Here is a 55,543-nt window from a genome sequence, read left to right as displayed (position 1 = left end):
GCTGGACCAACTGGCCGGCATCGTCCGGCGCTGGGCGGAGAATCGGGCATGACCGCGATCCTGGCCGTGGCCGCCGTGCTGCTGGACAGTCTGCTGGGCGAACCCCGCCGTTTTCACCCCCTGGTGGGCTTCGGACAGTTGGCGGAAGCGCTGGAAGCCCGGTGGAATTCCTCGCTGGGACGGCAGGGAATCCGTGCACGATTTTTGGGCGTCATCGCGGTTTTGCTGCTGATGGCTCCGCCTACGGTGCTCGCGGTCTGGCTGGCTTCTATTCCGATGTTTGGCGCGGTGTTCGGCGTTTTGGCGCTGTACGCGGCATTGGGCCTCAGGAGTCTCGGCGAACACGCGGGGGCTGTGCAGGATGCGCTCGCGGCCGGCGATTTGGCCGAGGCGCGGCGTAGGGTAGGGTATATGGTGAGCCGCGACACCGGCGACATGAAATCCGGCGATGTCGCGCGGGCCGCCGTCGAATCTGTGCTGGAGAACGGCAACGACGCGGTGTTCGGCGCGCTGTTCTGGTTCGCTCTGGCCGGCGCGCCCGGCGCGGTGCTGTACCGGCTGGCGAATACCCTGGATGCCATGTGGGGCTACAAGAGCGAACGCTTTTTTTACTTCGGCTGGGCGGCGGCGCGGCTGGACGATGCGCTGAATTATGTTCCGGCGAGGCTGGCGGCGCTGACCTATGCACTCTTGGGCGATGCTCGGCAGGCTTTGTATTGCTGGCGCACGCAGGCCGGTGGATGGGACAGCCCCAACGCCGGGCCGGTGATGGCGTCGGGCGCGGGGGCTTTGCGGCTCGCGCTCGGCGGGCCTGCCCGTTATCGTGGCGAGTGGCATGCACGGCCAGCCTTGGGATACGGATATCCGCCCGGCGCGGCGGACATTCCCCATGCCGTGGCCCTGGTCCGGCGCGGAGCACGGCTGTGGCTGGCCTTGTTTTTTACGGGAGGATTGTTCGGTGCTTGAACACGGCGGTCGTTTGCGTGCGGCGGCTACGCGTTATGGTATTCCCCTGTCCGACTGGCTGGACCTATCCACCGGCGTCAATCCCGCCGGGTGGCCCGTGCCCACGGTTCCGGCCGAGGTTTGGGTGCGCCTTCCGGAAGACGATGACGGACTGGAGAGAGCCGCTTCGGCCTATTATGGCTGCGACAGTATTTTTCCCGTGGCGGGCTCCCAAGCGGCGATTCAGGCGCTGCCGGCGCTGCTCCATGCTCAGCGGGTGGGCGTCATCCACCCCGGTTATGCCGAACACGCCCATGCCTGGCGCCGCGCCGGCCACAAGGTGGTCGGGGTTGCGCCGGAAACCATCGCCCGCGGTCCCGGTTCCACGCCCTGGGACGTGCTGGTGGCGATCAATCCCAATAATCCGACCGGCCATCGTTTCGCGCCGGAAATACTTCTGGCTTGGCAGGAGAGGCTCGCCGCGCGCGGCGGCTGGCTGGTGGTTGACGAAGCCTATATGGACCCTACGCCCGAATTCGGTCTCGCTGCCTACTGTCCGCGCCCGGGGCTCATCGTGCTGCGTTCCCTGGGCAAATTCTTCGGGCTGGCCGGCATCCGGGTGGGCTTCGTGCTGGCGGAACCGGAGCTGCTCGAACGCTTGGCGGCCCTGCTCGGTCCGTGGACGGTGGCCGGCCCCTCGCGCTGGGTGGCTCGGGAGGCGTTGGCGGATAGCCGCTGGCAGGAAGCCGCCCGGCAACGGTTGCCCGAAAACGCCCGCCAGCTGGCGGATCTATTGGCCGCCGGCGGCCTCAAGTCCGCCGGCGGCTGCGCCTTGTTTCAATGGTGTCCCGGTGTCAAAGCGGCTCGACGTCAGGAGGCGTTGGCCCGGCAAGGCATTCTGACCCGGCGGTTCGCCAATCCTCCGGGCTTGCGTTTGGGGCTGCCGGGGAGCGCCTCGGCCTCGGAGCGCCTGGCGATGGCCTTGCTCGCGAGATGAATCGAATGAGCGAGGAAACACGCCGCCAGGCGTGTCCTGCTTGCCTGGCCGTGCACCCGACGCTGGGGCAACACCGTTACGGCGGCCGACCGCTGCCCTGCCTGATTTGGCGCTTCGGCTCGCACCGACAGGCGATTTCCTCGGCGGTGTCCGGCGGCGGCTTATCGGTTGTGGGGTGGATACTGAACGCGCAAGTGCCATCCGATTACCGCCGGACCGATCCCGCCGCCCACGTGGCCGAGATCGCCGCCGCCTGCGGCCTTGCCGGCTCCGGTGCCGGATTGCTCACCGCCTGCGATGTGCGCGGCTATCGGCGAGCGAGCGATGGCGAGGTCGCCGCCGACGCCACCGTGGGCATCGCTCAGCCGATATGGGCGGCGGCCGATACGCCGTCGGGCGATTACCGGCCGGGTACCATCAACCTGGTTGTGCAATTGCCGGTTCGCTTGAGCGAGGCCGCCCTGGTCAATGCCGTCGCCACGGCGGCCGAAGCCAAGGCGCAGGCGCTGTGGCAGGCGCGCGTGCCGGGGACCGGCACGGCCACCGACGCGGTGTGCGTGCTCTGTCGGTCGGACGGCCCGGCGGAATCCTTCGCCGGACCGCGTTCGGTGTGGGGCGGCAGGCTGGCGCGGGCAGTGTACGCGGCGGTGCTGGCCGGCCTGGAGGTGGATCTATGACGGCCCGAACGCTGATGGTTCAGGGCACCACGTCCGACGCCGGCAAGAGCACGCTGGTCGCCGCCCTGTGCCGCTTGTTGGCCAGGCGCGGCGTGAGAGTCGCGCCGTTCAAGCCGCAGAATATGGCGCTGAACAGCGCCGTCACCGAGGACGGAGGCGAGATAGGCCGCGCCCAGGCGGTACAGGCTCGGGCGGCGGGACTGAAACCTCACACCGATATGAATCCGGTGCTCCTGAAACCCAACACCGATACGGGCGCCCAGGTCGTCGTGCAGGGCAGGGCGATCGGCAATCTGGACGCTCAGGACTACCATGCCTATAAGCGCATCGCCCGCCGCGCGGTGCTGGAGTCCCACGGAAGGCTCGCGGCCCGGTTCGATGCCATCGTCGCGGAAGGCGCGGGCTCGCCGGCAGAAATCAATCTGCGGGAAGGCGACATCGCGAACATGGGTTTCGCGGAAGCCGTGGACTGCCCGGTGATTCTGATCGCCGACATCGACCGGGGTGGCGTGTTCGCCCATCTGGTCGGCACTCTTGCGCTCTTGTCGGAAAGCGAACGGGCACGGGTGGCCGGCTTCGTCATCAACCGCTTCCGCGGCGACATCGCTCTGCTGCAACCGGGGCTGGACTGGCTGGAGCGGGAGACCGGCAAGCCGGTTTTGGGCGTACTGCCTTATCTCCACGGTCTGCATCTGGAGGCGGAAGATGCGATCGAATCCGGACAGAGAGGCGCGAGCACCGGAGCTCTGCGGGTGGTCGTTCCGGTCACGCCGCGGATCAGCAACCACACCGATTTCGATCCGCTGCGCCTGCATATGCAGGTCGACCTTCGCTTCGTATATCCGAGCGAGGCGCCACCTCCCGCGGACCTCGTGATCCTGCCCGGCTCCAAGAGCGTGCGCGCCGACCTATCGTTCCTGCGTACAACCGGCTGGGAGGCTTATCTTCGGCGCCATCTGCGCTATGGCGGTAAACTGCTCGGCATTTGCGGCGGTTTTCAAATGCTCGGACAAGAGATTCACGATCCTTTGGGCCTGGAAGGCGAGACAGGTTCCTGTGCCGGTTTCGGCTGGCTGGACCTGTGCACGGTGCTGGAGCCGGAAAAGCAGCTCCGCAACGTACGAGGCGAATTGACGCTGGAGAACGCGCCGGTGACGGGTTACGAAATTCATGCCGGCGTGACGAAAGGACCGGTGCTGGAACGCCCTTTCGCCCGGCTGACGGACAGAAACGACGGCGCGTGCTCGGCGGATGGGCAGATCATGGGGACCTATCTGCACGGATTGTTCGAGTCGAACGCCGCGACCGATGCCATTCTCCGCTGGGCCGGGCTGGCCGAGCCGGAAACCCCGGATTACGCCGCTATTCGGGAAGCGGAAATCGACCGTCTGGCGGATGCCGTAGGCGCCCACCTGGACATGAATGCGATCGATCGGATGTTGGACCTGAACCGGCAGGGAGTATACGCGTGAAGGAATTGATTCTGGGCGGGGTTCGCTCCGGGAAAAGCCGATTGGCGGAAAAGCGGGCGGTGGACAGCGGCCTGGCCGTGACCTATATCGCTACGGCACGAGTCGGCGACGAGGGCATGCGGCAACGGGTGGAAGACCATCGGCGGCGGCGCCCGCCCGATTGGGACCTGGTCGAAGAGCCGCTGGAATTGGCCGTAGCCTTGGGCGCCCGCGCGGCGGAAGGGCGCTGCCTGATCGTCGATTGTCTCACCCTATGGCTGACCCAGCTCTTGTGCGAGACCGACGCGGCGAGGCTTGCACGCGAGCGGGACGCTTTGATCGAAGCACTGCCCGGTCTACCGGGACACATCATTCTGATCGGCAACGAAACCAATATGGGCGTGCTGCCGCCGGGGGAACTGAGCCGCCGCTATTGCGACGAGGCCGGCCTGTTGCATCAGGCATTGGCGGGTGTCTGCGACCGGGTGATTCTGACCGTGGCGGGTCTTCCATGGGTGTTGAAGGGGGAAAAACTGTGACCGGGGACATTGCATGGCTGAAAGGACCGGTGGCTCAACCCGACGAGGAAGCCGCGCGCATGGCCGCGGAACGTCAGTCGATGCTCATCAAGCCGCCGGGCGCGCTGGGACGGCTAGAAGCGCTGGCGATCCGGCTCGCCGCCTGGCAGGGAACGTCCAAGCCTTCCGCCGATCGGGCGCGTATCGTCCTGTTCGCCGGGGATCACGGCGTGGCGGAGGAGGGCGTATCGGCCTTTCCCCAGTCGGTCACGGCGGCCATGGTGCGCCAGTTCGCACAGGGCGGCGCGGCGGTGAGCGTGCTCGCCCGCACGCTCGGCGCGGATCTGGAGTTGATCGACATGGGCACGGTCGAGAATGCGGGTCCCGTAACCGGCGTGCTGGACCTCCGTCTCGGGCCGGGCACCGCGAATTTCGTGCGCGGCCCGGCCATGACCGAACGCCAGTTGGCGCAGGCTCTCCGCGCGGGCCGTGATGCCGCCGAGCGCGCCCGCTCGGGCGGGGTTCAAATCTTCATCGGCGGCGAGATGGGCATAGGCAACACCACCGCCGCCGCCGCGCTGGCCTCGGCCCTGCTCGGCGAGACGGCCGAAGCGCTGGCGGGTCCCGGTGCGGGGCTGGGCACGGAAGGCGTGCGGCACAAAGCCGAGGTGATTCGCCGGGCGCTCGCTCTGCATGGTCCGTATCTGGGCGATCCGCTGGAGGCTTTGCGCCGGCTCGGCGGTTTCGAAATCGCCGCTCTCGCCGGGGCCTTCGTCGCCTGCGCGCAGCAAGGTCTGCCGGTGCTGGTGGACGGGTTCATCTGCACGGCGGCGGCCCTGGCCGCGGAACGGTTGTGTCCGGGAGCCGCCGGCTGGTTTCTGTACGCCCACGCTTCGGCGGAACCGGGGCATAAACGGATTCTGACGGCCCTGGACGGGAAGCCCTTGCTGGATTTGGGAATGCGCCTCGGCGAAGGCAGCGGAGCCGCCGCAGCGCTGCCCTTGCTGCGCCTGGCCTGCGCCCTGCACTCGGGTATGGTGACTTTCGAAGAGGCGGGGATTGCGGGCAAATCGCCGTGAGTGATGGTGTCGTTCATATCGACCTTCTGCGCCACGGCGAAACCGTGGGTGGCACGCGGTTTCGCGGCAGCCTGGACGATCCGCTCACCGACGAGGGTATCCGGCAGATGGAATGCGCCGTGGCCAACGCGGGACCCTGGGATGAGATCGTCACCTCGCCTTTGTCGCGCTGTGCCGCATTCGCCGCAAGCCTGGCCCAAAGATTGAGCATTCCTCTGGAAATCGACGAACGGCTCAGGGAGATCCATTTCGGCGACTGGGAAGGGCGCAGCTATGCCGAGCTGATGGCCACGGCACCGCTCGCGCTGACCCGTTTTCTCGGCGATCCCCTCCGGCACCCGCCGCCTGGTGCGGAGTCGGTGGAGGCATTCCGGGAGCGGACGCTCGATGCTCTTTGGGACCGGCTGACGGCGCACAACCTGGGTCGCCGTCTGCTGCTCGTCACCCATGGCGGTGTGATCCGCGTGATGCTCTGTCATGCGCGGCAATGGCCGCTCGCCCGTTTGCTCGAAATCGACGTGCCGCACGCCTCGCTGCATAGCCTCTGCGGGAGCGGGCAGCGTTGCGAGGAGGTGCGTCCATGAGCGAACTCAGACCCCTTTTGATCGCTCTTCAGTTCCTGACCCGGCTGCCGGTGCGTCTGGATGCGCCGCCGGATGGTTCGGCGCTGGGTCGTTCGCTGCTGTTTTATCCCCTGGTCGGCTTGGGTCTGGGATTGACGCTCGCGGTATTGGCCCAGTTCTTGAGCGAGGTCGGCGGCTGGCTGCCCGCGGCGATCATGCTGACGGTGTGGGTGGCCTTGACCGGAGCCCTGCATCTGGATGGACTCGCGGATAGCGCCGACGCCTGGGCTGGAGGCTTCGGCGACCGGGAGCGCACCCTCGCGATCATGAAAGACCCGCGCAGCGGCCCGGTCGCCGTGGTCGTGGTGGTGCTGGTTCTCCTCCTTAAGGCTGCCGCGCTGGAATCCGTCATGGCCCGGCACGACTGGACAGCCCTCGCGCTGGCGCCGGTGCTGGGTCGCGCCGCACCGCTGCTGCTGTTTCTCAGCACGCCGTATGTACGCCCCGGCGGTCTCGGCTCCGAGCTGGCGCGGCATCTGCCGCGCCGGGGCGGCACACTGGTGTTGTCCGCGACCCTCGCCGGCATCCTACTGGCTGTCGGCGTACGCGGTACCTGGCCTTTGCTTGCAACCGGCGCCTTGTTTTGCTGGCTGCGGCTGTCGATGATCCGGCGCGTCGGCGGAACTACCGGGGACACCGCCGGAGCGACGATAGAACTCACCGAATGCGCGGTTCTGGTCGGCCTGGCTCTGGCCGGTGGTTAGGGGCGCATAGCGACCGGCGAACGCACCGGTGGAACGGCGCACTTCTTATTGTCTCGCCGGTCTCAAGAATGAAATCATCCGGCAAAGGAGGGCCGATCCATGCAGACTTTCCGCACCGCATTCATCTCGATGATCGCTTTGGCTGCCGCGGCGGGCAGCGGCGGAGCGCAGACGTCCGGCGGGGCGGGCGCCTGTCCGCCGATCGAGACACGCCCGCCCAACGTGCCGGACCAGCGCCCGGCGTTTCCCGGCCAGACCCGAGCTTGCGCGATCGAATCGAATGTCGCTTTCGACGTCGTCGTGCTCACGAAAGGACTGGAGAAACCGTGGGCCGTGGAACCGCTTCCCGGCGGCGACTTGCTGGTCACGGAAAAGCCCGGCCGCATGCGGGTCGTCTCGGCCAAGGGCGAACTGGGGCAGCCGATTGCCGGCGTGCCGGCGGTCGACGCGCGCGGCCAGGGGGGATTGCTCGACGTCGCGCTGAGCCCGAACTTCGCGGCCGACCGGACGATCTACTGGAGTTACTCCGAACCGCGGCGCGGCGGCAACGGCACCACCGTTGCCCGCGGCGTGCTGTCCCCCGACCGGCGGAGCCTGGACCAGGTTCGGGTGATCTTTCGGGCGCTGCCGACCTACGACGGCGACAAGCACTACGGTTCGCGGCTCGCCTTCGGTCCGGACGGCATGCTGTACGTGACGACCGGCGAACGCTGGGACGCGGAGACGCGCAAGTACGCGCAGCAGCTCGACAGCCATCTGGGCAAGGTCCTACGGATCAACCCGGACGGCTCGGCGCCGAAGGACAATCCCTTCGTCGGCCAGCCCAACGCGCTGCCCGAGATCTGGACGCTAGGCCATCGCAACATCCAGGCCACGGCCTTCGATCCGGAAGGACGGTTCTGGGTGGTCGAGCACGGCGCTAAGGGCGGCGACGAGCTGAACCTGATCGTCAAGGGCAAGAACTACGGCTGGCCGCTGGTAGCCTACGGCGAGGAATACTCGGGCGAGCCGATTCCGGGCGCGGTGACGGCCCGTCCCGGATTCGAGCAACCCGTCTATTACTGGGACCCGGTGATCGCGCCGTCCGGTGCGCAGTTCTACACGGGCGATGCCTTTCCGGCGTGGCGCGGCAGTCTTTTTACCGGCAACCTCAAGGACGAGCGGCTGGTGCGCGTCGTCCTCGTGAACGACCGGGTGAAAGGCGAAGAGCATCTCCTGGCCGACCGGCGCCAGCGCGTGCGCGACGTACGGCAGGGTCCGGCCGGGGAATTGTATGTCGTTACCGACGAGAGCAACGGCGAACTGTGGAAGATCGTGCCAAAGCGATAAGGTCGCAGCGAACCACGCAAATCGGCAGACCGCCGCAAGAAGAAATACACGATTTCGCCGGCGGCAGCACTCGTGTTTTTTGGCTTCAGGGCGCGAGATAGTGAAAATGAGTACGGCCTGGTAGGCCGTCCGCTCTCCATTGGTTAGAGCGCATTCAAAGCAGAACCTAAAGTCCGTATTAAACCGAGCAGTCCATGTGTCGATCCGCTTCCCGACTTTTTGCCATTGCAATCTGGGTGTTTTTTAGCGCCGCTCTTTCCGCGGAGGAGATGCGCGCCGACCCGGATAACTATAAGCGGCAGATTTCCCGCCTAAAACCCGGAGATACTTTGCTTTTCAGCCCCGGCGTTTATCGGCAGGGAATTTTCATCGACGGGCGCAATGGGAGACCCGGAAAGCCGATCACGTTGGCAGGGATCGGAGGGCGCCCGATATTTCTGGCGAGGCCCGGCCAAGACACCGTCGTGCTACACGACTCCAGCTATATCACGCTTCGCAATCTGGAAATCGACGGAAGGGGAGTGATGGTCAACGGCGTTCAGGCTTCGGGAAATTTCGCCCATCACATCGTCCTGGAAGATTTGCTCATCCACAATCTCGGGCGACATCAGCAGGTGGTCGCGATCTCATCGAAATGCCAGGCTTGGGACTGGCAGGTTCGCCGCAATATCGTGATCGGTGCCGGGACCGGCATGTACTTCGGAAATTCGGATGGGAATCATCCTTTTTGGGGCGGCCTGATCGAAAACAATCTCATCATGAACACGATCGGCTACAACCTGCAGATCAAGCATCAGAACCCGAGGCCCAGGCTTCCCGGAATGCCGCTGGAATGGCCGGTTCCGCGGCGCATACTCGGCCGCGGGACGCAATCCGCGCTGGAGCCCTGCGCTCGAACTCAGGACGCCGGTGCGGTAAATTCCGGCCGTGCCTGACGGGGCAAGCGCTAGCGCACTTTGACCTTGACCACGGTGGAAAGGCCCGGCCTCAGCCGGCTCAGGTCGGTGCCGGGCCGGAACAGAATTTTTACCGGTATGCGCCTAACGATCTTGGTGAAGTTGCCGGTGGCGTTTTCCGACGGCAGCAGGCTGAATTCCGACCCGGAAGCCGGCGCGAAACTATCCACCGTCCCTTCGAACCGAATGTCGGGGTAGGCATCGACTTGGATGTCCACCGGTTGCCCCGGTTGCATGTGTCCGATTTGGGTTTCCTTGAAGTTGGCTTCCACGAAGAGCCCGTCGACCGGAACCAGATAGCCGAGTACGGTGCCGGGCTTCACGAGTTGGCCGACCTGCACGCTGCGATTGCCGATGATTCCGGCGAAAGGGGCCGTAATATGGGTGTTGGCAAGATCGATACGGGCCAGGTCCAGCGCGGCTTGAGCCGCCTGCAATCTGGCCCGGGTTTCGCCGATCTGGGCGTCCAGGGAGGCCAACTGGCTTTCCGCTTCCAGCCGTGACGAACGGTATTTCTCCCGTTGCGCGGCGGCCTGCTTATAGGCGGCTTCGGCAACATCGCGGGTTTGGGCCGACACCGCGCCGTCCGCCGCCAAATGGCCGAATCGCTTCAAGTCCTTTCCGGTCCGTTCCAGGTCGGCTTCAGCGGCGGCGATGTTGGCTTCTTCCTGACGGATCTTGGCGCTCTGTGCGCGCATGTCGGTTTCCAGGGTCTGGATGCGAGCCGTTTCCACCATGACTTGGGCTTCCGCCTGGGCAACCCTGGCGCGGAAGTCGTGGTCGTCGATCACGACGAGAAGATCGCCCGGCATCACCTTCTGGTTGTCCTGGAACAAGACTTCCTTGACGTAGCCCGTCTCTTTGGGACTGATCAGGCTGATGTGCGCCTTGAGATAGGTGTTGTCGGTAGTCTCGAACGGATGGATCGCCTCGAGCCAATACACGATGCCGGCCGCAGTCGAAACGATGAGTGTCAGGAGGACGAGGGTGGTTCTTAAAGAAAAGGGGAGGCGCATGGGCTTCGATTGCTGTACTACACGGTGTAGTTTAGTCTAGTCGCCGGTTCCACTTCAAAGCAATTCGTCCGAGCAGGATCATGACTACAATCCCCAATCCAAAACGACAGGCCATACTAGATGCAGCCAAGCGCACGTTTCTCGCAAGCGGCTACAGCGGTGCCAGCATGGAAGCCATCGCCGAGGCCGCGCCGGTATCGAAGCCGACGCTCTACAGTCATTTCCACAGCAAACAGGAATTGTTCGCCGCCGTGATCGGCGAACAATGCGAAGCCTTGCTGAGCACCCTTTCCCGTGCTCAGACCGAGTCGCTCGGTCCGGCAGCCGGCCTGAAAGCCATCGCCGGCGCTTTTGTCGATCTCATCTATTCCAACGAGGCCTTAAATCTCTATCGCCTGATCATCGCCGAGCAGCAGCATTTTCCGGAACTAGGCGAGTTGGTATACCGCTCCGGCCCGGAGCCGATATTGCAACGGCTCTCGGTTTATCTCGGCGAACTGCGCGGGCGCGCCGCTTTGCAAATCCTCGATGTGAACAGATCGAGCCGATCGCTATTAGGAATGCTGCAAGGCGATGAACATTTACGCTGCCTTTTGGGTTTGCAGCCGGGCTTGAGCGAGGCCGAAAAGGAACACCTTATCGAGGCCGCCGTTTCGCTGTTCCTCAAGGGACATGGTTATGACGCCTAAGCTGGGCTGGCTATGCGTGCTGATCGGCTTGGCCGGATGTACCGTCGGACCCGATTACCGGAAACCCGTGCCGGCCGTCCCGGATCGCTGGCAGGCCGGAAAGGAGGCGACCGCCGATCTGAAGCCGATCGACCCGGAGACTTTGAAAACCTGGTGGAAGAGCTTCGACGATGCGCGGCTGAGCCGTTTGATGGAACAGGCCTTGGGGGGCAACCTGGACCTCAAGATGGCGCTGGCCCGCATCGACCAGGCCAGGGCCGAACGACGCGGCACCCGCGCGGAATTGTTCCCGACCGTCGATGCCGCGGCGGGCGCCCAGCGCGCCGACAATCCCTTCCCCGGCCTTGCGCCCGGTATCCGTTACAACTTGTTCGAGCTGGGGTTCGACGCTCTGTGGGAAATCGATCTATTCGGCCGTCAGCGGCGGCGGCTGGAAGCGGCATCCGCCGACCTGGAGGCGGCGCAGGAGCAACACGCCCAAGCTCTGGTGACGCTGACGGCCGACCTGGCGCGCAGCTATATCGAATACCGCAGCCTGCAAAACCAGCTGGGCATCACCCGCGCCAATCTCGATGCGCAGCGGCATACGCTGAAGCTGACGAAGCGGCTGTTCGACGAAGGCGTGGGGACACGGCATGACGTGGTGCGGGCACGGGCTCAGACCGAGACCACCGAGGCGCAGATTCCCGCCCTGGAGGGAGAGTTGACTGCCGTTCTTCGGCAACTGGAACTGCTGGTGGGGCAGCAGCCTGGTTCCCTGGCGGCCGAGTTGAACGAGGGTGGGGCCGTCCCCGTGGCGCCGGGGCGGGCGATCCTGGCTTCCCCTGCGGAGACGATCCGCCATCGCCCCGATCTCCGCATCGCCGAACGCCAACTGGCCTCCGCCACTGCCATGCAAGGCGCCGCGATCGCGGAGCTGTTTCCGAAAATCTCGCTATCGGCTTTTTTAGGGCTGCGTAATACCGACATCGAAAACCTGTTTAAATCGGCGGCTTTCTCCTACAGTACAGGCGCCAATCTTTTGCAGCCGCTGCTCAACTTCGGACGCATCCGTGCCGGTATCGATTTGGCCGAAGCGCAGCAACAAGAAGCCTATTTCGCCTTTGAAAAGGCGGTGCTCGAAGCGCTTCGGGAAACGGAAACCGCGCTGACCCGGTACCTCAAGGAGGAGGCGCGGCGGCAGACCTTGGCACGTTCGGTGGCGGACCTGCGCGAATCGGTTCGGTTGTCCCAGTTACGCTATAACGTCGGCGTCATCTCGTTTTTGGACGTCCTGGATGCTCAGCGCGCTCTTTATGTCGCCGAAATCGAGCTGGCCCGGTCCGAAGCGGGGGCTTCCACGAATCTGATCGCGGTGTATAAAGCCTTGGGTGGCGGCGCAAACCCTAGGCCGCTACAGCCGGAAACCATTCAGGGAAAATCATGAGCAAAAGGACGAACTGGGCGCTGATCCTCGTCGGCGCCGGCGTCGCAGTTGCCGCGCTATGGTGGGTCTTGCGCCCGGAGGGGTTGCCCGAGGGTATCGCCGCCGGCAACGGCCGCATCGAAGCGACCGAGATCGATATCGCCACCAAGATTCCGGGCCGCGTCGTCGAAATCCTGGCACGGGAAGGCGATTTCGTGGAGGCCGGCGAGGTGCTCGCGCGTATGGACACGGACGTGCTGCGTGCCCAGCAAGCCGAAGCGCGGGCCCAGGTTCGCCAGGCCGAGAACGCTTACCTTACGGCGCAATCCATGGTCGCTCAGCGTGAGAACGAACAGGCCGCCGCGGAGGCGGTCGTCGCCCAGCGCCGCGCCGAACTCGATGCCGCCGAGAAGCGCCTGCGCCGTTCGCTGGCGCTCGTCGACGAAGGCGCCGTTCCGCTACAGCAACTCGACGATGACCGTGCCCGGTTGCTGGCCGCGCGGGCCACGGTCAACGCGGCCCAGGCCCAAGTTGCGGCGGCGCGGGCCGGCATCGACGCGGCGAAGTCGCAGGTGGTGGAAGCGCAGTCGGTAATCGCGGCAGCCAAGGCGACAGTCGCTCGCCTGCAGGCCGATATCGACGATGCTGAACTGAAGGCGCCGCGCGACGGCCGCGTGCAGTACCGCGTCGCCGAACCCGGCGAAGTCCTAAGCGCCGGCGGGCGCGTGCTCAACATGGTGGATCTTTCCGACGTCTACATGACCTTCTTTTTACCTACAGAGGCGGCGGGTAGGGTCGCGCTCGGCAGCGACGTCCATCTGGTTCTCGACGCCGCGCCGAACTACGTGATCCCGGCCAAGGCCAGCTTCGTCTCCAGCGTCGCCCAGTTCACCCCGAAAACCGTGGAGACCGAAACCGAACGCCTCAAGTTGATGTTCCGCGTGCGCGCCCATATCGATCGCGAACTCCTGAAGCGGCATCTCGAGCAGGTCAAGACCGGCTTGCCGGGCATGGCCTACGTCAAGCTCGACCCGGATGCCGCATGGCCTCCCGAGCTCCAGATAAAACTGTCGAGATGAATACCGCTACGCCCGCCGCGCCGGTCGTCCGCATTCGGGGCGTCAGTCTCCGCTACGGGGGAAATCCGGCTCTCGACAATCTGAGTCTGGATATTCCTGGCAACTGTATGGTGGGTTTGATCGGGCCCGATGGCGTGGGCAAGTCGAGCCTGATGTCGCTGCTTACCGGCGCCCGGAAAATGCAGCTGGGGCGGATCGAGGTGCTGGGCGGCGATATCGCGGATGCCGTCCACCGCCGCGAGCTGTACCCGCGCATCGCTTACATGCCGCAGGGGCTGGGCAAGAATCTCTATCACACCTTATCGGTGTTCGAGAACGTCGATTTCTTCGGCCGGCTGTTCGGCCAAGGGGAAGCCGAGCGCAGCGGGCGAATAGAGGAACTGCTCGAAAGCACCGGTCTCGCACCCTTCCGGGACCGCCCCGCGGGCAAGCTGTCGGGCGGCATGAAGCAAAAGCTGGGGCTTTGCTGTGCGCTGATCCACGACCCGGACCTCCTGGTGCTTGACGAGCCGACCACCGGCGTCGATCCATTGTCGCGCGCCCAGTTTTGGGAATTGATCGCCCGTCTGCGTCGGCGCCATGCCGGCATGAGCGTGTTGGTCTCGACCGCCTACATGGAGGAAGCGGAGCGCTTCGATTGGCTGGTGGCGATGGACGCCGGAAAAATTCTCGCGACCGGCACCGCGTCCGAACTGCGCGAACGCACCGGCGCCGATAAGCTGGAAGTGGCGTTCATTCGGCTGCTGCCGGAGGAAAAGCGCACAGGCTACACGGAAGTCGTCATTCCGCCCCGCGAGGTCGGCGGCACACCGGAAATCGCCATCGAAGCGCGTGATCTCACCATGCGTTTCGGCGATTTCGTCGCCGTCGATCATGTCAATCTACGCATCGAACGCGGCGAGATTTTCGGCTTTCTCGGCTCCAACGGCAGCGGCAAGACGACCACGATGAAAATGCTCACCGGACTCTTGCCGCCCAGCGAAGGCGAGGCGCGCCTGTTCGGCCGGGTGGTCGATGCGCGAAATCTCGAAACCCGGAAGCGCGTCGGCTACATGTCGCAGGCGTTTTCACTGTATTCCGAGCTGACCGTGCGGCAAAACCTGGAATTGCACGCCAAGCTGTTTCACCTGACTCCCGCCGATATTCCGGCCCGGGTCGACGAAGTGGCGAAGCGTTTCCTTTTGGCCGCGGTTATGGACACACTGCCCGACGCCCTGCCTTTGGGTCTGCGCCAGCGCTTGTCGCTGGCGGTGGCGGTCATCCACCGGCCGGATCTCCTGATTCTCGACGAACCGACCTCCGGCGTCGACCCGGTGGCGCGCGATATGTTCTGGCAGCTGATGATTGATCTCGCGCGCCGCGACCGGGTCACCATCTTCATTTCCACCCACTTCATGAATGAGGCCGAGCGCTGCGATCGCATCTCTCTGATGCACGCCGGCAAGGTGCTCGCCAGCGACACCCCCGCCGCACTCGTCGAGCGCAGCGGCACGGCCACGCTGGAGGACGCCTTCATCGCCTATTTGAAAGGCGCGAGCGGCCAGGACGAGGTGCCGGCGGCGGAGATGTCGCCTCCGGCGGCCCGGACCGCTGCCGTGGCGCACGCGCCCGCCGCCCGCTTCAGCCTGTTGCGGTTGTTCAGCTACAGCTGGCGCGAAGCGCTGGAATTGCGCCGCGATCCGCTCCGGGGGGTCATATCGCTATTCGGTACGGTGCTTCTCATGTTCATCATGGGCTACGGCATCAGCATGGACGTCGAGGATCTGCGCTTTGCCGTGCTCGATCGCGATCAGACCACGCTCAGCCACAATTACACGCTCGACCTCGCAGGCTCGCGTTATTTTATCGAACAGCCACCGATCGCCGATTACGACGAAATCGACCGCCGCATGCGCAGCGGCGAACTGAGCCTGGCGCTGGAGATTCCGCCCGATTTCGCGCGCGACGCGGCGCGTGGCAACCATGTCGAGATCGGCGCCTGGATCGACGGCGCCATGCCCACGCGCGCCGAGAACGTGCGCGGCTACGTACAGGCCATGCACCAGGGCTGGCTAATGGAGCAGGCGCGCCGGCGTGACACGGGACGCCTTCCCGCCGGGTTGATCTCGATCGAGACGCGCTATCGCTACAACCCGGACGTCAAGAGTCTGCCGGCCATGGTGCCGGCGGTGATTCCGCTGCTGCTGATGCTGATCCCGGCCATGCTCAGTGCGCTCAGCGTGGTGCGCGAGAAGGAACTCGGTTCCATCCTCAACTTGTACGTCACCCCGGTAAGCAAGACCGAGTTCCTGATCGGCAAGCAACTGCCTTATATCGCTTTGGCGATGCTCAATTTTTTTCTACTGTCGGTGCTGGCCGTGTTCGCCTTCGGCGTTCCGCACAAGGGCGACTTCCTGCTGCTGACCGTGGCCGCGCTGCTCTACGTGACGGCCGCCACCGGCCTTGGCCTCCTGATCTCGGCCTTCACCCGCACCCAGATCGCCGCTATTTTCGCCACCATGATCGCGACCATGCTTCCGGCCTCGCAATTTTCCGGCATGCTCGACCCCGTGTCCTCGCTGGAAGGCGGGGCGCGCGTGATCGGCGAGATTTACCCGACCACCCATTTCCTGACCATCAGCCGGGGCACTTTTTCGAAGGCATTGGGTTTCGCCGACCTCAGTTCCCGGCTGGTGCCGCTTGTCCTTGCCATTCCGGTGATCCTGGCTTTGAGCATCGCGTTGCTGAAGAAACAGGAGCAGTAGCCATGCACGCCTTGCTCAACATCTTCCATCTCGGGATCAAGGAACTGCGCGGCCTAGGGCGCGACACCCTGATGCTGGTGCTGATCGCGTACTCCTTCTCCTTTCAAGTGTACATAGCCGCGACCGGGCTTCCCGAGTCGCTGCACAATGCGCCTGTCGCCATCGTCGACGAAGACCGCTCACAATTGTCGACGCGCATCATCAATGCTTTTTATCCGCCTCACTTCCTGCCCCCGGCGATCATCGATCTCAGTGCCGTCGATCCGGCCATGGATGAAGGCCTCTACACTTTCGTCCTCGACATCCCGCCCGATTTTCAGCGCGACGTGCTGGCCGGGCGCCAGCCGGCGGTTCAGCTCAACGTCGACGCCACCCGCATGTCGCAGGCCTTCATCGGCAATAGCTACATCCAAAACATCGTCAACGGCGAGGTGGCGGCCTTCGTCCAAGGCCATAGCGCGCTCGCCGCCCTGCCGGTCGAGCTCGAAGTGCGTATGCGCTTCAATCCGAACCTGACCGCGGCCTGGTTCGGCTCGGTGATGCAGGTCATCAACAGCGTCACCATGCTGTCCATCATTCTCACCGGTGCCGCCCTGATCCGCGAACGCGAGCATGGCACCGTCGAACACCTCTTGGTGATGCCGCTGACGCCGTTCGAGATCATGATGAGCAAGGTGTGGTCGATGGGATTGGTGGTGGTCGTCGTGGCGACGGCATCGGTCGTTTTCGTCGTGCAGGGCGCGCTCGAAGTGCCGATCGAAGGCTCGATCGCGCTGTTCGTCCTGGGAACGACACTGCATTTGTTCGCCACCACCTCCATGGGTATTTTTCTGGGCACGGTGGCTCGCTCGATGCCGCAGATGGGCCTGTTGATGATCATTGTTCTGCTGCCTTTGCAGATGCTGTCCGGCAGCACCACTCCGCGCGAGAGCATGCCCGAGTTGGTGCAGAGCATCATGCTGGCGGCGCCGACTACCCATTTCGTCTCGCTCGCCCAGGCCATTCTTTACCGCGGAGCGGGTTTTGGCATCGTCTGGCCACAGTTCCTCGCGCTGATCGCGATCGGCGGCGTGTTTTTCGTCCTCGCCCTGGCACGCTTCCGCAAGACCATCGGTTCGATGGCTTAATGGCGCTTCGATAAAGCACCGCCAGCGCAGAGGACGTGCGGACGCGAGACTCTGGTTCGCTCGGTGGCGGATTTGCAGGAATCGATAGGCTGCCGCGTTCATTGACAGCAAGACCTTCGATGCCGGCCTCGGCTCGCCGGTTTCGCTCGATTATTTCGAGCGACGGAAGGAAGTGCTATGCGTTCGCCTTGGCTGGCGCGCCGAAAAACAAAGCCGTGAACTCGCGTTCGCCGATCGCCCGGACCAATTCCCTGAGTGCGCAGTACACGAACAACAATACCAGTAACCACATTTGGACCAGCCAGAAATGCGGCCAGACGATCTCTTCCACGAGATGACGATTGGCCTCTGCGATCTGTCCGAACTTCGACAGGAAAGGCGCCAAGTGCTCCAGGTACCGAACCAGCAACGTGGCGAGAAAATAGATACTTACTTTCCACGTTACATTGTAGATCAACGGCTTGTCAGGAAAACGGTTGACGAACCGAAAATGATCCGCAACCAGGACGACCTTGCCGACGATCAGTGCTCCGATCGCCGCATTGGCAAAGCCGGTGCTTGGAATATGGTACTCGCGCAAAACCAACTGCTTGGTCAGGATGAGCAGACAGAAGGTCACGAAAAAGAACAGCGTGGGTGGAAGAATCGAAAAAAATTCGTGTTTGATCGTTTCAAGGATTTTCACGGGTGATCTCCTGTCTCTTGAGGGCTAGTTCATCCCCGTTGGGAACGGACGGATAGATCATTTTCAACCGTCGCGGGCGTGGCCTCGCCGACGTCCGGCTCGTCCGCCGAGGACACCATTTGGTTGATCATGAAATCGCATGTGGTCCTCGCCCTCACAATCCCGGCGGCAGCTTTTCCCAGGGATAGCCCTTGGCGGCGAGGTCGTATCCGGTCTGGAACAGCTTCCGCATATAGTCGGTATCGAAGTCTTCCTTGTGCGGGGCGTAAAAACTCTTGGGGATGTAGGCGAGATTGAAGTCGATGCCGTCCCGCTGGGTCTCGGCGTAGATCTTGTACAAATCCCCTACGCCCTGGGTCTGGATCAGAGAGTCGATGGCGCGGCGGGCGATGCTCAGCGTGCGGCGCTCCACCGCCGCCCAGTCGGGGTCGAGGCGGGCATTGCGGACGACATAGAGCCGGCGCTCGCGGATGATGCCCCGCTGCCTGCTGATCTCGGCCACCCTGATAGCGGGCGGATAGAGAAACACCTGGGCCGTTGCGCCGCCGTCCACGTGCATTTCCTGATAGCGCTGGCCATTCGCTTCCACGTCGATCATGACCGGCGGAAATGCGCCCGGAATGGCGGCCGAGGCCAGCATGATCTTGTGGAATAACTCCGGCGCGTCCGCATGGCCGCTGGCGGCGAGTTTGCCCATGTTCCAGATCACCGCCTGGCGAGTGTCCAGGTTGGTTGTGGCCATCAACAAAAGGCGGCCCTTCTCATGCTCCCGGGCGATCTCCTTCAGCATGTCTTCCGTCACATATTTCTTCAGAAGCCGTCCCAGCGGCGCGTTGTCGGCCAGGGCGTCTTCGAAGATCGCCGCCAGAAAATAGCGTGCCTCCAGAATATCCTTGGGCGCGCTGCGCGTGTAGACCTCTTCTAGGGGCGCGTCGTATTTGGGCCCCAGAAATGCGAACGGCGCGATCAAGGCGCCGGTGCTGATGCCGGTGACGCCTTTGAATACCGGCCGGGTACCCCCCGCGGTCCAGCCGCACAAGAGCCCGGCGCCGAAGGCCCCATTATCGCCCCCTCCCGAAAGGGCCAGGAAGTTGGCCGGGGGAAGCGTGTCCGCCTGGTTCTGTGGGGTAAGGTAGGCGCGCTCCCGGTAGAAGGTTTCCATCGCATCTTGGGCAAATTCCGGCATCTCGGTGCGAACCACGTAACGGATTCCGGGCAAACAGACGACTTGGGCTTTTTCTGACCAGGCTTGCGGGACTGCGGGTCGCCGCGTGGGCAGCAAACAGGCGGAAAGGCAGACAATGGCGGCGAGCAGGAGCAAGCCGAACGAGTGGTCGTGCGAAATTATTCCATTCATGGGCCCACTCCGGGAGAGCAGCGATGACCAGCCGCATCGTTATTTATCACGGGAAAACCCCCGGCTCTGCCGCAATGCCATTAAGTTAAGCCGTCACCCCGGCAGGGATTGCTCACCCCATCCCTGGGGTTCGTCCTACGGACCGTGCTGCGCACGTCCAAATTTGCTCCTGGCAAATTTGTGCCGGACAAATCGGCAGGGCGAGGCGCAATGCGGCGAGCGGGTAGGCCAGGGAAGGACTGCCCAGGACTCGCGAGCGAAGCGGGACGGCGTAGCGTGGCGAGGCCGGTTTGCACGCATCGCGCCCGAAGGGTGCCGGGCAGGATCGCCCGGCATGAATCCAGTTCACAGGGATTGTGAACGGTCGAAACCATCCGTGGTCACTGGACCCCGGCACTCCAATCGCAAACGGGCCTTTAGTCGGCCCCTTCCCTGCCGGGGTGACGACATGGCTTTTGCCCGATGGCGGTCAGGCCCCTTTGAGGGGCCAGCCGTCGAAAGCCACCGGCTTTGCCGGTGGATCGTTTCTTAAACATCTGAAAACGTCCGACCATGGAGTTCTGCCGCGGAAACCGCGGATTGTCTCGATCTCGCGGATCCGCGACGGAGCCGGAGAGCGTCGGGTCGTGCCGCAAAGTGGGTCATTCAACGCAACGCCGAAGCGACCGGAAATTGGTAAATCTACGTATGCCGCAGGGCGGGAGCATGGGCTCGAAGGCACCGGTTTCCCATGAACCAAGCCTAAGCGCGGAACATTCTCCCTTGCGCAAGATCGAAAATTGCATTGAGACCTCAATCCGATCACTCCGGTGCGCAGGCCCTGTTGTAATCGACGTCGAAGCTGCCAAGGCTTCGGCAGTGATTGAGGCCTCACGGCATTGGGAGTTGTTGCCTCGATTGATAAGGTAAGCTTCCTGAGACGCCTCAAACTCTAATGACGGAGGGAATTATGAAGTCAACACGGAATGTTGTAAGAATCGGGTTCTCGTCTATCGCCATGCTTTTTTTGGCCGGATGCGTATCCGGCCCCAACATGACCTGGTTGCCGGCAGGCGCCATCTCCACCGATATGATTCTCCCCGTTCAAGTCGCCGCCGGCTCGGAAGGCGCCAGGGGACCGGGTCTGAAGCAGGGCACGGCGAGCTGTAAGGCGGTGCTGTTCATCGCGGGTTGGGGGGATTGCAGTGTTCAAGCGGCGGCGGCCGCTGGCGGCATAACCAATATCAGGACTGTCGACTGGCGGTACGAGAGCTATGTCGCACCTATTTTTTATCGATACACGCTGATCGTGTCCGGAGACTGACCGATTTCGCGACGGGCGGATCGGGTTATGGGAAGACCGTGCGAGGTTCGTGCGCGTAAGGTGGTCATCTCAGGCGAAAAACTGGCGGATCATGTCGCGAATGCGCTGTTGTTCCGGAGATAGCAGTTCCGGGGCGCTATCCTGGAGCCAGCTCAAATATTGTTGAATGACATGTCCGGCTGCCGCGTGATCGGAACTCTGGGTCAAGGTCAGAAAGAGATTCCAGGCCGCGGCCGTCGTGTCGGGGTGCCGATCGCCCAATACGTACCGGCGGACGTCCAATACCTGCTGATGCAGCACTTTCGCCTCGTCGAGATTGCCTAGCGCCCAGAACATCTCCGCCAGGTTGCACAGGGCGGTTAAGGTGTCCGGATGTTCTTTTCCTAGCGTCCGGCAGCATGCGTCGAGCGCCATTTCCTGCAATATTCGAGCTTTGATAAAGTCGCCTGCGAGCCAGAGCGATTCGGCCTCTCGCTGTAGTGTCATTACGTTCTTGAGATCGTCGGACTTCGGAGCCCTGTTTAGGAACGTTTGTACACTGGGTTCGCCGATACGGTTTCCCTGGAATGTACCGAATAAGAGTGGCGGGATGCTGGCACGGACGGCCTTCGCGATCGGCTCGGTTGTGCGCGCAGCCGAATCGTGTTCACCCGGGGAAGGTGGGGGCGAAGCATCGCTATTCTGTTGCGATGCCGCTATTCCCGTCGCCGTGGTGATCAGGCGTGCCAGCTCGATGAGCTGCGATTCGTTTTCCGTTCCCGTCCAATGGAACGGATTATATATGGCGAATTCACGTGATGTAGGTGTGCCGCCATACAGGATGGGAATAAGCGTTTTGCCGCTGTTCAGCGATAGCTCGTGCAGAAGGAGGTCGGAATAGGGAATGTCGGTGTCTGAGGAAGAGGCGGCTTTGGCTTTGTTGCTCCCGTCACCAGTGATCAAGAACAGAATCACCCGGGATTGACGGATATAATCCTTTAGCTGCTCGATACGAGAGCTTTCCGGGCGAGCGTCCCAGTGTTCGACGACGATTCGTTCCGGATGAAAATAGCGGCGCAGGTACCGATAAAGGGCCAATGCCGGAGTGGCTGCGGAGACGTGGTCGTAGCAGATAAAGATATCGCAATGAGGCACAGCCTACTCCGCCTGATTAGTGGATCGGCCTATGCTTACGGTGCTTTCCTCGCAGAAGCTTCCCGGTGCCGATGCTCGCATCCGTGGGCCATCCCTGACCCTCGATATCCTAGTGAGATTAGAGGCGCAAACAACTCGCGCGTCTGTGAAATATTCACATTCCGGAGCTGGCGTCTTTTGACAAACGGCCTACGGCCGTTTGTGCTTCGGTTTTTGCTTGCAGTACCGCATTTTCGATCAGCAGTCGGGCAGTCGCCGCGCTCAAACCATTTCGAGTTCCGGCGGTTTCAAGCCCCGATTCATGCCAGGCCATTTCTTCGACCGCCAGTTGTCGTGCCCCGCTCCAAGCCGCATGCGCCATGAGCGGAGACAGCTTGCCGTCCGGATCGAACCGCTTTATCACATAGTCCGCGATTGAATCCGGGGTGGCCGTGTCCCCGAGTAAACAAATCCCATCCCAAATCAGAGCTCGCACGACGGAGCTCATCTCTTTTTCGTCATATTGTGTCGTCATTCTCGTTATCTCAGATGTCAACGCTGCCCGCCCTGCAGCCGAGGCAGAAACGCATTCATGTTTCGCTTCGAGTCGATGAGCGTGATGCTTCGCTCGGACGGCTCCGCTAAATGCCAAGAAGTCCGGGCGAGCCTTCAAGCAGAAGGCGGTTTGATGGATTTAGCCTGGGAAATAGACCGCATTCGAGGGCTGACCGTCAAGTCGAGTCAGCGGTGTTTGAGCAGTGTCTGAAGCGCCGGTGCTCAAACCGGCCCCATCGCGGGTCGGCGATTCCAACACTAAAACATAGACTTATCGGCAACAACGCGCATCGGCGCGTCAGGTTCGATTCGGTTCTTCGCCAAAGATCAGGGAAAGTCGGCGGAGGGGCGGCGGTGCGTGGGGTTCCGCAGAATAGGCTTTTATCAAGACGCGAACATGGGGCAGAGACTCGGGCGTGAAATAGACGAAGTAAGCCGTTTCATCATCGGACTCGGTTCCATACATGGCCATTCCCTTTGGCCCGTTCCGGGCAATGTAGATGCGCCGGAACGTGCCCCGGATGACGGCTACTTCTCCGCCTTCGTATTCGTCGCGTGTCAGCCGGATGCGATACCAGGTTTCAGATTCCCGTCCGGCTGGGTTTTTTTCGTCCAAGGATCTTTACTCTATCCGTAATGTCCTTTTATTAGACCTTGCCTGGTCCGCCGGATTCTCATGCGTCGTAGCGAGTTGTCGCCGGCCCTATCTATCTCTTATAGGACTTACGCAAAACGGCTTTTGGTACCCTCTCCCTCAGGGAGAGGGTTAGGGTGAGGGGATTAAAAAATAAGGAATTCTCTCTTCTAGATCCCCTCATCCCAACCTTCTCCCGGAGGGAGAAGGGGCAAAATGCGTAAGTCCTGTCTTATAGAGTATCCGCGGCAAAATCCGCCAGGCGGGAGCGCTCGCCCCGCTTCAAGGTGATGTGGGCCGCATGGGGCCAGTCCTTGAACCGATCGACCACGTAGGTAAGCCCCGACGTCGTGCCGGTCAGGTAAGGGGTATCGATCTGGGCGATGTTGCCGAGACAGACGATCTTGCTGCCGGGGCCGGCCCGGGTAATCAGCGTCTTCATCTGCTTCGACGTCAGGTTTTGCGCCTCGTCGAGAATGATGAAGCGATTCAGGAAAGTGCGTCCGCGCATGAAGTTGAGAGAACGCATCTTGACGCGGTTCAACAGCAAGGTGTTGGTGGCCTGCCGCTCCCAAGTGGAGCCGTTTTCATGGCTGCTCAACAACTCCAGATTATCGAGCAGCGCACCCATCCAGGGCGTCATCTTTTCCTCCTCGGTGCCGGGCAGAAATCCGATGTCTTCGCCCAAAGGGATCGTTTCCCGTGTCATCACGATTTCTCGGTAGATTTTCTGCTCGAGCGTCATGGCAAGACCAGCCGCCAGAGTCAGCAATGTCTTGCCGGTTCCGGCGGTGCCCAGCAGGGTGACGAAGTCGATCTCCGGATCAAGCAGCACATTGAAGGCAAAATTCTGCTCCCGGTTGCGCGCCTGAATGCCCCACACCGCGTGCTGCGGGGTTCGGTAGTCGCGGGCCAGTTCGATGATGGCGCTGCCGCTCTCCTTGCTGCGGACGATGGCTTCGAAATTCGATTCGTCGGGAAGGTAAAGAAACTGATTGGGATACCAGTCTTTCAACGATGGACCGGAGACGCGGTAAAAGGTACGGCCCTGTTGGTCCTGCCAGGAGTCCATCTTGCTGCCGTGGGTTTCCCAGAAATCGAGCGGGAGCTCGAACGCTCCGCTGTATAGCAGATTGATGTCGTCCAGTACCTGATCGCTGTGGTAGTCCTCGGCCCGTATTCCGAGCACCGAGGCCTTGATCCGCATATTGATGTCTTTCGACACCAGCACCACCTGGGTTTCCGGCTGTTCTTCGGACAAGGCCAGCATGGTGGCGAGTATGGAATTGTCGGGCAAATCGCCGGGCAGGCTTTCCGGAAGCACCGAGTCCATGCGCCGAACCTGAAAAAACAAGCGTCCGCTGCATTTTTCGTCGATTCGGGACGCGTATTGCAGTTGATTTAGAGGAATACCGTTGCTGATCGCATGGATATCGGCGTGTTGGATCAATTCGTCCAGAAAGCGGCTGGCCTGACGGGCATTGCGGGCGACGTCCGACAGGCCCTTTTTCGAATGGTCCAATTCTTCCAGCACGATCATGGGGATGTATATGTCGTGCTCCTGAAAGCGGAACAGCGAGGCCGGATCGTGCATCAGCACGTTGGTATCGAGTATGAAAAGCTTGCGCTCTGGGGTTTGATCTTGGGTCATATTGTATTGCGGTTGGAATACGGGGATCGCGGACTGAAAGGGCGCGTTAGCGGCCGATCAATTCCCGGATTTTTCCCAGAACCTCTGTTGCATGGCCTTTGACGCTGACTTTCCGCCATTCGGCGGCAATCGCGCCGGCCGGGTCGATGAGAAAGGTGCTGCGCTCGATGCCTCGGACCTGCTTGCCGTACATGTTTTTCATCTTGATGACGTCATACAGCTTACAGATCGTTTCGTCCTGGTCGGAAATCAGTTCGAACGGAAATTCGAACTTGCATTTGAAGTTTTCGTGGGACTTTACTGTGTCGCGCGAGATGCCCAGAATCTCGGCATTCAAATCCTGAAATTCGGCGTACAGATCGCGAAAATCTTGTCCTTCCTGCGTACAGCCGGGCGTGTTGTCTTTGGGATAGAAGTAAAGGACGACGTACTTATCTCGATAATCCTGAAGCGTGATGGTCTTGCCCGAAGTGCCCGGAGCCGAAAAATTCGGCGCGGCATGGCCCGGAGAGGTTGTGGTCATGATGATTCCGATTTTAGCGTTTTACGGGTTCGAGTATGGCATCCAGGTTCTGCTGATCGCAGAAGTCCAGGAATTCGTCGCGCAGCGAGACGATGCGCATTCCGGTCGGGATTTTGACGACCATATGCGCGAGAAACAATGGGGTACCGCTGAAGGGAGCCGGATAGCGGCTGGTGCTGAGATCCAGAATTTTGATGTTGCGGCTGGCAAGAAACACGCTGAGCTCGTGAATGCTGTTGATTTGATCGGTGGCGAAGATGTCGATCGCATAGGGCAGGGTATTGTCTTCTCTATCTTCCGGCTCACGTCCGCGCAGCGTGTTGATCTTCATCGCAAAGCGGTTGGCCAGATTTTCGAATGCGCTTTCCAGCCGCACGATATGATTCCAATTGCCTTCGACCAATAAATGGCCGGCGAATTCATGCCCCAGCTCGGTCATGCGGCTTTCGAGAATCGTGCATTTGCAGTCCTTGATGGCGCGGGTGATTTCCACGATCAGATCCGGGCGATCTTCGCCAAGGACGGTGATGACGAGCTGCATAGACGTGTTGTTTCTCTTCATGAAAAAATGCGAAAAGTGTATCACTTTCATCCAGTTGGTGCCGCAGCCGGCGGAGCTTCGATTCCCGCCGGGTTTCCCGCGGTTACACGGCTTACGCGGTTGTCAGATGCCGGCGGCGCACGGTAACATGTTCTTTTTATTGAACCGAGTTAAGTTGCATGATTCAAGGTAGCATCGTCGCGTTGGTGACCCCGATGAAACGGGACGGCACACTGGACGACGAAAGTTTGAGCCGTTTGATCGAATTTCATATCGAACAGGGAACCGATGCCATCGTTGCCGTGGGAACCACCGGAGAATCGGCGACTCTCGATGAGGCGGAGCACTGCCGCGTTATTCAATTTGTAGTGGACCGGGTCGGTGGCAGGATTCCCGTAATTGCCGGCACCGGCGCCAATTCCACCACCGAAGCGATCAACCTGACGGCGCGAGCCAAGGACGCGGGGGCGGATGCCTGTCTGTTGGTGACGCCTTATTACAATAAGCCCACGCAGGAAGGACTTTATCTTCACTATAAAGCCGTTGCCGAGGCGGTGGACATCCCTCAGATTCTTTATAACGTTCCCGGCCGAACCGCGTGCGACATGCTGCCTGCAACGGTCGCGCGTCTTGCCCAAATTCCCAATATTGTCGGCATCAAAGAGGCCACTGGCAATTTGGATCGGGAGAGAGAGATTATGCGCTTGTGCGGTCCGGATTTCCTCCTTTATTCGGGCGATGATGCAACCGCGTGCGAGTTCTGTCTCCTCGGAGGAAAAGGGGTGATTTCGGTAACGGCCAACGTGGCGCCCAAGCTGATGCACGAGATGTGCGCCGCGGCGATCGCCGGCGATGCGGAGACCGCCCGCGCCATCGATGCCAAGCTGGCCGCTCTCCATCGCGATTTGTTCATCGAATCGAATCCCATCCCGGCCAAATGGGCGGTGCACGAACTGGGACTTATCGACGCAGGCATTCGCCTGCCGCTGACTTGGCTGTCGGAAAGCTGCCGTGAGCCGGTGCGCAGCGCGATGCGCCAAGCCGGTGTGATCTAATGTTTAATGCAACATGAATCGATTCGTTCCCAGAGCGGTTATTTTGGCCTCAAGCGTTTTCGTCTTGAGCGGTTGCAGTTTCGTTGCCGGGCTGTTTCCCGATAAGCAGAAACAATATAAGTACAGCTCAGAGATTCCCGCCTTGGAAATCCCGCCGGATTTGCAGGCATCGACCATCGAAGGGGGCGACGAGCGACCCGCGGCGGGTGAAAACAGGGATCGCTCGGATCGGTACAGTCCGGCCGCGGAGACACAAACCAAGGCCGACGATCAGCCGAGTGGATCACAGGCCACGTTAGCGCAAAATTCCGAAGACATTCCGCTGATCGAGCTCGAAGCGCCCTATGCCGAGGCCTGGAACGATGTGGGCAAGGCGCTTGGCCGGCTCAGGCTGGAAGTCAGCGATCAAAACCGGTCGGACGGAGTCTATTATGTCTATTTCAGCGGTGACGATAAGCCTTACGAAGACCGCGGGTTCCTGGGCGACATCGGTTCCTTCTTCACGGGTTCCGAAACGCCCGCGAAGGAATATCGCATCAAGTTGGAGGATAGGCGGGACGTAGTCGTGATCTATGTTCTCGACCAAGAAGGCAAGCCTCAGAGCGAAGGGCCGGGATTCGAGCTGCTCAAGCGGTTGCACCAAACCCTGCAGTCGCTCGGAGAACCCCAGGAACCGGAAAAGGAATAACTTTTCCGCGTTGTTTCCAACAAGCGATAAGTATTATCGCTGACCATAGTTGAAAGTCAGACCATGTTTGCCAAGTTTCCCGGCCCTCCCGCCCTCTCAGCATTTCGCTTGCAAAAGCTGTTGACCGATCTTCAGAGCGTCGAGCCGTCCATTATCGAAGTCTCGGCCGCTTACGTGCATTTTGCCGAGATCAAGCGCGCGTTGAATGGGTTGGAGAAACGTACCCTGGAAAGCGTATTGGCTTACGGGCCGGCGCACGATTCACGCAGCGCCGCGGGCGACTATTTTTTGGTGGTGCCGCGACTCGGCACGATCTCCCCTTGGTCCAGCAAGGCGACCGATATCGTGCGGCGTAGCAATCTGGCCGCCGTTCTGCGTGTGGAAAGGGGAATCGAATACCGCATTCGCAGCGCCAACGAAATTAAGCTCTCCAGTCGAGATGCCATAAAGGCTTTGATCCATGACCGGATGACCCAAACGGTGCTCACGCGGGGACAGGAGGAACTGCTGTTCCAACACCATGCTCCGGCGCCGATGGAATATATTCCTTTGCTCGAAGAGGGGAAATGGGCGCTGATCAAGGCAAACCGCAGGCTTGGGTTGGCTTTGTCCGAGGATGAATTGGATTATTTGGTCGAAAGCTTCACGGCGCTTCGACGGAATCCGTCCGACGTCGAACTGATGATGTTTGCCCAGGCCAACTCCGAACATTGCCGGCACAAAATTTTCAACGCCAACTGGCGCATCGACGGCGAGACTCGAAGCGAAACCCTGTTCGGCATGATCAGAAACACGACCGAGCAGTCTCCGGAAGGAGTTCTATCCGCATACCGGGATAATGCCGCCGTCGTTCGGGGCAGCACCGCGAACGTGTTTCTGCGCGACACGGAAACGCTGGAATATGGTTATCGAGAGGAACCGGTACATATTCTGATGAAGGTGGAGACCCATAATCATCCGACCGCCGTTTCTCCTCATCCCGGTGCCGCGACCGGTTCCGGAGGTGAAATTCGCGATGAGGCGGCTACCGGACGGGGGTCGCAAACCAAAGCCGGACTCACCGGCTTTTCCGTATCCCACCTTCGCATCCCGGGATTCGAGCAGCCGTGGGAACGGGATCACGGCAAGCCGGACCGGATCGCCTCCGCCCTCGAAATCATGCTGCAAGGACCGATCGGCGGGGCGGCGTTCAACAATGAATTCGGCCGCCCTAACTTGTGCGGCTATTTCCGCGCATTCGAACAGCCGGCTCCGGACGGTTCAGGGCTGCATGGCTATCACAAGCCGATCATGATCGCCGGCGGAATGGGAAATATCCGGCCGCAGCATCTTGCCAAGGAAACGATCCCGCCCGGCGCGCCCATCGTGGTGCTCGGCGGCCCCGCCATGCTCATCGGTCTTGGCGGTGGCGCCGCATCTTCCGTGGCATCGGGGGAGAGCGCCGAGGATTTGGACTTCGCGTCCGTCCAGCGGGAAAACCCCGAGATGCAGCGGCGCTGCCAGGAAGTGATCAACCGCTGCACCGCGTTGGGCGAGGACAACCCAATCTTGTCCATCCACGATGTCGGCGCCGGCGGGTTGTCGAATGCAGTGCCCGAGATCATTCACGACTCGGGTCGGGGCGGGCGTTTCGAACTGCGGAACATACTCATCGACGAGCCGGGCATGTCACCGATGCAGATTTGGTGCAACGAATCGCAGGAACGATACGTGCTCGCGCTCAAACCGGAGGCAGTGGACCGATTTCGGGCCTTCTGCGAGCGCGAGCGCTGTCCCTATGCCGTGATCGGCTACGCGACGGAAGAAGAGCGCCTGGTCCTCAGCGACAGTCAATTCGGTACCCACCCGATCGATATTCCCATGGCGCTGCTATTCGGCAAGCCGCCGAAGATGCGGCGCGATGTCACGAGAAATCGTGGCGCGCAATCTCCCATTTGCCGTGATGGCATAGCAATCCGCGAGGCGGCTCGGCGAGTATTGAATTTTCCTGCCGTAGCGGATAAGCGTTTTTTGATCACGATCGGGGATCGTTCGGTCGGTGGTTTGGTGGCGCGCGATCAAATGGTCGGACCATGGCAGGTACCGGTCGCGGACGTAGCGGTGACGGTCTCGGGTTTTCGGGCGTATACCGGCGAAGCGATGGCCATGGGGGAGCGTACGCCCTTGGCGGTCATCGATGCCCCGGCATCCGGCCGCATGGCTGTCGGAGAGGCTTTGACCAATATCGCAGCCGCCAGTATCGGCTCCTTAAGCCAGGTGAAGCTTTCCGCCAACTGGATGGCGGCAGCCGGCGCGTCCGGTGAAGACGCCAAGCTGTTCGATACGGTAAAAGCTGTTGGTCTGGACCTGTGTCCCGCCTTGGGCATCGCCATTCCGGTTGGGAAAGATTCGCTGTCCATGAAAACGGTATGGCGGCAGAACGAACGCGATGTCGTCATGACGTCGCCGCTGTCGCTGATCATTTCAGCATTCGCGCCGGTCATTGACGTTCGCCGCACCTTGACGCCGGAGCTACGGCTCGACTGCGGTCCGACGCGCCTGATTCTGATCGATCTCGGCCAGGGCAGGAATCGATTGGGCGGTTCCGCCCTGGCTCAAGTCTACGGACAAATGGGGGGCGAATCCCCGGATCTCGACGATCCGGCGTTGTTCAAATCCTTTTTCGCCGCAATCCAATCCTTGAACGAGGACGGCCGGTTGCTGGCTTATCATGACCGGTCCGACGGCGGGTTGTTCGCGACGCTCTCCGAAATGGCTTTCGCGGCACGTTGCGGCCTCGAAATCGACATTTCCGATCTTGGCGAAGACGCGGTTGCTGCGCTGTTTTGCGAAGAATTGGGGGCCGTGGTGCAGGTTCGCGAGACAGACTTGAGCGCGGTCACGGAGCTGCTCGATCGGTCGGGGCTCCACGGGATCAGCCATGTTATCGGCATGCCCAATACCGACAAGCAAATCGCGTTCTGGCGGGGTGATGAGATCTTGCTGTCGCAGTCCCGCGCCGAACTGCAGCGGACTTGGGCGGAAACCAGCTATCGCATGCAGGCCTTGCGCGATAATCCGGACTGCGCACGGCAGGAATTCGAAGCCATCGTGGACGAGAACGACCCCGGCCTTAGCGCCGAGCTGAGCTTCGATCCCGACGGCGATGTCGCTGCGCCTTTTATTGCTAAAGGTCGTCCGCGCGTGGCGATACTCCGGGAACAGGGCGTGAATGGCCATGTGGAGATGGCGGCGGCGTTCGACCGCGCCGGCTTCACGGCGGTAGATGTGCATATGAGCGATATCCTGTCGGGACACGCGAGCCTTCACGATTTCGTCGGTTTGGCCGCTTGCGGTGGATTTTCTTATGGCGACGTCTTGGGCGCCGGGGGCGGTTGGGCGAAATCGATATTGCTCAATAGCCGTGGCCGCGACGAATTCCAGGCGTTCTTCGAACGGCAGGATACATTCGGTCTGGGCGTTTGCAACGGCTGCCAGATGATGTCACATCTCGCTGGGTTGATTCCCGGCGCCGTGCACTGGCCACGCTTCGTCCGCAACGAGTCGGAGCAATTCGAAGCGCGCGTCGCATTGGTGGAAGTCCAGCGGTCGCCGTCCATCTTGTTTGCCGGCATGGAAGGATCGCGCATCCCGGTTGTCGTCTCGCACGGCGAAGGGCGGGCCGAATTTCACGACGATGCGCGCAAGGCGCTCAGCCTCGGCGTAGTCTCGCTCTGTTACACGGATACTTACGGAAAAATTACCGAGGCATTTCCACATAATCCGAACGGCTCGCCGCTGGGGATTACCGGTTTGACTACCCTTGACGGTCGCTTCACCATCATGATGCCGCATCCGGAACGGTGCTTCCGTACCGTGCAGAATTCCTGGCATCCGAGGACATGGGGCGAGTACGGTCCGTGGATGCGTCTGTTTCGAAATGCAAGGGTCTGGGTCGGCTGATTCGCGAGTACTTGAAAAACCAGGTCTCACCTCCATATTGGGTTTAGAGCAGAAACTCTTCCAACAAAGGAGATCATCACGATGACTCGATATGAGCCCTGGAGTCTTTTGAATCAGCTCCAAAGAGAGTTGGAGCGTTCATTCGAAGGCGCCCGCCCCGGTACCGACACCGCGGCCACCGCGGAATGGACTCCCGCCGTGGACATCAAAGAGGAGCCGGACCGCTATATCCTCTGGGCCGATCTTCCCGGCGTAAGCTCGGACAGCATCGATATCATGATGGAGAACGGCATACTGACGCTGAAAGGCGAGCGGCAAACCGAGGCTACAGTCCGCCGCGAAGGGCTGAAACGCGTCGAGCGGGTTTATGGGTCTTTTCATCGCCGCTTCTCGCTGCCGGATACGGCCGATGCAGAAGGCATCACGGCGCGCTGCAAAAACGGTGTACTGGAAATTTCCATACCGAAGAAAGCCGCCACACAGCCGAAGAAGATCAACGTGGTCGGCGAGAGTTAAAGAGTTAAGAAGAGGAGGGCAGCGCGGTTTCCGTTTTAGAGAAAAATCGTCGCCAAGCCATCCTCGCTTTCCGCAATTCGCGCTGGAGATGAGAGCCGAGCCTCACCGTATCCGTTCGGTTCTCGAAATGATGAACCTGACGGGGACGAGTTCCCGTCAGGTGTTCCCGAGTCCTTCGTCGAGCGTCACGCAGCCTGTGTCGCTAATCATCAAATGACTCCCGATCCTATTGGGGATTTTTCGAGGCTCTTTGCCGGCTCCTCTGCGGTTTCGCTTGTGCCTTCTGCGAATCGCTCCCTCTTTGTGTAGTCCGTCTTGCCGGACTTCTCGGTTTTTCTTTTGTGGTTGCCGATGCTGCTGCAATGTTTTCGGCAACGGCCGCTCCGGTAGTTGGGACGTGCTTTTCGGTTAAATCCAAACTGCTCTCAGGCCGATCCGCGACGCGAGACAAGCGTTCGCCAAGTGCAAAAATAAAATAAACCAGTATCGAGAGTAGCAAGAGCGACAGCAGAACGGGAGGCTCGACTAGGAGAAGAAAGGCAAACGTAACGATAAAGAGACTGGTTTGGATAGGATGATCCAATATGATGGCGAGCGATTTCTGCCAGTCAATGATGCGGGTTCCAGACTCAGGTTCCTTTACGGTATTCATGTCCGCACTCCGTTGACTGAGTTAGCGGCACTGGCACCAGCGAACATGATTTCGGCGTAGCGGTGGTACGGCTCCATCATCGAGCCGTTACAAGCGGTCTTGTTGTCGCCGCACGATAGTGCGACGACCAAGCAATCGGTGATTTTTCCCATCGTCTTCTCCTCTTCAGTGAAAGAAGAACTTATTGAAGTAAGGTTAGGGTTGTTGCTCTAACTGGTGGAGCCCCAACTTTCGGTCAAGGCTGTTTTTCAGCGCTGGAGCCGGATACGAACGATTTTGCGCTGAAGAACATTGCCAGATAAACCAAGCCTGCGAGCAGCAAGAATCGGAGCAGCAGGGGCTCTCGTCCGAAGCTCAACAAAGCAAAATCCGTCACGAACAGGCTGGTCAGCAGCGGATAATTCAAAAAAACCTCTCCGTTCAGACGCTCGAAAATCGTCTTCAGGCTGACGCCTGACTTCGACCTAGGGGACGACAAATCGGACATATGTTTCTCCCGAAAATTAGCGATCCAAATACGGTTTGCATCGGGACCAACGGTGTATTCCAAAGTACTCGAATGTTATCGAGCCTACTTCTTGACGAATTCAGGGTTCTGATAAATGACCGTTGGAGTGAAGCTGGAACCCGGATACTTGGGATCTGCGTGGGTATCGGAGTGGCTATCGGCGGAAGAGTTTGAGTCTGTTTGGGCGATCAATTGGTGATCCTGATAAATCACCGAGGGTTTGAAGTGGTGCGCAGGATAACGAGAGTCCTCGTCGGAGAGGGCGCAGGGCGCCACGGTTATGAGTAGACTCGTACTCAAAACTAAGGTGCTGATTTTTCGCATGTGCAGTTCCTCCTCGAAATTTTTCTTATGTGTCAAAACTGAATGTTACCCTCAGCCGAGGGTAGTACTTCGGGTTTTGCATGGCCGCGCATTATAGCAACCAGGTGAATAGTGTGTTGCGCGCAATTGAAGATTATCTTGTAAGCACCGAATGATAACAACGTTGTTTTTAGATCGAATTACGATGCGAAAGTGTTGGTGAGCCGTTTCGATGCCTATTCGCGTCGTAGAGCGCGTTCAACCTTCGCGTCGGCGGCCACGACTGAACCGGACTCATGGTGGACATGTCTTCAAGCGGTCGCGCTCAATCCCAGATCGCTGCCCCGTTGCTCTCTATAACCTGCCGGAAAAACGATGCGCTGGCTTTGGGAGTCCTCTTCTGAGTGCGGTAATCGACATGTACTAAGCCGAACCGCTTGGAAAAACCGCAGGCCCATTCGAAATTGTCGAGCAGAGACCAGGCGAAATAGCCTTTCAAATTAGCGCCCTCCCGAATGGCTTCATGCGCCGCGCGGAGATGGGTCCGAAAATAGTCGATTCGGCGCAGGTCTTCTAGATATCCTTTCGCCGGTGCCGGATCGGCGAAAGCGGCCCCGTTTTCGGTGATATACAGCGGGATATCGCCGTACCGCCTTTTCACCCAGAGCAGGCAGGATTTCAACCCGGCCGGAAATACCTCCCAATTCATTTCCGTATGTTCGGCGTTCGTTTGCGGTACTGGCGCGGCATAGAAAGGCGGCGAGGACGGGTCGCTGCGGACTACCGACCGGGTGTAGTAATTGATGCCGAGAAAATCGATGGGTTCCCGTATCAGCTTTAGATCGCTTTCAGGAAAACGGGGCCAATCGCGTCCGAATATATCGGAAAGTTCGTCGGGATACGCGCCGAGGAAAACGGGGTCGAGAAATTGCCGGTTCATATAGGCATGGGTTCTCGCCATGGCGGCCGCATCCTCGGGATCGTTCGAGGCGGCATACTTGGGTTCCAGGTTTACCACCAAACCGATTTGGCCTTTACCGTCTGCGCGAAAGGCTTGTACGGCTTGAGCATGACCGCGCAGCAGATTGTGAGCCGCCAGCGGCGTTTTTTCGAGCGACTTGAGACCCGGCGGATGGACGCCGTGCATGTAGCCGGCATCTACGATCACCCAGGGTTCGTTGAGCGTGGTCCAATGCCGAACCCTGTCTTCCAAGGCTTGGAACATCAGATGAGCGTAGTCGGCGAACCAATGGGCCGCGTCCCGGTTGGCCCATCCGCCGAGATCATCCAGCGCCGTCGGGAGGTCCCAGTGATGCAGCGTCACGAACGGCTCGATGCCGTTTGCGATCAGCGCTTCCGCGAGATTACGGTAGAAGTCCAAACCTTTCTCATTCGGTTTTCCGCGTCCGTTCGGTAGAACGCGGCTCCAGGCGATACTGAAGCGGTAAGCCTTGAGGCCCAGTTCCTTCATGAGCTTCACGTCGTCCGCCCAGCGCCGATAGTGGTCGCAAGCGAGGTCGCCGGTGTCCCCGTTGAGAATTGCCCCCGGTACACGGCAAAAACGATGCCAGTTGCTGGGGCCTGCGCCGTCAGCCAAAGGCGAGCCTTCGATCTGATAGGCGGAGGTGGCTGCACCCCAGATAAAATCGGCGGGAAACTGAAGGTTATCCATCATGTCTTCTCAATGAATTAGCGTTTCGGCGGCGGCTTTCTCGTTTTGGTTGCGCTCCATCCTTGAAAATAGCTGTTATTTCCCCCCGATTCGCTGCTAGGCCGCCTTATCAAAGGGTCATAGTCTAAGGATTTTACAGAAGATGAGCTTTAAGAAAGCTATGAAACAATCGCGCTCCGCGCTTTTCGCATATTTCGACCATTGTTCAGGAGCGCGTGTTTACAAAGTTTTCGGGAATATCGAAGATACCCCGGTAACATGAGCACCTTTATTCTGAACTTACAGAGTTCCGATCAGTTCGAGCGTATCGAAGACGTGGAAAGCTTCGTCGCAGAGGACGCTACCGGCAGCTTCGGGTTGCGTGCGCATCACGAGCGCTTCATGACCGCCCTTGTGTTCGGTCTCGCCCGCTACCGGTGCGAGGGCGGGCCCTGGCAGTATTTGGCGCTGCCGGGAGCCTTGGCCTACTTCGTCGATAATCAGCTTTTCATCAATACCAGGCGCTACATCCGCGATTCCGATTACAATCGCATCACCGAAGCGCTAACGGAACAACTGTTGAAAGAAGAAGAAACACTTGCGGGCCTTAAACAAAGCCTGCGCCGGTTGGAAGAGGAAATGCTGAAGCGTTTGCTGGAAATCGAGCGGGGGCGATGATATGGATGAGCAGGAAAAATTGCGCCGTTCGATCGAACGGCAGGCGAAGCGTATGGAGCAGGCCGAGCGGGACCGTTCGACGCTATTATCCCAGACGGCCTTTCTCGGCGTGTTGGCACTGCTGCTGGTCATACCCGTAATTTTGGGCGCTTATCTGGGGCGGTGGCTGGATAGCCTATCCAAGGGTTATTCCATTCATTGGACGGTCAGTCTCATCATTATCGGGGTGATTGTCGGCATTTTTAACGTGTATCTGTTCGTACGCGAGCATTGACTGTGGAGCAAGCTGAGCTCATTGCATTATTGTCGTTCGATGTCGGTCCAGTCCATATCGGCCCGACTGTAATCACCACATGGTTGTTGATGCTTTTTTTGGGCGTTTTTTCCTGGCTTGCCACCCGCAGACTGAGCGTCGATAAGCCGTCCGGGCTGCAAGCGATGCTGGAAGGCGTGATCGGCTTGATGGAGCAGGCTATTCAGGCGGTGACGCCCGCCCACGGAGTGGAACTGCTGCCGTTCATCGGCACGCTCTGGATCTATCTTGTAGTAGCCAACCTTGCCGGTTTAATTCCGGGGCTCGGTTCTCCCACGGCCAACTTGTCCCAGACGGCAGCTCTGGCGTTTTTGGTGTTTTTTTCCGTGCATTGGTACGGGGTGAAAACCAGCGGCTGGAGATATTTGCGTCATTATCTCGCGCCCACGCCGCTAATGTTGCCGTTTCACCTTTTGAGCGAGATTTCCCGAACAATCGCGCTAGCCGTGCGTTTATTCGGCAATATCATGAGTATTGAACTTGCGGTGCTTTTGGTACTGTTGGTGGCCGGTTTCTTGGCGCCCGTACCCTTGCTCTTGTTGCACATCGTGGAAGCACTCGTGCAGGCGTATATTTTCGGAATGCTGGCACTGATTTACATTGCCGGCGCGCTTCAAACACAGCAGCTACAAGAGAAGGAGTAATGCATGAGCGATATGACTTGGTTTGTCGTCTTGTCCACAGTCGGCGCGGCGCTGGCCATCGGTTTGGGCGTAGTGGCTCCGGGTATCGCAATGGGCAAGGCGATTTCCCAAGCGCTCGAGGCACTGGCACGACAGCCGGAGGCGGAGAAGGCGATTACCCGAACGCTATTTATCGGGCTTGCCATGATCGAATCTTTGGCTATCTACGTGCTGGTCGTGGTATTGATCATTTTGTTCCGCAACCCGCTGCTGGAATATTTACTGAGATAAGGCCGTCTAATGAGCTTCGATTGGACGACCTTCGTACTGGAATTCGTCAATTTCATCGTTCTGGTATGGATACTTCGACGTTTTCTCTATCGCCCCGTCAGAGATGTCATCCAAGCCCGTCAACGGAAGATAGAGGAGCAGCTGAGACTTGCGGATCAGGCGCGTCTGGAGGCGCTGGCGGCCAAGGAGGCCTGCGAGCGGAACATCGCGAATTGGGAAAAGGAAAAGGACTTGGCGAGAAGCGAATTGGAGAAAGAGATCGCTGCGGAACGCCAGCGTCTTTTGGAGAAGCTCGCAGAGGAGCAATCGGATCGGCGCGCGAAAGAGCAAGCTCAAGAAGAACGGGAGCGACAAGAGTGGATGCGGACGACGGAGCAGCAGGCGCTCGAGTTGGGTAGTCGATTTGCAGTGAAGCTTCTGGAACGCTTGGCTTCGGCGGAATTGGAAACAAGGCTCATATCCATGGCTTTGAGCGATCTTAGGAAACTGCCGAAAGCGGAGCTCGAAAAATTAAGGGCGGCGATGGCGAACGATGCTCTCGAGGTATCGAGCGCATATCCGCTGGACCCGGATCGACAAATGGCTTTAGCGGAAGCGATCGGACAAACCGCCGGAACCGGGGTCAAACCGATCTTCAAAGAGGATCCCTCATTGTTGGCGGGGGTTCGTATACATGCCGGTTCCTGGATCTTATCCGCCAATCTCCGTGACGAGCTGAAATTCTTCCAAGATGTCTCTACCCGCCACGCTGCGTAACGGCTTGTTACTCGCACGTTTGACCGAGGAAGTCGACCGCTACCGATTCGGTCTGCGCCTCGAAGAATACGGGCGGGTGCTCTCGGTCGGCGACGGCATCGCCTGGATCAGCGGTTTGCCGTCCGCTGCGATGGATGAGCTTTTGTTGTTCGAGGACGGCAGCCGCGGTTTGGTTTTTCATCTCGGCAATCAGCGGCTGGGCGCGATTCTGCTGGAACAAACGGTCCGCCTGGCCTCAGGGTCGCCGGTCTATCTCACGGGGCAGCGCCTATCTCTGAGAGTCGGCGACGGCCTGGTCGGCAGGGTAATCGATCCTTTGGGGAAACCTCTGGATGGTCAGCCGGCCCCGGAGCTTAATCTATGCCGGGAGCTCGATGTTTCTTCACCGCCGATCATCGCGAGAGATTTCGTCGATCGGCCGCTTTATACGGGCACCAAGATTATCGATGCCATGATTCCCCTGGGACGCGGACAGCGGCAATTGATCATCGGCGATAACGGAGTCGGAAAAACGTCACTCGCGCTGGACGTCGTGCTCAACCAGCGCGATCAGGACGTATTGTGCGTTTACGTGCTTATTGGCCAGAAGCGGTCCGATGCCATCAGCGCCATCGATTTGTTGCGGCGCTACGGTGCGCTGGCCTACACCACGGTGGTTGTGGCGGAGGCCAGCGATTCCCCGGGGTTGAAATACCTGGCACCGTTTGCCGGCTGTGCCGTGGCCGAACATTGGATGTGGCACGGCCGGGACACTTTGGTTGTCTATGACGATCTTTCCACCCATGCGCGTGCCTACCGCGAGCTGTCCTTGCTGCTGCGCCGACCGCCCGGCCGGGAAGCGTATCCGGGCGATATTTTCTTTCTGCACTCGCGCTTGTTGGAGCGCTCGACCTGTCTTGCACCGACCCATGGCGGGGGCAGCATGACCGCCTTGCCTATCGTCGAAACCGAGCAGGGGGAAATTGCCGCTTACATCCCGACCAATCTGATCTCGATCACGGATGGCCAGATTTATCTGGATCGTCGCTTATTCGGCAGCGGATTTCTTCCGGCCATCGATATCACCCGGTCGGTTTCCCGCATCGGAGGACGTGCGCAGCATCCGCGCATCAAGGAAGAGGCTGCGCACATGAAACTCGACTATCTACAGTTTCTGGAACTCGAGACGTTCACGCGGTTCGGGTCCAAGCTCGAGGCGTCCATGGAAGAGAAAATTCGGCGCGGGCAGGTGCTGCGCGAGGTTTTGAAGCAAGAGCGGTTGGTACCGTTATCGCCGGAGTTCCAGCTGGCTTGGATGATGGCGTATAACACGGGGCGACTCGACAATCCGGATTCAGTTTCGGTTCGACAAAAACTGGAGGACTTGGCAAATGGGTTGCAGCGCTTTCCCATCGATTTGTCGGCCAGCCGGGAAGAGTGGCATCAATGGCTGGATCGTCGCCTGAGCGGATCGGGTAATTGAACGGATGAGTCGGCGAGCGGAAATCGAACACCGTTTACGGCGGCTGGACGAGATCTCGGACATTATGACCGCCATGAAAACGCTGGCGTTGATCGAGACTCGCAAGTTCAATCGGTTCATGGGGCATCAGCGGCGTTTGATCCAGAGTATCGAGGCCGCCAGCTCGGATTTCCTGGCTTTTCATCCGGCCTTTCGGAGCGGCGTCAGGCAAAGGGAAGGCGAGTCGCATGTGCTTATTCTGATCGGATCGGAACGCGGGTTTTGTGGCGATTTCAATGAGGCGATTATGGCTGCCTTGGCCGCATTGCCGCCGATTCGGCCGAGGTTGGTGGTGGTTGGGCGGCGGCTTGCGAGCAAGCTGCAAGCTCACCGCGACCTTGAAGCGTGGCTGGATGGACCCAATGTTGCCGAGGAAGTGCGCGCGGTCCTGAACGAGTTGATGACGACGTTACATCGGCTGTGGGCGGAGTCGGCGCAGTGGAAGCGATTGAGCGTTCTTTCCCACGACTCCGAAGGCGGCGTCGCTTCCCATGTTCTTTTGCCGATAATGCCGGCCGAAGAACCGGTATTCGCTTATCCGCCACGGCTAAATCTCGATCCGGCCCTGTTTTTTGCCGAATTGACCGAGCATTACCTGTTCGCCAAGCTCCCGGGCTTGTTCTACGCCTCGCTGATGGCGGAGAACCGTCAGCGCTTGGAGCATATGGAAAACGCCTTGCGCCGGATGGACACCAAAATCCAGGATCTTCGCCGCAAGAGCAACGCGCTGCGCCAGGAAGAGATCGTCGAGGAAATCGAAATTATTTTACTGAGCGCCGAATCGCTGCTAAGCAATCAGATCTGAAAAAAGCTTCGGTTTTCCATAACCGTTTTTGTCACGATGCACAATAACAAGACGATTTTGATTACTGGCTGTTCCTCCGGTATTGGGCTGTGCGCCGCCCGAGGACTGCGGCAACGCGGTTATCGAGTATTTGCCACCGCCCGGAAGGAAAGCGACGTGAAACAATTGTGCGCCGAGGGCTTCGAAGCGTTCCGGCTCGATCTTGCGGATTCCCGTTCCATCGGGTTAGCCTTGGAGCAGGTGCTACGGAGTACGGGCGGCTATCTGTATGCGGTGTTCAACAACGGCGCCTACGGCCAGCCGGGGGCGGTGGAGGACTTGAGCCGCGAGGCGCTGCGAGAGCAATTCGAAACCAATCTGTTCGGGACGCACGAACTGACCGCGCTGGTGTTGCCGGTGATGCGGAAGCAGGGATATGGGCGCATCATCCAGAACAGCTCCGTGCTCGGGTTCGCCGCCATGGCGTACCGGGGCGCCTACAACTCGAGCAAGTATGCTTTGGAGGGACTATCGGATACGCTGCGCTTGGAGCTGGCGGGTACCGGGATTTTCGTTTCCCTGGTCGAACCCGGACCGATTGTGAGCCGATTTCGGGACAACGCTCTGGCCATGTACAAGAAAAACATCGACAGCGCGCGGAGCGTTCATCGTGAGAAATACTTGGCCATGGAGTCGCGGTTGGCCAAGGAAGGGCCTGCCGTGCCGTTTACCCTCGGACCGGAAGCCGTACTCAAAGCCGTCATCCACGCGCTTGAAGCAAAAAGACCGAAAGCCCGTTATTACGTCACGTTTCCCACTTATTTGTTCGGATTTCTGAAAAGAATTTTGCCGGATCGATCGCTCGACTGGGTGTTGCGGCGAGCAGGTTGAATCCGCCGTCGGCGCATGCCGGGCGTGAGTCCAACTACCGTTTTCGTTTCCTTGCCGGAGTAGCTTGCTCATGATGAAAACCTATATTTTGTCGGCGGGTGTCGTAATCGTGCGCATCTATCCCGCAGAGCCGCGTTATCTGTTGCTCCGCGCGTTCCAATATTGGGATTTCCCGAAAGGCGTGGTGGAAGAGGGCGAAGACCCTTTGGCCGCGGCGCAGCGCGAAGTATTCGAGGAAACGGCCTTGACAGAACTGAACTTCCGCTGGGGCAAGGGTTATCTGGAAACACCGCCTTACGGTGCCGGCAAGATCGCTCGATACTATCTGGCCGAATCTCCCGGCGGAGAGGTGCATTTACCCGTCAATCCGCTACTGGGCAAACCGGAGCATGACGAGTTTCGATGGGTGACATTCGAAGAAGCGGATAAGCTGCTCGGACCTCGTCTCAGGCCGATTTTGAACTGGGCCGATTGGCTCGTCACGCGCGAAAGGCAGGACGGCTAATCATTTTTGGGCTAAACATTACGGTCGGAACCAGGCGAGTTTCTCCCGTAACCTGACGACGCTTCCGATGATGAGCAGCGTCGGGGCCTTGACGCCGGAGCGACTCACGATTTCCGGCAAGGTTTTCAAGGTTCCGGTAAAAACCGACTGATGCTGAGTGGTCCCTTGTTGGATGAGAGCGGCAGGAAGGTCGGCCGGACACCCATGTTGAATCAAACGCGAGCAAATCTCCGGCAATCCTTGAAGACCCATGTAAAAGACCAGCGTCTGTCCTGGTCGGGACAACTGGTTCCACTCGATGTCGATGAGTCGGCCGTCTTTCATATGGCCGGTCAGGAAAGTACAGGATTGGGCGTGATCGCGATGGGTCAGCGGTATACCCGCATAGGCGGCGCAGCCGGAAGCGGCCGTAATTCCCGGGGTTACTTGGAATGGTACCCCTTCGTTCATCAGGGTTTCGATTTCCTCTCCACCGCGTCCGAAAATGAACGGATCTCCGCCTTTGAGACGGACGACCCGTTTGCCCGCTTTTGCGAGATCGGTTAGAAGCCTATTGATTTCGGCCTGAGGGAGCGTGTGCCGGTTGCGCTGTTTGCCCGCGTAAATCTTTTCGGCGTCGCGCCGGACAAGCTGAAGAATTTCGGGGGAAACGAGGCGATCGTAAACCACTACGTCGGCTTCCTGCATCAGGCGCAGCGCCCGGATGGTTAATAAATCCGGGTCGCCCGGTCCGGCACCGACCAAGTAGACCATACCGGAATGCGCGCTTTCGTTGCCTGAAGTGTCGGCTGTAATGGCTTGTTCCAGGTGTTCGGTCGCTTGTTCGTCCCTTCCGGCGAAAACCAGTTCGGCGATCGGGCCGGAGAGAACGTTCTCCCAAAACCTGCGGCGTATTTGCGGATCCTTGATCGCTTGCTTGACACGGGTCCGGAAATCAGCTGCGATCCTGGCCAAGCGGCCGTAGGCCGGCGGTATCAGCGATTCGATTCGCATTCGGAGAATCCGAGCCAGGACGGGCGAGGTGCCACCCGAGGACACCGCGGCAATGATCGGGGAGCGGTCGATAATAGCCGGGAAGATAAACGTGCAGAGAGAAGGTTGGTCGACGACGTTTACGAGAATGTTGTGTGTCCTTGCCGCCTCGGCGACCTGTGCGTTAAGGATGGCATCGTCGGTCGCCGCCACGATTAGCCTAAAGCCGCGTACGTCCTGAGGTTGGAATACCTTGGGAATTAGAGTTACGCATCCGGAGTCCCGCAGTTTTAGCACCAAATCGTGAAATGTTGGAGCCAACACGCTGACTTGCCCGCCGGCTTGAAACAGAGTTTCGGCCTTGCGGGCGGCGACCGGCCCGCCTCCCACAATCAGACAAGGTTCATTCTTAAGATTGAGAAATATGGGCAAATAATCCATGTCGTGTGGTTTTGCTAAAATGGCCCGGTTCTCACGGGCTTTCGAACGGGTATCGGTGAATGGTGCAAGTCGATTTTGAAATAGACACCTCAGGATTGATGTGTCCTCTGCCGCTCTTACGATTAAAAAAAGCTTTGCAGTCGATGGAAACCGGTCAGGTAATCCGAGTCCTGGCCACCGATCCGGCCTCTGTTCTGGACTTTGGAGTTTTTCTGGAGCAGGCTGGACATCAAATGTTGGACCAGAGGGAGGAAACCGGCGTTTTCTTTTACTTGATCCGCAAGGCTTGATGCGTTCTTTTCAGTCGCCTGGCATGGTCTTCCGGACAGGAACCGTTGCGGAGACTTATAACCGGCCAGCTGTTCCGGGCGGCAAATGTCTCAAGCTTCTCATCAGGATCCACGGCAACGGGGAAGCCTACGAGCGAAAGCAGCGGCAGATCGTTGTGTGAGTCGCTGTAAAACCAGCTATTCGCCAGGTCGTGATCGTTCTCCCCTAACCATTCTTTCAAACGTTGCACCTTGCCTTCACGAAAACACGGAGTGCCCACGAATCGGCCGGTGTAATGGCCGTTCTCGAGTTCCGGTGTCGTAGCGATGAGATGTTCGACGCCGTAAAGCCGGGCGATCGGCTCGGTCACGAAGCGATTGGTAGCGGTGATAATGATCGGGACATCGCCCGCGCGGCGGTGTTTTTCAATGAGTGCCGTGGCAGCCGGCAATAATATCGGTCTGATTTTCTCTTCAATAAAGGCGGCACGCCATCCGTGCAGAGCATCAAGCTGATTGTCGGCCAAAGGGCTTAAGGCGAACTCCAGAAACTCGACGATATCGAGCGTACCGTTCTTGTAATCCTCGTAAAACCGGGCATTGGCCTCTTCGTAATGCTTTCGGTCCACGATTCCCTTCTCGACCAGAAATTGCCCCCACAGATAGTCGCTATCGCCACCTAAAAGGGTGTTATCAAGGTCAAATATTGCCAGACTCACGCGTTTCCTTTAAATTCGATTCGAATGCTTGCGCAGAAAGTAAAAAGCTAAAAAGGATCAACTGAGTGCTGCAAAGCCGTAAGCAAGTCTCAACGGCGACGCTCGGATATCGGTCAGATCCAGCAGGCTGGGATTATATCACCGAGGACAGTAGTAGGATTTAACTCTAACCATGATCGACGCGGATGGTTATCGCCTAAACGTGGGTATCGTTTTGTGTAATAACGATGGCCGTGTGTTCTGGGCAAGGCGGGTCGGCATGCGTTCCTGGCAGTTTCCCCAAGGCGGTATAAAATTAAATGAAGCGCCGGAAGCTGCAATGTACAGAGAATTGTATGAGGAAGTCGGGCTGAAGAAGCACGATGTGCAACTCATCGGACGAACCCGAGATTGGTTGCGTTACGATCTTCCTGAACGTTATATCCGAAAACATTCATTTCCGCTTTGCATAGGGCAGAAGCAGCTCTGGTATATCCTGCGGTTGTCCAGCGAGGAGTCCAAGATTCGCTTGGATTGTAGCGAAAGACCGGAATTTGACGCGTGGTGTTGGGTTGATTATTGGTACCCGGTGAGTGATGTAGTGTATTTCAAACGACAAGTCTATCGTCAAGCATTAACGGAACTGGGAAATTATCTGACGCCTGGAACAGTTTCAACCAGTCCTGCTGATTCGTTGGCCGCTGGCCGAAAAACCTAGCGCCGCGAAAACCGATTTTGAACTTCCCGCTTTTGGAGTCTACGCGCTATTTTCCGTTTGTCGCGCGTTTCATTACGCTAGCCATTTTTCTATTCACTTCCAAAACGGCGGCTTCACAAGCCGTAGTTGTACACCCGAATGCTCCCGTTTCCGAAATCAGCCAACAGGAGGCTAGGGCATTATTCACAATGTCACAGCGTTCATGGCGGGACGGAACTCCTGTAGTCGTGTTCGTACTGCCGGACAGCAGCCCAATCCACAAAGAGTTTTGCAAGAAACATCTAGGAATGTTTGCACACCAGCTCAGACAAACCTGGGATCGCAAAGTGTTTTCCGGTACCGGACAAGCCCCCGAAACTGTATCAACTGTCGAGGAAATGCGCACGTTGATTTCGAAGACACCCGGAGCAATTGGCTACCTACCCGATGCGGAAATCGACCGCAGTGTACGCTCGATTACCATTCGTGAAGTCACCCAATGACAAGTTTATTCCGTCCCAAGAAGGTCCGGTTTACGGTCGTTTCGCTAATTTTTTGTAGCTGCCATAACGCGTTTGCCGATTGGAAAGATACTTTCCAATACCACGGCTTTATTAGCCAAAACTTTGTTTTGACCTCCGAAAATAATTTTTACGGAGACAGTAAAGACGGAAGTTTGGACTTTACCGAGGCTGGGTTTAACGTCTCATTGCGTCCATTGAGCCGCTTGGGTTTGGCGGCCCAAGTGTTATACCGCCGCGCCGGAGAGTTGGAAGATGAAGAGGTGCGGTTGGATTACGGCGTACTTGATTTTACGGCTTTCGAAACTGCAGAGATCCGCGCTGGACTGCGTTTGGGGCGGGTAAAAAACCCGCTTGGATTATATAACGAGACTCGTGACGTAGCTTTTACTCGTCCTTCCATCTTTTTGCCGCAGAGTATTTATTTCGACCGTACTCGCAACTTTGCACTTTCGTCGGACGGAGGCCAAGCATACGGTGAGTATGAAAGTCCTATCGGCGCATTTTCATTACGGATGAATGTCGGAGTGCCGACGGTCGACAAGTCTCTGGAGGCATCGATGCTTGGCAGGAATAGGCCAGGTGAATTCAACGGAAATCTATCTTATCTCGGTCAGCTTCTCTACGAATACCAGAGCGGTCTCATTCGTCTCGCATTTACCGCTGCCTCGGCACGTGCGGGCTACGACTCGGGCCAAAACGATTTTTTTTCCAATGGGGATGTTCGGTTTCAGCCGTATGTCTTTTCGGCACAGTACAATGGCGAGCGTCTATCGTTAACTGGTGAATATGCATTACGCAATACCCGCCTGAAACATTTTGGCCCATTGCTTCCGAACACGGCTGCGACGGGAGAAAGTTACTATGTTCAAGGCACATATCGCCTCACCGACGAAATCGAGATGATGGTTCGTTATGATGTACTTTATCAAGATATCAACGATCGTTACGGCGAAAAGTACGAACAGCGAACCGGTAGGCCAGGCTCCAGTCGCTTCGCTAAGGATTGGACGGTCGGTCTGCGTTGGGACATTACCCCAAACTGGATGGCGCGGGCGGAGTATCATCGTGTACACGGCACCGGCTGGCTTGCGGACACGGAGAATCCGGATCCACAAAAACTCGACCCGGACTGGGATTTATTCGCGCTGGAACTTTCCTTTCGCTTTTAGCAGTTCAATGCAAACCAGTAATGCCGTCAATATCCTTTTGACGTGAACTCCAGACCTGCCGGCATCTCAGCGAGCCGCTCCACGCCGGTATCTATCGTTCCGTCGGCGTAAAGCTCAATCCATCGGTAGCCTTGAGGAGCCCGGTCGACGGCAAAATCCGGACTTAGGGGTTTGAACTGAAAGCACGTTGAAGGGGAGGCGAGTAGACGCAGCCGTCCGTATACCTCGTCCATCGCTTGATGTACGTGGCCGAATACGACGACTCGAGCGTGAGGGTATTTCTGAGTTATCGTCAAAAACTCGTCCGCATTTTCCAGCACCATGGTATCCATCCACAGGCTGCCGCTGGGGATAGGGTGATGGTGAAGCGCGATAAGGGCATAACGGTCGGAGTGTTCGGTCAGCGAAATTTCGAGTAAGCGAAGCTGTTCATCTGACAAGCGCCCGTTAGGCTTGCCGCTGATGGTGCTGTCCAGACAAATGATCTGCCATTTGTCCAGGAGTATCTGCGGGCTGACATGAACATTCTCGGACGGCAAAAGTTCTGACATGAGCCGAGGATCGTCATGATTACCCGGAAGGCAGTAGCAGTGGACATCCAAGGCGGTAAGCCGTTGTTTAAGCCGTTGATAACTTGAAACACACGGGTCCTGAACCAGGTCGCCCGTCAGGAGAGCCAGATCCGGTCGCCAAGGGGTCTGGTTGGCGCGTTCGACAACAGCCGCAAAACTCAGCTCGGTTTCCACCCCAAGCAATGTTTGGCCTTGTTCGGCAAGAAAGTGAAAGTCGGTGATGTGGAGGATACGCGCGACCACCGTTTTTCGGCTTGACGGCGCATCCGTGCTCCCGATGTGCCCGGCGCTGCTCATCTGAATCTCGGCCGCTTGGGCACGCCGTTGGGTACGGACGCAGGCACTATTTTCACTGATAAGAATGAAGCCACGGCATTGTCGGACAGAAGAAATGCGCCGTACGAAGTATGCTCACCGGTTAATGACAGCGTTGTTGCGCAATTAATAGTGTAAGAGTGAATGGACGGAGTATCGTTCCAATTTATCCCGTCCTTTCAGCTCATCGAGCTCCACGACAAACGCGCAACCGACGATTTCCGCGCCCAAAGACTCGACCAGCTCGCAGCTGGCTTTAGCCGTGCCACCGGTAGCCAACAGATCGTCTACCAAGAGAACCTTGTCTTCGGGACCCAACGCATCGATATGCACCTCGAGCGCAGCGGATCCATATTCGAGGTCGTAACTAATGGTTTGCACGTCATAAGGGAGTTTTCCGGGTTTTCGAAGAGGGATGAACCCTACGCCCAACTCCCAGGCGACCAACGAGCCAAAAATAAAGCCGCGCGCTTCCATGCCGGCGACCGCAGTGATTTCCCGGCCGAGGTATGGGTGCAACAAATGGTGCACCGCCAACCTCAATGTGACCGGATCCTTGACTAGAGGCGTGATGTCCTTGAAGAGAATGCCCGGCTTTGGAAAATCCGGAATATCCCGGATGGCCGCTTTGAGCTTTTCCATATCATAGGCCTCGCGTGGCCACCGTAACACGGGGCGAAGCCGGCTTCAGGGCATCGAGGTTTCCCACGTACTGCTCGATGGTTTCCGTGATGCCATCGGAATCCAGGCCGCAAAGCGTCAGTAATTCTTCGCGACTGCCCTGATCGAGAAATTGGTCCGGCAGACCGACATTGAGTACGGGAACATAACATTGGCGAGATTGCAGTAGTTCATTGACGCCGCTGCCGGCCCCTCCGGCGATGGCGTTGTCTTCGACCGTCACGAATATTTCATGAGTCTTCGCCAATTCCAGAATCAGCGCTTCGTCCAGCGGTTTCACGAAACGCATGTTAACCACGGTAGCGTCAATCCTTTCTCCGGCTTCGATCGAGGGGGCGAGCAAAGTCCCGAACGCGAGTATCGCGATCCTTTTGCCGCGACGCCGGATTTCACCTTTACCTATCGGAAGAGCGGTCATCTCAGCGACAACCGAAACGCCGGGACCTTTGCCTCGGGGATAACGGACAGCAGCGGGACCATTATGCTGGAATCCGGTGAAAAGCATCTGCCGGCACTCGTTTTCGTCGGCCGGCGCCATGATCACCATATTCGGAATGCAGCGCATGAAGCTTATGTCGAAACTTCCGGCGTGAGTCGGTCCATCGGGGCCAACCAGCCCGGCGCGATCGATGGCGAACAGGACGGGCAAATTCTGAAGCGCTACGTCGTGTATGAGTTGATCATAGGCACGCTGCAAGAAGGTCGAATAAATCGCGACCACCGGCTTGTAACCTTCGCAGGCCTGGCCGGCGGCCAAGGTTACCGCGTGTTGCTCGGCGATCCCGACATCGAAATAACGGTCCGGAAACCGAGTCGAGAATTCCACGAGCCCGGAGCCCTCCCGCATGGCAGGCGTGATACCGAGCAGGCGATTATCCCTTGCCGCCATGTCGCACAGCCATTGTCCGAATACTTCGGTGAAGCTCGGGCTTCCCGGTTTGGACTTCGGCAGATGATCTTTGCTGAGATCGAAGGAGGAAACGCCGTGGTAAGCGACCGGGTCTTTCTCGGCCGGTAAATACCCTTTGCCCTTCTTGGTGACGACGTGTAAAAACCGGGGACCGGGCAAATCCCGCAAATTACGCAAGGTCGGAATCAACGTATCGAGATTATGGCCATCGACCGGCCCGATATAGTTGAAACCCAATTCTTCGAACAAGGTCCCAGGGGCGACCATGCCTTTGACGTGCTCTTCGGCGCGGCGCGCGAGCTCCCATACGCTGGGCATGCTTCGCATCAGAATCTGCTTGCTGCCCTGCCGCACCGTCGAATAGAACTTGCTGGAGAGAAGTCTTGCCAGATAATTATTGAGCGCTCCAACATTGGGCGATATGGACATCTCGTTGTCGTTGAGGACGACGAGTAGATTGGCGTCTAGCACGCCGGCATGGTTAAGCGCTTCGAACGCCATTCCGCCCGTCAAGCCGCCATCGCCGATGATAGCAACGGCATGGGTGTCGCGCTTACGAAGCGACGCGGCAATCGCCATTCCGAGCGCCGCGCTGATCGATGTGCTCGAGTGACCGACGCCGAAACAGTCGTAAGGGCTTTCATCCCGATTCGGAAATGCGGAGAGTCCGTTCTTCTTGCGAATGGAAAGCAACCTTTCGCGGCGGCCGGTCAAGATCTTGTGGGGATAAGCCTGGTGGCCCACATCCCAAACCAGCTTGTCTTCAGGCGTGTCGAAGACATAGTGCAACGCGATGGTGAGTTCGACCGCACCCAATCCGGCTGCCAAATGACCGCCCGACTGACTTACGCTATCCAGCAAAAAAGCGCGCAGTTCCTCAGCGAGTTGAGGTAATTGATCTTCGGGTAGGGCGCGTAAGTCCGCGGGACTGCCGACGGTTTGTAGGAGAGGGTATTCGTTCGCTTTATTCATTGATGTTGTGAGGCTTCAAACCAGGCTTATTCGCGGGTAAAAGATGATCCTGAATCAGGCATGAGCCGACCAATTATGAAACTCGAAGTTTTAGCTTTCAAGGATAGTTTGTTCTGCGGATGCCGTTTCAAGGAAGCGATATAGCTTTCGCCGTAAGGGCTTAGGCGCGCCGTTCGATAATGAAAAGCGACAGCGCACGCAGGATTTCGCCCTCGGCACCAAGACCGGATAACGTGTCCAAAGCCTCTTCATGCAGCTCGCGCGCCTTTTGCTTCGCGCCCGCCAATCCCAAAAGTGCGGGGTAATTGGGCTTGTTATTGTCCCGGTCTTTGCCTTGGGTCTTGCCCAAAGTCTGGGTATCGCTTTCTTCATCCAAGACGTCGTCCTGAATTTGGAATGCCAGGCCGATGCACTTGGCGTAATGGTCCAGTTTTTCGGCGATGTCACCATCGAGCGACGGATTCGCCAGAGTCGCCAGTTTGACGCTGGCGCGAATCAGGGCTCCCGTCTTTCGAATGTGCATATTCTCCAAGCTCGGCAGATCCAGAGTTTTTCCAACCGAATCGAGGTCTATGGCTTGACCGCCGACCATGCCGAACGATCCGCTCGCCGTTGCTAAGGTCTCGATCATCGCAAGCCGGCTACCGGCAGGCACCGCAATGGACGGATCGTGGGACAGAACGTGAAAAGCCAGCGCTTGCAGGGCATCTCCTGCCAGGATCGCCGTTGCTTCATCGAATGCGATGTGGCAGGTCGGTTTGCCGCGCCTCAGATCGTCATCGTCCATGGCGGGCAAATCGTCGTGGATCAGCGAATAGACGTGGATGAATTCCACGGCGCAGGCGGGGCCATCGAGGCATTCCCAGGGAACGCCGACGGCTTGCCCGGTCGCATACGTCAACAAAGGACGCAGTCTTTTTCCGCCTCCCAAGACGGAATAGCGCATCGCTTGATGCAAACGCTCGGGCATTCGGCTTGCCGCCGGCAGCCTGAGATCCAAGGCCGATTCTGCCCGTGCCTGGCAGATCTGCATGAAGTGATTCAAATCGGTTTCAAGATTCATCGGCAAAGGGCTTTAAGGTAGGTTCTCCGTTTTCTTCCAGCAAAATCTGGACCTTTTGTTCAGCTTCTTTCAAAGCTTTTTGGCAGAAACGGGTCAATTGAACCCCGCGCTCGAACAGCTTTAGCGATTCCTCCAAGGGAAGGCTGCCTTGTTCCATACGCTCGATCAATTGCTCCAGTTCGGCCAGGGCCTCTTCGAAATTCAGGTTCTTTTTGGCCATATCGGCGTATCCGACGGACGATTCCAACGCTTCGATTGAGAGCGAACGGCCATTATCTCAGATGTTGGAACTTGATAAAAATAGTCGGATTTTCGTTCTATCGCTCGACTGATTCGCATAGAGTGACGAAAGGGAGGTCAAAAAACGTCCTATCGATCCGAATTGGCCGCTTTCGAGACTACTAGCCGACGCTTACAGGGGTGTCGCTTAGACCGCCCCATTCGGTCCATGAACCATCGTAGACGGCGACGGATTCACGACCGAGACAATACAAGCCGAGAGCGAGTACCGATGCGGTTACGCCTGTTCCGCATGTGGTGACGATCGGCTTCTCGAAATCGGTGCCGGCATCCTCGAACTCTTTTCGGATCTCGGCAGCGGGCTTCAAACACTGCGTCGACTCGTCGACCAGCCTCTTGAAGAAAAGGTTCTTGCTTCCGGGAATATGGCCCGACCGAATGCCGGGACGAGGTTCGGGTTCCCTACCGGCGAATCGCCCAGGCGAGCGGGCATCGATTATTTGCGTCGCGGTGCTGCCGATCAGTGCTTTCATTTCGTCGAGATTCCGGACCAAGCTAGGGTCGAACGTGGTCTTGAACGGTCGGGTTTCGGCGGTGACGCGGCTTGTATCGACGGGGAATCCCTTCGCTTTCCAGTTTTCCAGTCCGCCATCCAGAACCGACACTCGATCATGGCCGAACACGCGGAAGGTCCACCAGACTCGGGCCGAAGCCATGAAGCTGTTGTTGTCGTAAACGACGACATGGGTCTGATTAGCGATGCCCAGTTGACCGACCGATGCGGCAAAGAACTCGGGGGAGGGCAGCATGTGCGGCAGCGAATTGCCTTGGTCGGCAACGGCGTCGATATCGAAGAATCGGGCTCCCGGAATATGCGCAGCGAAATATTCCTGCTCTGCATCGCGCCCTTGGTTGGGAAGGAAAAATGTGGCATCGAGTATGACGATGTCGGAGGTATGAAGGTGCTTAGCGAGCCATTCCGCACTGACCAGGGGAGATTGCAGGTCTTTTTCCATGATTGGGTCTCTATCCTCTAAGAAGCAAGCAGGTTAACGAGCACCTGCTCGTAAACCTTTGAAAGCTTGTCGATATCCTCGATACGTACGTGTTCGTTGACTTTGTGAATGCTGCCGTTGATCGGTCCCAGTTCGACGACCTGTGCTCCCGTCGGCGCGACGAAACGCCCGTCGGAGGTGCCGCCGCCGGTGTCCGGACTTGCGCGTCGCATAAGAACTGTTTCAAGCGCCTTTTGCGTGGCCTCGATCAGTTCCGGTTGGGTCGTCAGGAAGGGCGCGCCGGATAGCCGCCAGTTCAGCTCGTACCGCAAACCGTGTTTGTCCAAGATGGCGTGAACGCGCTGTTTTATCTGATCCTCCGTCAATGCCGTCGAAAAACGGAAGTTGAACAGGACCTCGAGCCGTCCCGGAATCACGTTTTCGGCGCCGGTTCCGGCCTGAATATTAGATATCTGGAAACTGGTGGGCGGAAAATACTCGTTGCCTTGGTCCCAGACCTCGCTGGTCAACTCCGACAAGGCGGGCGCGAATCGATGAATCGGATTTTCCGCTTTGTCCGGGTAAGCCACGTGGCCTTGCACGCCGAATATGCGCAGGACGCCGCATAGCGATCCGCGGCGACCGATACGGATCACGTCCCCTAGCGAAACGAAACTGGAGGGCTCGCCGATGAGACACCAGTCGATTTTTTCATCCCGATTCTTCAACGTTTCGATGACTTTGACCACACCGTTCGTCGCCGCGCCTTCCTCGTCACTGGTGAGAAGCAGGGCAATCGAGCCTTTATGATTGGGGTACCTGCTGACGAATCGCGTCAGCGCCGTGGTCATGGCGGCGATGCCGCTTTTCATATCCGCCGCGCCTCTTCCGTAGAGCTGACCGTCGCGAATAGTGGGTTCGAAGGGCGGCGAGTTCCAGTCCTCCGAAGGACCCGCGGGCACTACATCGGTATGGCCCAGAAAACAGAGCAAGGGTGCCGATTCGCCTCGCCTCAGCCAGATGTTTCTTGTATCGGCGAAATTGAGCCACTCGGTTTTGAAACCATAGGGCTCCAGCTTGGCAGCGATCAAATCCATGCAGCCTGCATCGTCGGGCGTAACCGAAGGGCGCCGAATCAGCTCGACGGTCAAATCCAAGGTATCGCTCATAGTGTCTTTTCGTACTGCTCCGGCGAAAATCCGCTCAAAATTTTATTGTTTGCTTTCAATACCGGCCGCTTGATCAGTGTCGGGAGCCGAACCATCAATTGCAGCGCTTTTTCGCGGTTTAGATCCAGCCGGTCGGCATCGGAGAGTTGGCGCCAAGTTGTGCTCCGTCGGTTAAGGAGCAATTCCCACCCGAGAGCGCGTTCGATGTCTTCGAGGACGGATAACTCCAATCCGTCCTCCCGGAAATCGTGGAAACGGTAGATTAGGCCGCGCGCATCTAGCCAGGCGCGCGCCTTCTTGCATGTATCGCAGTTTCGAATGCCGTAGAGAACAATCATGGGTCGAACTCGATATCTTCGATACTGGAAATTCGAGGCTCCTTACGGCCGTCCGATTCGACCAGATACAAGGGCTCCTTGCGGACAGCCGAAGCAATGCTTTGTTTGATTTCCATTGCGTCGTAAAACGGTCCGGCTTCGATTCGCACCAAAGGCAGACCAGCGGCGTCGCAGACCGCTCTTAAGGGATCAGCCGGTGTTGCGGCGGTTCGCTTTCCGGATACGGAATGTTCGTAAAGTTCCAAAGCGCAAGCGACGGATAGATCGGTTTTACCGCACAGGACAAAATCGAAACATCGGTCGCCAACTTGCTCGAAGGCTTTTCTTGCGCCATCGCTTGCACCTTCGTCGCGTTGGGAAATGAGCTCGATTACGGGAATTTTGCCAAAAATTTCATAGTCGTCGCCGACGGCCTGTTTTAGGGCGAAAAAGAAAACCCGTTCTTCGGACGAAAACAGAAAATCCTCTCTGCGATATGCGGATTTTCGTGCCTTTTCGGACGATCTCGACGAGCTTCGGACGAACAGCAGCAAGGCAGCAAGAGCGGCGATCCCGACAAGAATCAACCAATTCATTCATTTTCTCCAAAACGCCGTGTTCCCCAAGAGCGGATCTCGTCGGAAAAGCGCCGGGCACCCATCCATCGAAAAGAGCAGCAAATGCTGGAAAGGACAACTCGGCTCGAATATTTACCAGGGAGCTGGTAGACGATGATTGTTTAGTTTGCCGCGCATTATACCGAAAGCGGTTACCTCGTGTGACAGGTCGAAACAGGCAGCGATCCAGCTTGTCCAAGCAGAAGATCTCGATGCGGTGGAAAGAGCTGCAGTCGACCCGTCCTTATCCTTTGCGACTCGCACGAGCTACCGGCCGGGGTGCGAAAAAATAAGTTTCAAAGGATTTTTGCGAAACTTGACGGAATCGAGGCGGGAATTCTGTCTATATAGGCAAGAGAGACTTTCTACGTGAAGCCGCGCGGGTTTTATGGAACTGTTCCGGCAAAAAGAGACCCGACATTTCTGCCGGGTCTCTTGCCGCATGCACTGATGTTGGAGGCACAGTTAGAGCGGCAATAGCAGGGTAGCGCATAAGAGGAATTTTACGCAAGCCGTGCAAATACCCTGAAAGTCGAAAGTCTCTCATGCCTATTGGAACTCGGTTCGAGCGGCGTCGTTTTTTGTGCTCTGTAAGCCGGGTCACGAGGCCGAAGATTGAGCTTATTGGCTTTTTTCGATCCGCGCATTCTGCTCATAAAAGAGGATGGATGCTCTCAGTTCAAAATCAAAGAGCGATTGTCTAGTCGAGACACATCGTTTGCGCTCGGTGCCGCCGGGATATTTCCTACGCCCGACGGACGTCTCTCTCAATCCAAGCGAAAGGAGGCAATAATGGCGTATCGAACACTGGTAGTTCTCGCGAGTGTTGTAACGCTTTCCGCGAGCGTTGCAGTCACGGAGGCTCAGGAGCGGAGCCAGCAACGTTCGCAAACACAGGAACAAATCTATGGCAAGCAATTGATGACAGAGCAAGAGCGTGCCGAATATCGCGATAGAATGCGCGGCGCTAAGACGGCTGAAGAGCGCGAGCAAATTCGCAAGGAGCACCATGAGCGTATGAAGGAGCGCGCCAAGGAGCGCGGAGTGACCATTCCCGACGAGCCTCCGACCGGAAGAGGTGGCGGTATGGGGCCGGGCGGAGGAGGAATGGGCCCCGGGGGTGGCCGTAACCGCTAGCGATAGTTCGCGTAGAAATTATCCTGCACCGGCCCCGCTCAAGGGGCCGGGGGATTGCGACAATCTCTTGAAGACGCAGGAGGCGACGATCGAGGGCTGTTCCGCGCGAATAGGGCATTAGCGGAGGGCGCGCGGCGCTACTGCGATCCTTCAAATCGGAAACCGTGTCTCGGAGAGCGCCGGCGCCGCTCTTTCAATCGCAAACGAGCCTTTCTGCTGGCGCCCAAGCTCCTGCTTGGTGCCTTATCGCCTTATCCGAGAAGCTCTAGCTTTTTCCCGTAGCCGCTGCTAATCGAGACGCACGGGCTTGTCAACATGGGTTCTCCAACGGTCGTTTAGGAACCAGCGCACAGCACTTGAATCGTGTCTCTTCTCGACGCCTGGAATATGGCGTGGCCACCTTTTTCCTCGCGGTGGAAACCCGGCC

The 55,543-nt window shown here is 58.7% G+C and carries 60 protein-coding genes (1 of these 60 cut by a window edge); 35 read left to right on the top strand and 25 right to left on the bottom strand.

The window, feature by feature from the left end; genetic code table 11:
• From B2A78_RS17850 to B2A78_RS17800, 11 genes are all read left to right on the top strand, one after another.
• On the top strand, positions 1–52 hold the 3' portion of the coding sequence (locus B2A78_RS17850) for a cobalamin-binding protein (RefSeq protein WP_077731373.1). The gene continues 755 nt to the left of window position 1, outside the view; the window shows 52 of its 807 coding nt (coding positions 756–807); the start codon falls outside the window, past its left edge; its stop codon occupies positions 50–52.
• On the top strand, positions 49–966 hold the full coding sequence (gene cbiB / locus B2A78_RS17845; RefSeq protein ID WP_077731372.1) for an adenosylcobinamide-phosphate synthase CbiB: 918 nt from the start codon (positions 49–51) through the stop codon (positions 964–966). The genes B2A78_RS17850 and cbiB overlap by 4 nt, the downstream gene beginning before the upstream one ends.
• The gene (gene cobD / locus B2A78_RS17840; RefSeq protein ID WP_205780820.1) at positions 959–1,942 is read left to right on the top strand and encodes a threonine-phosphate decarboxylase CobD; all 984 of its coding nucleotides are present in this window, start codon (positions 959–961) and stop codon (positions 1,940–1,942) included. Before cbiB ends, cobD begins: the two co-directional genes overlap by 8 nt.
• Positions 1,939–2,619 carry an adenosylcobinamide amidohydrolase gene (locus B2A78_RS17835; protein ID WP_205780819.1) on the top strand — a complete coding sequence of 227 codons (681 nt, stop codon included), beginning with the start codon at positions 1,939–1,941 and terminating at the stop codon, positions 2,617–2,619. Before cobD ends, B2A78_RS17835 begins: the two co-directional genes overlap by 4 nt.
• Positions 2,616–4,091: a cobyric acid synthase gene (locus tag B2A78_RS17830; protein WP_077731369.1), complete on the top strand. Its 1,476-nt coding sequence runs from the start codon at positions 2,616–2,618 to the stop codon at positions 4,089–4,091. Before B2A78_RS17835 ends, B2A78_RS17830 begins: the two co-directional genes overlap by 4 nt.
• Positions 4,088–4,609, top strand: a complete 522-nt coding sequence (cobU, locus tag B2A78_RS17825; protein ID WP_077731368.1) for a bifunctional adenosylcobinamide kinase/adenosylcobinamide-phosphate guanylyltransferase — start codon at positions 4,088–4,090, stop codon at positions 4,607–4,609. The genes B2A78_RS17830 and cobU overlap by 4 nt, the downstream gene beginning before the upstream one ends.
• On the top strand, positions 4,606–5,667 hold the full coding sequence (cobT, locus tag B2A78_RS17820; RefSeq protein ID WP_077731367.1) for a nicotinate-nucleotide--dimethylbenzimidazole phosphoribosyltransferase: 1,062 nt from the start codon (positions 4,606–4,608) through the stop codon (positions 5,665–5,667). The genes cobU and cobT overlap by 4 nt, the downstream gene beginning before the upstream one ends.
• Positions 5,664–6,251 carry an alpha-ribazole phosphatase family protein gene (cobC, locus tag B2A78_RS17815; RefSeq protein WP_077731366.1) on the top strand — a complete coding sequence of 196 codons (588 nt, stop codon included), beginning with the start codon at positions 5,664–5,666 and terminating at the stop codon, positions 6,249–6,251. The genes cobT and cobC overlap by 4 nt, the downstream gene beginning before the upstream one ends.
• Complete coding sequence (locus B2A78_RS17810; RefSeq protein WP_077731365.1) at positions 6,248–6,994, top strand: adenosylcobinamide-GDP ribazoletransferase; 747 nt, start codon at positions 6,248–6,250, stop codon at positions 6,992–6,994. The genes cobC and B2A78_RS17810 overlap by 4 nt, the downstream gene beginning before the upstream one ends.
• A 99-nt stretch (positions 6,995–7,093) precedes the next feature.
• On the top strand, positions 7,094–8,323 hold the full coding sequence (locus B2A78_RS17805) for a PQQ-dependent sugar dehydrogenase (RefSeq protein WP_077731364.1): 1,230 nt from the start codon (positions 7,094–7,096) through the stop codon (positions 8,321–8,323).
• A 194-nt stretch (positions 8,324–8,517) separates the two neighbouring features.
• Entirely contained in the window at positions 8,518–9,258 is a 741-nt protein-coding gene (locus B2A78_RS17800) for a hypothetical protein (RefSeq protein WP_077731363.1), read from the top strand.
• An 11-nt stretch (positions 9,259–9,269) separates the two neighbouring features.
• On the opposite strand, the gene B2A78_RS17795 is transcribed toward B2A78_RS17800, so the two are convergent.
• Positions 9,270–10,295, bottom strand: a complete 1,026-nt coding sequence (locus tag B2A78_RS17795; RefSeq protein ID WP_077731362.1) for an HlyD family secretion protein — start codon at positions 10,293–10,295, stop codon at positions 9,270–9,272.
• Positions 10,296–10,375: 80 nt separating this feature from the next.
• On the opposite strand from B2A78_RS17795, the gene B2A78_RS17790 reads away from it, so the two are divergent.
• The 5 genes from B2A78_RS17790 to B2A78_RS17770 are packed head-to-tail and all read left to right on the top strand — an operon-like array spanning position 10,376 to position 17,339.
• Positions 10,376–10,984, top strand: coding sequence for a TetR/AcrR family transcriptional regulator (locus B2A78_RS17790; RefSeq protein WP_077731361.1), 609 nt, complete (start codon positions 10,376–10,378; stop codon positions 10,982–10,984).
• Positions 10,974–12,410, top strand: a complete 1,437-nt coding sequence (locus B2A78_RS17785; protein ID WP_077731360.1) for an efflux transporter outer membrane subunit — start codon at positions 10,974–10,976, stop codon at positions 12,408–12,410. Before B2A78_RS17790 ends, B2A78_RS17785 begins: the two co-directional genes overlap by 11 nt.
• Complete coding sequence (locus B2A78_RS17780) at positions 12,407–13,468, top strand: HlyD family efflux transporter periplasmic adaptor subunit (protein WP_077731359.1); 1,062 nt, start codon at positions 12,407–12,409, stop codon at positions 13,466–13,468. The genes B2A78_RS17785 and B2A78_RS17780 overlap by 4 nt, the downstream gene beginning before the upstream one ends.
• Positions 13,465–16,212 carry a ribosome-associated ATPase/putative transporter RbbA gene (gene rbbA, locus B2A78_RS17775; protein WP_077731358.1) on the top strand — a complete coding sequence of 916 codons (2,748 nt, stop codon included), beginning with the start codon at positions 13,465–13,467 and terminating at the stop codon, positions 16,210–16,212. Before B2A78_RS17780 ends, rbbA begins: the two co-directional genes overlap by 4 nt.
• A gap of 2 nt (positions 16,213–16,214) precedes the next feature.
• Positions 16,215–17,339 carry an ABC transporter permease gene (locus B2A78_RS17770; protein WP_077731357.1) on the top strand — a complete coding sequence of 375 codons (1,125 nt, stop codon included), beginning with the start codon at positions 16,215–16,217 and terminating at the stop codon, positions 17,337–17,339.
• A 175-nt stretch (positions 17,340–17,514) separates the two neighbouring features.
• On the opposite strand, the gene B2A78_RS17765 is transcribed toward B2A78_RS17770, so the two are convergent.
• Both B2A78_RS17765 and B2A78_RS17760 read right to left on the bottom strand, forming a co-directional pair.
• A complete protein-coding gene (locus tag B2A78_RS17765) occupies positions 17,515–18,024 on the bottom strand; it encodes a hypothetical protein (protein ID WP_077731356.1) in 510 nt (169 codons plus the stop codon).
• Positions 18,025–18,178: 154 nt separating this feature from the next.
• Positions 18,179–19,381 (bottom strand): patatin-like phospholipase family protein, encoded by a 1,203-nt coding sequence (locus tag B2A78_RS17760; RefSeq protein WP_240502578.1) that lies wholly within the window; start codon positions 19,379–19,381, stop codon positions 18,179–18,181.
• Positions 19,382–20,330: 949 nt separating this feature from the next.
• Between B2A78_RS17760 and B2A78_RS17755 the strand changes: the two genes are divergently transcribed.
• Positions 20,331–20,684, top strand: a complete 354-nt coding sequence (locus tag B2A78_RS17755) for a TRL domain-containing protein (RefSeq protein ID WP_166642705.1) — start codon at positions 20,331–20,333, stop codon at positions 20,682–20,684.
• A gap of 69 nt (positions 20,685–20,753) precedes the next feature.
• Here the strand turns inward: B2A78_RS17755 and B2A78_RS17750 are convergent, their stop codons facing one another.
• The 6 genes from B2A78_RS17750 to B2A78_RS17725 all read right to left on the bottom strand — a co-directional run bounded on the left by B2A78_RS17750 (position 20,754) and on the right by B2A78_RS17725 (position 25,722).
• Positions 20,754–21,818, bottom strand: a complete 1,065-nt coding sequence (locus B2A78_RS17750; protein ID WP_077731354.1) for a tetratricopeptide repeat protein — start codon at positions 21,816–21,818, stop codon at positions 20,754–20,756.
• Between the two features lie 154 nt (positions 21,819–21,972).
• Positions 21,973–22,332: a hypothetical protein gene (locus B2A78_RS17745; protein ID WP_133718976.1), complete on the bottom strand. Its 360-nt coding sequence runs from the start codon at positions 22,330–22,332 to the stop codon at positions 21,973–21,975.
• A gap of 318 nt (positions 22,333–22,650) precedes the next feature.
• On the bottom strand, positions 22,651–22,968 hold the full coding sequence (locus tag B2A78_RS17740; RefSeq protein ID WP_077731352.1) for a hypothetical protein: 318 nt from the start codon (positions 22,966–22,968) through the stop codon (positions 22,651–22,653).
• Between the two features lie 250 nt (positions 22,969–23,218).
• Entirely contained in the window at positions 23,219–24,637 is a 1,419-nt protein-coding gene (locus B2A78_RS17735; RefSeq protein ID WP_077731351.1) for a PhoH family protein, read from the bottom strand.
• 46 nt (positions 24,638–24,683) lie between these two features.
• Positions 24,684–25,160: a peroxiredoxin gene (locus B2A78_RS17730; protein ID WP_077731350.1), complete on the bottom strand. Its 477-nt coding sequence runs from the start codon at positions 25,158–25,160 to the stop codon at positions 24,684–24,686.
• A gap of 13 nt (positions 25,161–25,173) precedes the next feature.
• Positions 25,174–25,722 (bottom strand): ACT domain-containing protein, encoded by a 549-nt coding sequence (locus B2A78_RS17725; protein WP_240502577.1) that lies wholly within the window; start codon positions 25,720–25,722, stop codon positions 25,174–25,176.
• 158 nt (positions 25,723–25,880) lie between these two features.
• On the opposite strand from B2A78_RS17725, the gene dapA reads away from it, so the two are divergent.
• The 4 genes from dapA to B2A78_RS17705 all read left to right on the top strand — a co-directional run bounded on the left by dapA (position 25,881) and on the right by B2A78_RS17705 (position 31,902).
• Positions 25,881–26,756: a 4-hydroxy-tetrahydrodipicolinate synthase gene (gene dapA / locus B2A78_RS17720; protein WP_077731349.1), complete on the top strand. Its 876-nt coding sequence runs from the start codon at positions 25,881–25,883 to the stop codon at positions 26,754–26,756.
• Positions 26,757–26,799: 43 nt separating this feature from the next.
• Positions 26,800–27,444 (top strand): outer membrane protein assembly factor BamC, encoded by a 645-nt coding sequence (gene bamC, locus B2A78_RS17715; RefSeq protein ID WP_168175471.1) that lies wholly within the window; start codon positions 26,800–26,802, stop codon positions 27,442–27,444.
• A gap of 63 nt (positions 27,445–27,507) precedes the next feature.
• Positions 27,508–31,386 carry a phosphoribosylformylglycinamidine synthase gene (purL, locus tag B2A78_RS17710; protein ID WP_077731347.1) on the top strand — a complete coding sequence of 1,293 codons (3,879 nt, stop codon included), beginning with the start codon at positions 27,508–27,510 and terminating at the stop codon, positions 31,384–31,386.
• 75 nt (positions 31,387–31,461) lie between these two features.
• Positions 31,462–31,902, top strand: a complete 441-nt coding sequence (locus tag B2A78_RS17705) for an Hsp20/alpha crystallin family protein (protein WP_077731346.1) — start codon at positions 31,462–31,464, stop codon at positions 31,900–31,902.
• A gap of 226 nt (positions 31,903–32,128) precedes the next feature.
• Here the strand turns inward: B2A78_RS17705 and B2A78_RS17700 are convergent, their stop codons facing one another.
• From B2A78_RS17700 to B2A78_RS17685, 5 genes are all read right to left on the bottom strand, one after another.
• Positions 32,129–32,554: a hypothetical protein gene (locus B2A78_RS17700; RefSeq protein ID WP_077731345.1), complete on the bottom strand. Its 426-nt coding sequence runs from the start codon at positions 32,552–32,554 to the stop codon at positions 32,129–32,131.
• On the bottom strand, positions 32,551–32,706 hold the full coding sequence (locus tag B2A78_RS26150; RefSeq protein ID WP_156881766.1) for a hypothetical protein: 156 nt from the start codon (positions 32,704–32,706) through the stop codon (positions 32,551–32,553). Before B2A78_RS26150 ends, B2A78_RS17700 begins: the two co-directional genes overlap by 4 nt.
• 83 nt (positions 32,707–32,789) lie before the next feature.
• Positions 32,790–33,041, bottom strand: a complete 252-nt coding sequence (locus B2A78_RS17695; RefSeq protein ID WP_077731344.1) for a hypothetical protein — start codon at positions 33,039–33,041, stop codon at positions 32,790–32,792.
• 84 nt (positions 33,042–33,125) lie between these two features.
• Positions 33,126–33,386, bottom strand: a complete 261-nt coding sequence (locus tag B2A78_RS17690; RefSeq protein ID WP_077731343.1) for a hypothetical protein — start codon at positions 33,384–33,386, stop codon at positions 33,126–33,128.
• 304 nt (positions 33,387–33,690) lie between these two features.
• Positions 33,691–35,040, bottom strand: coding sequence for a GH1 family beta-glucosidase (locus B2A78_RS17685; protein ID WP_240502576.1), 1,350 nt, complete (start codon positions 35,038–35,040; stop codon positions 33,691–33,693).
• A 255-nt stretch (positions 35,041–35,295) separates the two neighbouring features.
• Here B2A78_RS17685 and B2A78_RS17680 point away from each other — a divergent pair, with 255 nt between their 5' ends.
• The 9 genes from B2A78_RS17680 to B2A78_RS17640 all read left to right on the top strand — a co-directional run bounded on the left by B2A78_RS17680 (position 35,296) and on the right by B2A78_RS17640 (position 41,358).
• Entirely contained in the window at positions 35,296–35,694 is a 399-nt protein-coding gene (locus tag B2A78_RS17680; RefSeq protein WP_077731342.1) for a F0F1 ATP synthase subunit epsilon, read from the top strand.
• A gap of 1 nt (position 35,695) precedes the next feature.
• Positions 35,696–35,968 carry an AtpZ/AtpI family protein gene (locus tag B2A78_RS17675; RefSeq protein WP_077731341.1) on the top strand — a complete coding sequence of 91 codons (273 nt, stop codon included), beginning with the start codon at positions 35,696–35,698 and terminating at the stop codon, positions 35,966–35,968.
• Between the two features lie 2 nt (positions 35,969–35,970).
• On the top strand, positions 35,971–36,651 hold the full coding sequence (locus B2A78_RS17670) for a F0F1 ATP synthase subunit A (protein WP_077731340.1): 681 nt from the start codon (positions 35,971–35,973) through the stop codon (positions 36,649–36,651).
• A gap of 3 nt (positions 36,652–36,654) precedes the next feature.
• On the top strand, positions 36,655–36,921 hold the full coding sequence (locus B2A78_RS17665; RefSeq protein WP_077731339.1) for a F0F1 ATP synthase subunit C: 267 nt from the start codon (positions 36,655–36,657) through the stop codon (positions 36,919–36,921).
• 9 nt (positions 36,922–36,930) lie between these two features.
• A complete protein-coding gene (locus tag B2A78_RS17660) occupies positions 36,931–37,677 on the top strand; it encodes a F0F1 ATP synthase subunit delta (RefSeq protein ID WP_077731338.1) in 747 nt (248 codons plus the stop codon).
• Positions 37,652–39,139, top strand: a complete 1,488-nt coding sequence (locus tag B2A78_RS17655) for a F0F1 ATP synthase subunit alpha (RefSeq protein WP_077731337.1) — start codon at positions 37,652–37,654, stop codon at positions 39,137–39,139. The genes B2A78_RS17660 and B2A78_RS17655 overlap by 26 nt, the downstream gene beginning before the upstream one ends.
• A gap of 4 nt (positions 39,140–39,143) precedes the next feature.
• The gene (locus tag B2A78_RS17650) at positions 39,144–39,983 is read left to right on the top strand and encodes a FoF1 ATP synthase subunit gamma (RefSeq protein WP_077731336.1); all 840 of its coding nucleotides are present in this window, start codon (positions 39,144–39,146) and stop codon (positions 39,981–39,983) included.
• Between the two features lie 36 nt (positions 39,984–40,019).
• Positions 40,020–40,853 (top strand): SDR family oxidoreductase, encoded by an 834-nt coding sequence (locus tag B2A78_RS17645; protein WP_077731335.1) that lies wholly within the window; start codon positions 40,020–40,022, stop codon positions 40,851–40,853.
• A 70-nt stretch (positions 40,854–40,923) separates the two neighbouring features.
• Positions 40,924–41,358, top strand: coding sequence for a bis(5'-nucleosyl)-tetraphosphatase (locus B2A78_RS17640; protein ID WP_086134606.1), 435 nt, complete (start codon positions 40,924–40,926; stop codon positions 41,356–41,358).
• 18 nt (positions 41,359–41,376) lie between these two features.
• On the opposite strand, the gene cysG is transcribed toward B2A78_RS17640, so the two are convergent.
• On the bottom strand, positions 41,377–42,771 hold the full coding sequence (gene cysG / locus B2A78_RS17635) for a siroheme synthase CysG (protein WP_077731334.1): 1,395 nt from the start codon (positions 42,769–42,771) through the stop codon (positions 41,377–41,379).
• A gap of 59 nt (positions 42,772–42,830) precedes the next feature.
• Here cysG and B2A78_RS17630 point away from each other — a divergent pair, with 59 nt between their 5' ends.
• Complete coding sequence (locus B2A78_RS17630; RefSeq protein WP_077731333.1) at positions 42,831–43,061, top strand: sulfurtransferase TusA family protein; 231 nt, start codon at positions 42,831–42,833, stop codon at positions 43,059–43,061.
• Here B2A78_RS17630 and B2A78_RS17625 read toward each other — a convergent pair.
• A complete protein-coding gene (locus tag B2A78_RS17625; RefSeq protein WP_077731332.1) occupies positions 43,040–43,759 on the bottom strand; it encodes an HAD family hydrolase in 720 nt (239 codons plus the stop codon). The genes B2A78_RS17630 and B2A78_RS17625 overlap by 22 nt on opposite strands.
• 172 nt (positions 43,760–43,931) lie before the next feature.
• Between B2A78_RS17625 and B2A78_RS17620 the strand changes: the two genes are divergently transcribed.
• The 3 genes from B2A78_RS17620 to B2A78_RS17610 are packed head-to-tail and all read left to right on the top strand — an operon-like array spanning position 43,932 to position 46,128.
• The gene (locus B2A78_RS17620) at positions 43,932–44,456 is read left to right on the top strand and encodes an RNA pyrophosphohydrolase (RefSeq protein ID WP_077731331.1); all 525 of its coding nucleotides are present in this window, start codon (positions 43,932–43,934) and stop codon (positions 44,454–44,456) included.
• Between the two features lie 17 nt (positions 44,457–44,473).
• Positions 44,474–44,938, top strand: coding sequence for a hypothetical protein (locus B2A78_RS26710; RefSeq protein ID WP_077731330.1), 465 nt, complete (start codon positions 44,474–44,476; stop codon positions 44,936–44,938).
• The gene (locus B2A78_RS17610) at positions 44,935–46,128 is read left to right on the top strand and encodes a hypothetical protein (protein ID WP_205780818.1); all 1,194 of its coding nucleotides are present in this window, start codon (positions 44,935–44,937) and stop codon (positions 46,126–46,128) included. Before B2A78_RS26710 ends, B2A78_RS17610 begins: the two co-directional genes overlap by 4 nt.
• Positions 46,129–46,154: 26 nt before the next feature.
• On the opposite strand, the gene cpdA is transcribed toward B2A78_RS17610, so the two are convergent.
• The 9 genes from cpdA to B2A78_RS17565 form a co-directional block, all read right to left on the bottom strand.
• Positions 46,155–46,997 (bottom strand): 3',5'-cyclic-AMP phosphodiesterase, encoded by an 843-nt coding sequence (gene cpdA / locus B2A78_RS17605; protein ID WP_077731329.1) that lies wholly within the window; start codon positions 46,995–46,997, stop codon positions 46,155–46,157.
• Between the two features lie 144 nt (positions 46,998–47,141).
• A complete protein-coding gene (locus tag B2A78_RS17600) occupies positions 47,142–47,657 on the bottom strand; it encodes an adenine phosphoribosyltransferase (RefSeq protein WP_077731328.1) in 516 nt (171 codons plus the stop codon).
• 1 nt (position 47,658) lies between these two features.
• A complete protein-coding gene (gene dxs, locus B2A78_RS17595; protein WP_077731327.1) occupies positions 47,659–49,578 on the bottom strand; it encodes a 1-deoxy-D-xylulose-5-phosphate synthase in 1,920 nt (639 codons plus the stop codon).
• Positions 49,579–49,738: 160 nt separating this feature from the next.
• Complete coding sequence (gene ispA / locus B2A78_RS17590; protein ID WP_077731326.1) at positions 49,739–50,641, bottom strand: (2E,6E)-farnesyl diphosphate synthase; 903 nt, start codon at positions 50,639–50,641, stop codon at positions 49,739–49,741.
• Positions 50,631–50,861 carry an exodeoxyribonuclease VII small subunit gene (locus tag B2A78_RS17585; RefSeq protein WP_077731325.1) on the bottom strand — a complete coding sequence of 77 codons (231 nt, stop codon included), beginning with the start codon at positions 50,859–50,861 and terminating at the stop codon, positions 50,631–50,633. Before B2A78_RS17585 ends, ispA begins: the two co-directional genes overlap by 11 nt.
• A gap of 181 nt (positions 50,862–51,042) precedes the next feature.
• Positions 51,043–51,897, bottom strand: a complete 855-nt coding sequence (sseA, locus tag B2A78_RS17580) for a 3-mercaptopyruvate sulfurtransferase (RefSeq protein WP_077731324.1) — start codon at positions 51,895–51,897, stop codon at positions 51,043–51,045.
• A 17-nt stretch (positions 51,898–51,914) separates the two neighbouring features.
• Positions 51,915–53,045 (bottom strand): succinyl-diaminopimelate desuccinylase, encoded by a 1,131-nt coding sequence (dapE, locus tag B2A78_RS17575; RefSeq protein WP_077731323.1) that lies wholly within the window; start codon positions 53,043–53,045, stop codon positions 51,915–51,917.
• A complete protein-coding gene (locus B2A78_RS17570) occupies positions 53,042–53,383 on the bottom strand; it encodes an ArsC family reductase (protein WP_077731322.1) in 342 nt (113 codons plus the stop codon). Before B2A78_RS17570 ends, dapE begins: the two co-directional genes overlap by 4 nt.
• A complete protein-coding gene (locus B2A78_RS17565; RefSeq protein ID WP_077731321.1) occupies positions 53,380–53,958 on the bottom strand; it encodes a DUF2726 domain-containing protein in 579 nt (192 codons plus the stop codon). Before B2A78_RS17565 ends, B2A78_RS17570 begins: the two co-directional genes overlap by 4 nt.
• An 813-nt stretch (positions 53,959–54,771) precedes the next feature.
• Between B2A78_RS17565 and B2A78_RS17560 the strand changes: the two genes are divergently transcribed.
• Positions 54,772–55,116 carry a hypothetical protein gene (locus B2A78_RS17560; RefSeq protein ID WP_077731409.1) on the top strand — a complete coding sequence of 115 codons (345 nt, stop codon included), beginning with the start codon at positions 54,772–54,774 and terminating at the stop codon, positions 55,114–55,116.
• Positions 55,117–55,543: the final 427 nt, after the last annotated feature.

Source organism: Methylocaldum sp. 14B (assembly GCF_002005105.1).
GTDB lineage: Bacteria > Pseudomonadota > Gammaproteobacteria > Methylococcales > Methylococcaceae > Methylocaldum.
Note: the sequence above shows the minus strand (reverse complement) of the source record. Positions and strands in the feature narration are given on the sequence as shown.

Coding starts and splice junctions, on each gene's coding strand:
- B2A78_RS17600 (WP_077731328.1), bottom strand. CDS start 47,657: ATGGAAAAGCTCAAAGCGGCCATCCGGGATATTCCGGATTTTCCAAAG.
- B2A78_RS17665 (WP_077731339.1), top strand. CDS start 36,655: ATGAGCGATATGACTTGGTTTGTCGTCTTGTCCACAGTCGGCGCGGCG.
- B2A78_RS17685 (WP_240502576.1), bottom strand. CDS start 35,040: ATGATGGATAACCTTCAGTTTCCCGCCGATTTTATCTGGGGTGCAGCC.
- B2A78_RS17645 (WP_077731335.1), top strand. CDS start 40,020: ATGCACAATAACAAGACGATTTTGATTACTGGCTGTTCCTCCGGTATT.
- B2A78_RS17810 (WP_077731365.1), top strand. CDS start 6,248: ATGAGCGAACTCAGACCCCTTTTGATCGCTCTTCAGTTCCTGACCCGG.
- B2A78_RS17650 (WP_077731336.1), top strand. CDS start 39,144: ATGAGTCGGCGAGCGGAAATCGAACACCGTTTACGGCGGCTGGACGAG.
- B2A78_RS17565 (WP_077731321.1), bottom strand. CDS start 53,958: ATGAATTGGTTGATTCTTGTCGGGATCGCCGCTCTTGCTGCCTTGCTG.
- B2A78_RS17700 (WP_077731345.1), bottom strand. CDS start 32,554: ATGAATACCGTAAAGGAACCTGAGTCTGGAACCCGCATCATTGACTGG.
- B2A78_RS17800 (WP_077731363.1), top strand. CDS start 8,518: ATGTGTCGATCCGCTTCCCGACTTTTTGCCATTGCAATCTGGGTGTTT.
- B2A78_RS17660 (WP_077731338.1), top strand. CDS start 36,931: ATGAGCTTCGATTGGACGACCTTCGTACTGGAATTCGTCAATTTCATC.
- dxs (WP_077731327.1), bottom strand. CDS start 49,578: ATGAATAAAGCGAACGAATACCCTCTCCTACAAACCGTCGGCAGTCCC.
- B2A78_RS17835 (WP_205780819.1), top strand. CDS start 1,939: ATGAATCGAATGAGCGAGGAAACACGCCGCCAGGCGTGTCCTGCTTGC.
- cpdA (WP_077731329.1), bottom strand. CDS start 46,997: ATGAGCAGCGCCGGGCACATCGGGAGCACGGATGCGCCGTCAAGCCGA.
- B2A78_RS17690 (WP_077731343.1), bottom strand. CDS start 33,386: ATGCGAAAAATCAGCACCTTAGTTTTGAGTACGAGTCTACTCATAACC.
- B2A78_RS17620 (WP_077731331.1), top strand. CDS start 43,932: ATGATCGACGCGGATGGTTATCGCCTAAACGTGGGTATCGTTTTGTGT.
- B2A78_RS17610 (WP_205780818.1), top strand. CDS start 44,935: ATGACAAGTTTATTCCGTCCCAAGAAGGTCCGGTTTACGGTCGTTTCG.
- B2A78_RS17780 (WP_077731359.1), top strand. CDS start 12,407: ATGAGCAAAAGGACGAACTGGGCGCTGATCCTCGTCGGCGCCGGCGTC.
- ispA (WP_077731326.1), bottom strand. CDS start 50,641: ATGAATCTTGAAACCGATTTGAATCACTTCATGCAGATCTGCCAGGCA.
- B2A78_RS26150 (WP_156881766.1), bottom strand. CDS start 32,706: ATGGGAAAAATCACCGATTGCTTGGTCGTCGCACTATCGTGCGGCGAC.
- B2A78_RS17830 (WP_077731369.1), top strand. CDS start 2,616: ATGACGGCCCGAACGCTGATGGTTCAGGGCACCACGTCCGACGCCGGC.
- B2A78_RS17770 (WP_077731357.1), top strand. CDS start 16,215: ATGCACGCCTTGCTCAACATCTTCCATCTCGGGATCAAGGAACTGCGC.
- B2A78_RS17795 (WP_077731362.1), bottom strand. CDS start 10,295: ATGCGCCTCCCCTTTTCTTTAAGAACCACCCTCGTCCTCCTGACACTC.
- B2A78_RS17745 (WP_133718976.1), bottom strand. CDS start 22,332: ATGACGACACAATATGACGAAAAAGAGATGAGCTCCGTCGTGCGAGCT.
- B2A78_RS17790 (WP_077731361.1), top strand. CDS start 10,376: ATGACTACAATCCCCAATCCAAAACGACAGGCCATACTAGATGCAGCC.
- B2A78_RS17805 (WP_077731364.1), top strand. CDS start 7,094: ATGCAGACTTTCCGCACCGCATTCATCTCGATGATCGCTTTGGCTGCC.
- B2A78_RS17680 (WP_077731342.1), top strand. CDS start 35,296: ATGAGCACCTTTATTCTGAACTTACAGAGTTCCGATCAGTTCGAGCGT.
- B2A78_RS17630 (WP_077731333.1), top strand. CDS start 42,831: ATGGTGCAAGTCGATTTTGAAATAGACACCTCAGGATTGATGTGTCCT.
- B2A78_RS17760 (WP_240502578.1), bottom strand. CDS start 19,381: ATGAATGGAATAATTTCGCACGACCACTCGTTCGGCTTGCTCCTGCTC.
- B2A78_RS17785 (WP_077731360.1), top strand. CDS start 10,974: ATGACGCCTAAGCTGGGCTGGCTATGCGTGCTGATCGGCTTGGCCGGA.
- dapA (WP_077731349.1), top strand. CDS start 25,881: ATGATTCAAGGTAGCATCGTCGCGTTGGTGACCCCGATGAAACGGGAC.
- B2A78_RS17560 (WP_077731409.1), top strand. CDS start 54,772: ATGGCGTATCGAACACTGGTAGTTCTCGCGAGTGTTGTAACGCTTTCC.
- B2A78_RS17735 (WP_077731351.1), bottom strand. CDS start 24,637: ATGACCCAAGATCAAACCCCAGAGCGCAAGCTTTTCATACTCGATACC.
- cbiB (WP_077731372.1), top strand. CDS start 49: ATGACCGCGATCCTGGCCGTGGCCGCCGTGCTGCTGGACAGTCTGCTG.
- B2A78_RS17725 (WP_240502577.1), bottom strand. CDS start 25,722: ATGAAGAGAAACAACACGTCTATGCAGCTCGTCATCACCGTCCTTGGC.
- purL (WP_077731347.1), top strand. CDS start 27,508: ATGTTTGCCAAGTTTCCCGGCCCTCCCGCCCTCTCAGCATTTCGCTTG.
- B2A78_RS17570 (WP_077731322.1), bottom strand. CDS start 53,383: ATGATTGTTCTCTACGGCATTCGAAACTGCGATACATGCAAGAAGGCG.
- B2A78_RS17755 (WP_166642705.1), top strand. CDS start 20,331: ATGAAGTCAACACGGAATGTTGTAAGAATCGGGTTCTCGTCTATCGCC.
- cysG (WP_077731334.1), bottom strand. CDS start 42,771: ATGGATTATTTGCCCATATTTCTCAATCTTAAGAATGAACCTTGTCTG.
- B2A78_RS17730 (WP_077731350.1), bottom strand. CDS start 25,160: ATGACCACAACCTCTCCGGGCCATGCCGCGCCGAATTTTTCGGCTCCG.
- B2A78_RS17675 (WP_077731341.1), top strand. CDS start 35,696: ATGGATGAGCAGGAAAAATTGCGCCGTTCGATCGAACGGCAGGCGAAG.
- dapE (WP_077731323.1), bottom strand. CDS start 53,045: ATGAGCGATACCTTGGATTTGACCGTCGAGCTGATTCGGCGCCCTTCG.
- sseA (WP_077731324.1), bottom strand. CDS start 51,897: ATGGAAAAAGACCTGCAATCTCCCCTGGTCAGTGCGGAATGGCTCGCT.
- rbbA (WP_077731358.1), top strand. CDS start 13,465: ATGAATACCGCTACGCCCGCCGCGCCGGTCGTCCGCATTCGGGGCGTC.
- B2A78_RS17695 (WP_077731344.1), bottom strand. CDS start 33,041: ATGTCCGATTTGTCGTCCCCTAGGTCGAAGTCAGGCGTCAGCCTGAAG.
- B2A78_RS17640 (WP_086134606.1), top strand. CDS start 40,924: ATGATGAAAACCTATATTTTGTCGGCGGGTGTCGTAATCGTGCGCATC.
- B2A78_RS17655 (WP_077731337.1), top strand. CDS start 37,652: ATGTCTCTACCCGCCACGCTGCGTAACGGCTTGTTACTCGCACGTTTG.
- B2A78_RS17585 (WP_077731325.1), bottom strand. CDS start 50,861: ATGGCCAAAAAGAACCTGAATTTCGAAGAGGCCCTGGCCGAACTGGAG.